46 protein-coding genes, 1 other RNA gene and 1 pseudogene (1 of these 48 cut by a window edge) are annotated in these 48558 nt (G+C 47.7%); 9 read left to right on the top strand and 39 right to left on the bottom strand.

Features of this window, described 5'->3' with window-relative positions:
- Window positions 1-150: 150 nt before the first annotated feature.
- Window positions 151-313: pseudogene (locus MGMO_RS21080) on the top strand (transposase); the annotation flags it as partial.
- A 271-nt stretch (window positions 314-584) separates the two neighbouring features.
- Here MGMO_RS21080 and ssb read toward each other — a convergent pair.
- Together ssb and MGMO_RS07495 are read right to left on the bottom strand one after the other, a co-directional pair.
- Window positions 585-1076, bottom strand: a complete 492-nt coding sequence (gene ssb, locus MGMO_RS07500) for a single-stranded DNA-binding protein (RefSeq protein ID WP_023494442.1) — start codon at window positions 1074-1076, stop codon at window positions 585-587.
- Window positions 1077-1141: 65 nt separating this feature from the next.
- Entirely contained in the window at window positions 1142-2503 is a 1362-nt protein-coding gene (locus MGMO_RS07495) for an MFS transporter (protein ID WP_036307250.1), read from the bottom strand.
- 153 nt (window positions 2504-2656) lie between these two features.
- On the opposite strand from MGMO_RS07495, the gene MGMO_RS07490 reads away from it, so the two are divergent.
- Window positions 2657-3346, top strand: a complete 690-nt coding sequence (locus MGMO_RS07490) for an O-methyltransferase (protein ID WP_023494440.1) — start codon at window positions 2657-2659, stop codon at window positions 3344-3346.
- 10 nt (window positions 3347-3356) lie between these two features.
- Here MGMO_RS07490 and MGMO_RS07485 read toward each other — a convergent pair whose 3' ends face one another.
- The gene (locus MGMO_RS07485; RefSeq protein WP_235557245.1) at window positions 3357-4409 is read right to left on the bottom strand and encodes a fatty acid desaturase; all 1053 of its coding nucleotides are present in this window, start codon (window positions 4407-4409) and stop codon (window positions 3357-3359) included.
- Between the two features lie 480 nt (window positions 4410-4889).
- Here MGMO_RS07485 and MGMO_RS07480 point away from each other — a divergent pair, with 480 nt between their 5' ends.
- Window positions 4890-5726 (top strand): HAD-IIA family hydrolase, encoded by an 837-nt coding sequence (locus tag MGMO_RS07480; protein WP_023494438.1) that lies wholly within the window; start codon window positions 4890-4892, stop codon window positions 5724-5726.
- A 160-nt stretch (window positions 5727-5886) separates the two neighbouring features.
- Here MGMO_RS07480 and MGMO_RS07475 read toward each other — a convergent pair whose 3' ends face one another.
- The 4 genes from MGMO_RS07475 to MGMO_RS07460 all read right to left on the bottom strand — a co-directional run bounded on the left by MGMO_RS07475 (window position 5887) and on the right by MGMO_RS07460 (window position 8665).
- A complete protein-coding gene (locus MGMO_RS07475; protein WP_023494437.1) occupies window positions 5887-6207 on the bottom strand; it encodes a group II intron maturase-specific domain-containing protein in 321 nt (106 codons plus the stop codon).
- A gap of 196 nt (window positions 6208-6403) precedes the next feature.
- Window positions 6404-6715, bottom strand: a complete 312-nt coding sequence (locus MGMO_RS07470) for a hypothetical protein (RefSeq protein ID WP_023494436.1) — start codon at window positions 6713-6715, stop codon at window positions 6404-6406.
- 229 nt (window positions 6716-6944) lie between these two features.
- A complete protein-coding gene (locus MGMO_RS07465; protein WP_023494435.1) occupies window positions 6945-7547 on the bottom strand; it encodes an NUDIX domain-containing protein in 603 nt (200 codons plus the stop codon).
- Window positions 7544-8665 carry a PQQ-dependent sugar dehydrogenase gene (locus tag MGMO_RS07460; protein ID WP_023494434.1) on the bottom strand — a complete coding sequence of 374 codons (1122 nt, stop codon included), beginning with the start codon at window positions 8663-8665 and terminating at the stop codon, window positions 7544-7546. The genes MGMO_RS07465 and MGMO_RS07460 overlap by 4 nt, the downstream gene beginning before the upstream one ends.
- A gap of 110 nt (window positions 8666-8775) precedes the next feature.
- On the opposite strand from MGMO_RS07460, the gene htpX reads away from it, so the two are divergent.
- Entirely contained in the window at window positions 8776-9657 is an 882-nt protein-coding gene (htpX, locus tag MGMO_RS07455; RefSeq protein WP_023494433.1) for a protease HtpX, read from the top strand.
- 78 nt (window positions 9658-9735) lie between these two features.
- On the opposite strand, the gene panD is transcribed toward htpX, so the two are convergent.
- The 5 genes from panD to pcnB all read right to left on the bottom strand — a co-directional run bounded on the left by panD (window position 9736) and on the right by pcnB (window position 13710).
- Complete coding sequence (panD, locus tag MGMO_RS07450) at window positions 9736-10116, bottom strand: aspartate 1-decarboxylase (RefSeq protein WP_023494432.1); 381 nt, start codon at window positions 10114-10116, stop codon at window positions 9736-9738.
- Window positions 10117-10210: 94 nt separating this feature from the next.
- Window positions 10211-11059 (bottom strand): pantoate--beta-alanine ligase, encoded by an 849-nt coding sequence (gene panC / locus MGMO_RS07445; RefSeq protein WP_023494431.1) that lies wholly within the window; start codon window positions 11057-11059, stop codon window positions 10211-10213.
- 6 nt (window positions 11060-11065) lie between these two features.
- Complete coding sequence (gene panB, locus MGMO_RS07440; protein ID WP_023494430.1) at window positions 11066-11869, bottom strand: 3-methyl-2-oxobutanoate hydroxymethyltransferase; 804 nt, start codon at window positions 11867-11869, stop codon at window positions 11066-11068.
- Entirely contained in the window at window positions 11853-12374 is a 522-nt protein-coding gene (folK, locus tag MGMO_RS07435; RefSeq protein WP_023494429.1) for a 2-amino-4-hydroxy-6-hydroxymethyldihydropteridine diphosphokinase, read from the bottom strand. The genes panB and folK overlap by 17 nt, the downstream gene beginning before the upstream one ends.
- A 16-nt stretch (window positions 12375-12390) precedes the next feature.
- Window positions 12391-13710: a polynucleotide adenylyltransferase PcnB gene (pcnB, locus tag MGMO_RS07430; RefSeq protein ID WP_023494428.1), complete on the bottom strand. Its 1320-nt coding sequence runs from the start codon at window positions 13708-13710 to the stop codon at window positions 12391-12393.
- Between the two features lie 250 nt (window positions 13711-13960).
- Here pcnB and MGMO_RS20960 point away from each other — a divergent pair, with 250 nt between their 5' ends.
- The 4 genes from MGMO_RS20960 (at window position 13961) to ubiD (ending at window position 18431) form a co-directional block, all read left to right on the top strand.
- The gene (locus tag MGMO_RS20960; RefSeq protein ID WP_023494427.1) at window positions 13961-14329 is read left to right on the top strand and encodes a hypothetical protein; all 369 of its coding nucleotides are present in this window, start codon (window positions 13961-13963) and stop codon (window positions 14327-14329) included.
- A complete protein-coding gene (locus MGMO_RS07420; protein ID WP_023494426.1) occupies window positions 14326-14766 on the top strand; it encodes an RDD family protein in 441 nt (146 codons plus the stop codon). The genes MGMO_RS20960 and MGMO_RS07420 overlap by 4 nt, the downstream gene beginning before the upstream one ends.
- A 159-nt stretch (window positions 14767-14925) precedes the next feature.
- The gene (gene prlC / locus MGMO_RS07415; RefSeq protein WP_023494425.1) at window positions 14926-16971 is read left to right on the top strand and encodes an oligopeptidase A; all 2046 of its coding nucleotides are present in this window, start codon (window positions 14926-14928) and stop codon (window positions 16969-16971) included.
- The gene (ubiD, locus tag MGMO_RS07410; protein WP_023494424.1) at window positions 16968-18431 is read left to right on the top strand and encodes a 4-hydroxy-3-polyprenylbenzoate decarboxylase; all 1464 of its coding nucleotides are present in this window, start codon (window positions 16968-16970) and stop codon (window positions 18429-18431) included. Before prlC ends, ubiD begins: the two co-directional genes overlap by 4 nt.
- A gap of 143 nt (window positions 18432-18574) precedes the next feature.
- Here the strand turns inward: ubiD and MGMO_RS07405 are convergent, their stop codons facing one another.
- The 21 genes from MGMO_RS07405 to MGMO_RS07310 form a co-directional block, all read right to left on the bottom strand.
- Entirely contained in the window at window positions 18575-18979 is a 405-nt protein-coding gene (locus tag MGMO_RS07405) for a hypothetical protein (protein WP_023494423.1), read from the bottom strand.
- Window positions 18980-19600: 621 nt separating this feature from the next.
- A complete protein-coding gene (locus MGMO_RS07400; protein WP_023494422.1) occupies window positions 19601-19978 on the bottom strand; it encodes a hypothetical protein in 378 nt (125 codons plus the stop codon).
- Between the two features lie 215 nt (window positions 19979-20193).
- Entirely contained in the window at window positions 20194-21432 is a 1239-nt protein-coding gene (locus MGMO_RS07395; RefSeq protein ID WP_023494421.1) for a heme biosynthesis protein HemY, read from the bottom strand.
- Window positions 21433-21439: 7 nt separating this feature from the next.
- Entirely contained in the window at window positions 21440-22699 is a 1260-nt protein-coding gene (locus MGMO_RS07390) for a uroporphyrinogen-III C-methyltransferase (RefSeq protein ID WP_023494420.1), read from the bottom strand.
- 12 nt (window positions 22700-22711) lie between these two features.
- A complete protein-coding gene (locus MGMO_RS07385; protein WP_023494419.1) occupies window positions 22712-23527 on the bottom strand; it encodes a uroporphyrinogen-III synthase in 816 nt (271 codons plus the stop codon).
- Window positions 23524-24450: a hydroxymethylbilane synthase gene (gene hemC / locus MGMO_RS07380; protein ID WP_023494418.1), complete on the bottom strand. Its 927-nt coding sequence runs from the start codon at window positions 24448-24450 to the stop codon at window positions 23524-23526. Before hemC ends, MGMO_RS07385 begins: the two co-directional genes overlap by 4 nt.
- Before the next feature lie 64 nt (window positions 24451-24514).
- Window positions 24515-25573, bottom strand: a complete 1059-nt coding sequence (locus MGMO_RS07375) for an L-threonylcarbamoyladenylate synthase (protein WP_023494417.1) — start codon at window positions 25571-25573, stop codon at window positions 24515-24517.
- Window positions 25574-25989: 416 nt separating this feature from the next.
- On the bottom strand, window positions 25990-27819 hold the full coding sequence (oadA, locus tag MGMO_RS07365; RefSeq protein WP_023494415.1) for a sodium-extruding oxaloacetate decarboxylase subunit alpha: 1830 nt from the start codon (window positions 27817-27819) through the stop codon (window positions 25990-25992).
- Window positions 27820-28053: 234 nt separating this feature from the next.
- Window positions 28054-29469, bottom strand: coding sequence for an acetyl-CoA carboxylase biotin carboxylase subunit (locus MGMO_RS07360; protein WP_023494414.1), 1416 nt, complete (start codon window positions 29467-29469; stop codon window positions 28054-28056).
- A 126-nt stretch (window positions 29470-29595) separates the two neighbouring features.
- Window positions 29596-29793, bottom strand: a complete 198-nt coding sequence (locus tag MGMO_RS07355) for a hypothetical protein (RefSeq protein WP_036307243.1) — start codon at window positions 29791-29793, stop codon at window positions 29596-29598.
- A gap of 192 nt (window positions 29794-29985) precedes the next feature.
- A complete protein-coding gene (locus MGMO_RS18960; RefSeq protein WP_023494412.1) occupies window positions 29986-30456 on the bottom strand; it encodes a response regulator in 471 nt (156 codons plus the stop codon).
- A 346-nt stretch (window positions 30457-30802) separates the two neighbouring features.
- On the bottom strand, window positions 30803-32425 hold the full coding sequence (locus tag MGMO_RS07345; protein WP_023494410.1) for a M20/M25/M40 family metallo-hydrolase: 1623 nt from the start codon (window positions 32423-32425) through the stop codon (window positions 30803-30805).
- Window positions 32426-32550: 125 nt separating this feature from the next.
- Window positions 32551-33594 (bottom strand): beta-ribofuranosylaminobenzene 5'-phosphate synthase family protein, encoded by a 1044-nt coding sequence (locus MGMO_RS07340; RefSeq protein ID WP_321163113.1) that lies wholly within the window; start codon window positions 33592-33594, stop codon window positions 32551-32553.
- Window positions 33595-33711: 117 nt separating this feature from the next.
- Entirely contained in the window at window positions 33712-34392 is a 681-nt protein-coding gene (locus tag MGMO_RS07335; protein WP_023494408.1) for an HAD family hydrolase, read from the bottom strand.
- Window positions 34380-35351 (bottom strand): hypothetical protein, encoded by a 972-nt coding sequence (locus MGMO_RS07330; RefSeq protein ID WP_023494407.1) that lies wholly within the window; start codon window positions 35349-35351, stop codon window positions 34380-34382. The genes MGMO_RS07335 and MGMO_RS07330 overlap by 13 nt, the downstream gene beginning before the upstream one ends.
- A 95-nt stretch (window positions 35352-35446) precedes the next feature.
- On the bottom strand, window positions 35447-37066 hold the full coding sequence (locus tag MGMO_RS07325) for a flavin monoamine oxidase family protein (RefSeq protein ID WP_023494406.1): 1620 nt from the start codon (window positions 37064-37066) through the stop codon (window positions 35447-35449).
- 9 nt (window positions 37067-37075) lie between these two features.
- Window positions 37076-37243, bottom strand: coding sequence for a hypothetical protein (locus MGMO_RS19925; protein ID WP_235557244.1), 168 nt, complete (start codon window positions 37241-37243; stop codon window positions 37076-37078).
- A gap of 263 nt (window positions 37244-37506) precedes the next feature.
- Window positions 37507-37989 carry a hypothetical protein gene (locus MGMO_RS07320; RefSeq protein ID WP_023494405.1) on the bottom strand — a complete coding sequence of 161 codons (483 nt, stop codon included), beginning with the start codon at window positions 37987-37989 and terminating at the stop codon, window positions 37507-37509.
- Between the two features lie 513 nt (window positions 37990-38502).
- Window positions 38503-38896, bottom strand: a transfer-messenger RNA (tmRNA) gene (gene ssrA / locus MGMO_RS18955).
- Window positions 38897-39057: 161 nt separating this feature from the next.
- Window positions 39058-40671, bottom strand: a complete 1614-nt coding sequence (locus tag MGMO_RS07315; RefSeq protein WP_023494404.1) for a GTPase — start codon at window positions 40669-40671, stop codon at window positions 39058-39060.
- Window positions 40652-42385, bottom strand: coding sequence for a GTPase (locus MGMO_RS07310; protein ID WP_023494403.1), 1734 nt, complete (start codon window positions 42383-42385; stop codon window positions 40652-40654). Before MGMO_RS07310 ends, MGMO_RS07315 begins: the two co-directional genes overlap by 20 nt.
- Before the next feature lie 213 nt (window positions 42386-42598).
- Here MGMO_RS07310 and MGMO_RS07305 point away from each other — a divergent pair, with 213 nt between their 5' ends.
- Window positions 42599-43042, top strand: a complete 444-nt coding sequence (locus MGMO_RS07305) for a hypothetical protein (protein WP_023494402.1) — start codon at window positions 42599-42601, stop codon at window positions 43040-43042.
- Here MGMO_RS07305 and MGMO_RS07300 read toward each other — a convergent pair.
- The 6 genes from MGMO_RS07300 to MGMO_RS07275 all read right to left on the bottom strand — a co-directional run.
- Window positions 43022-43738 (bottom strand): DUF2959 domain-containing protein, encoded by a 717-nt coding sequence (locus MGMO_RS07300; RefSeq protein ID WP_082458308.1) that lies wholly within the window; start codon window positions 43736-43738, stop codon window positions 43022-43024. The genes MGMO_RS07305 and MGMO_RS07300 overlap by 21 nt on opposite strands.
- The gene (locus MGMO_RS07295; protein ID WP_023494400.1) at window positions 43716-44276 is read right to left on the bottom strand and encodes an amino acid kinase family protein; all 561 of its coding nucleotides are present in this window, start codon (window positions 44274-44276) and stop codon (window positions 43716-43718) included. Before MGMO_RS07295 ends, MGMO_RS07300 begins: the two co-directional genes overlap by 23 nt.
- Window positions 44273-45652, bottom strand: coding sequence for an aminodeoxychorismate synthase component I (gene pabB / locus MGMO_RS07290; RefSeq protein WP_407656503.1), 1380 nt, complete (start codon window positions 45650-45652; stop codon window positions 44273-44275). The genes MGMO_RS07295 and pabB overlap by 4 nt, the downstream gene beginning before the upstream one ends.
- Window positions 45653-45762: 110 nt before the next feature.
- Window positions 45763-46113: a DMT family protein gene (locus tag MGMO_RS07285; RefSeq protein ID WP_023494398.1), complete on the bottom strand. Its 351-nt coding sequence runs from the start codon at window positions 46111-46113 to the stop codon at window positions 45763-45765.
- Window positions 46114-46116: 3 nt separating this feature from the next.
- Window positions 46117-48057, bottom strand: coding sequence for a heavy metal translocating P-type ATPase (locus MGMO_RS07280; protein WP_023494397.1), 1941 nt, complete (start codon window positions 48055-48057; stop codon window positions 46117-46119).
- A gap of 83 nt (window positions 48058-48140) precedes the next feature.
- Window positions 48141-48558, bottom strand: the 3' portion of a protein-coding gene (locus MGMO_RS07275; RefSeq protein ID WP_023494396.1) for a signal peptidase II. 74 nt of this gene lie beyond the right edge of the window; the window shows 418 of its 492 coding nt (coding positions 75-492); the start codon falls outside the window, past its right edge — the gene reads right to left on this strand; its stop codon occupies window positions 48141-48143.

The following is a 48558-nucleotide window of genomic DNA, read 5'->3' as shown; positions in this document are numbered from 1 at the left end:
TAGGTATTTATGCTAATAGCATTGAGTTTAAAAAGCCCAGATAATGTCACCAAGAAATTTAACCGGATACCTTTAAATTTTTATGGGGCAAGATCGAACATTTTAATTAATGGAATTATTTAAGGACACATCATGAATACTGAGAGAAGAATGTTTCCAACCGAGTTTAACGGCCATGAAGAACGGAGAGCCTATTCCGCCAATTTTAAAGCCCAAGTTGCATTAGCCGCCATAAAAGGCGAAAAATCACATGCTGAACTGGCTATGGAATTTGCCATACACCCCAATCAGGTGAGCCTATGGAAGCAGCAAATGCTAAATAATGTAAACAAGCTATTTGATAATGACAGTGAATATTATGATGAAACCATGGCTAATATTGCAGACAGCCGCCATGCCAAGATAGGCCAGCTAATGGCTGAGAATGATTTTTTGACTAAGGTGTTGGGCCGTTAGTTTAGACTTGTAATTTTGCAACACGCCTCATTTGCTACATAACCAATAAATTTCAAAATACAAAGAAAAAAGCCCCTAATAATAGAGGCTTAATCGCATTTTTTACTTAATTAGACACTAAATCCCTGTTAGAACGGTATGTCGTCGTCAAAATCATCGTAATCTGGCGGTGGGGGCGACGGCATGGTGCTTGCTGGACTATTCTGAGCCGCCGACGCTTGCTTGTTTCCAGGCATTGATGCCCCGTAACTGGCGCTGGGTTGTTCCGCGCCAAAATGCCCAGTGCCGCCGCTACGGCTGCCGAGCATGTGCATTTCTTCGCCAAGGATTTCTGTCGTGTAATGGTCTTGTCCATCCTGGCCTTGCCATTTGCGGGTTTGTAGACGGCCTTCCACATAGATCTGGCTACCTTTCTTCAAATATTCCCCAGCGATTTCCGCCAGACGGTTGAAAAAAATCACCCGATGCCATTCGGTCGCTTCCTTACGTTCCCCCGTTTGTTTGTCTTTCCAACGTCGTGTCGTCGCTAGCCGGATATTGGCGACTGAACCGCCGCTGGGCATAAAACGTATTTCAGGGTCGGCACCCAAATTTCCTATCAATGTCACTTTGTTTAACATGTCCTCTCCTCCTTCAACTATTTACGATTATGCAGATTTTATTAGGGGAAGCCCCAATATCCTGTTCAAACCTGGGTATATTTTGTAATCAACAACTGTAATTCTTGCCGATCCAACTGTTGATTATCAACTTTTAGATAGGCAACGCCTTCGTCGTAATGTAAGGTAATATCCTCAACACCCTTAAGTTTAAGCATTTCTAAGGTAAATTCATCCGCTCTCTGTTCAGTGACTGACTGCAAAGAAATCAACAAATTTGCCCAATAACGCGGCGGCTTCATGCTAAATGACAACAACAACCAGCTAAGTGCGACTAACGCGCAAAGTAAGAATACGGCCGGCGCGCCATATTGCCCATAACACCAGCCTCCCAGGCTGCCGCCTATCCCTGCGCCTAAAAACTGGCAGGTCGAATAAATACCCATCGCCGTCCCGCGCATATCGCCGGGCGCGGTTTTGGAAATCAATGACGGCAAGGTGGCTTCCAGTAAATTAAAGCCGCTAAAAAACAAGGTTAAGAATCCTACAATGCCAAACAACGTCGTGTTGAATTGCATTAAACCTAAATCGGCCAGCACCAAAATCAAAATCGCAAATAAAAACACCGGTTTCATTTTGCGTTTCTTTTCCGCCAGGATCACAAACGGAATAATGACCGCAAATGAAGCGACAAATACGGGTAAGTAGACTTTCCAATGATCGCTCGGCAACAAGCCTGCATCGCGCATCAGTAAAGGCAACACAACAAAGCTCGCCGTCAATATGGCATGCAAGACAAAAATGCCGTAATTTAATCTCAGCAGTTCCGGCTCTTTCAGCACTTGAAAAAACGAGCTCGACACGAGTTCGGCATCGCGGTGCTTCTTCAACTGTTGCGGTTGCGGCACTAAAAAAATAATAACCAAAATCGCCAGCAAAGACAGCACGGCTATCAACCAAAAAAGGCCATGAATACCAACAAACCCAGCAATAACAGGCCCTGCCGCAATCGCCACACCAAATGAAATGCCAATACTTGCGCCGATTAAGGCCATCGCTTTAGTCCGATGGACTTCCTGGGTTAGGTCGGCCAACAACGCCATTGTCGGGCCTGCAATCGCACCAGAACCTTGCACAGCACGTCCAACGATAACACCATAGATGCTGGTGGAAAATGCCGCGATGACGCTGCCCAAACAAAACAGCAGCAACCCAAAAACGATAATTTTTTTTCGGCCCACTCGGTCGGACACCAAACCAAAAGGGATTTGCAGCACCGCCTGGCTCATACCATAAATTCCGATAGCCAGCCCTATTAGCGAAGGAGTAGAGCCCTCCATCTGCTCGGCAAACAGCGACATGACAGGCATAATCAAAAACAGTCCCAGCATACGTAAAGCATAGATACTGGCTAAAGACCAAGTCGCCCGACGTTCCGCCGGTGTCATAGGGCTCGTTATATCCTGTATTTCAGTCAAGCACGCACTCCATGTTTAGCGTTAAAATTGGACAAAGGAAACGGGTAAAAACCAACGAACCTTTATTATAACAATCTTTGCTGGCTGAATAGCTAAGCATCTGCCCAACTATTGGAATATGACATGGCTGATGAAAAACACTCACCTAAGCTAATGGACTCTGGGTTATTGACTCCTGTCAATCCGGCGATTGAGATTTATATGCGTGGCCTGTTACATAAAACGGACCATCCCGTATTACTTGCAATGGAAAAATTGGCAAGGGAATCCAACTTTCCTATCGTTGACCGCCTGGTGGGCGTTTTTCTGGAAACGCAGGCAAAATCCATTGGTGCCAAGCGGGTATTTGAATTTGGCAGTGGTTATGGATACTCTGCCTACTGGTTTGCCAAAGCAGTTGGGCAAGAGGGGCAAGTGGTTTGTACGGACGGCGATCCGTTGAACAAACAGAAAGCCGAACAATTCTTAGGGGCAACCGAGTTATGGAATACCATCGATTTCCATACGGGTATAGCCCAAATACTCTTTGCACAAACCGAAGGATTGTTCGATATCTGCTATAACGATGCCGATAAGGGTGATTACCCTGAAATCTGGCAAATGGCCAAAACCCGCATCCGCCCTGGGGGATTGTACATAGCTGACAATGTGTTATGGCATGGTCGCGTAGCACTCACCGAATTCGTTGACATTGTACCCGGCTGGACCGAAGCCATAAAAGAACACAACGAACGAATCTTCGCCGATCCCGATTTTGATGCTTACATCAACCCAACTCGGGATGGTGTCATCGTCGCCCGTAAAAAAGCCTAGCAAGGAAAACCTAATCAGTCGAGTATCCCGGGTGTCGCTTCCTACGTGGCAATTTTTTAATCGAATTAAAACTCACCAACTTTTGCTTTTCTTCATCCCAGAGGTTCAACCACAGTGATTGGACACTTTTGCGTAAGGTCAATGGCGTCACTGCTTGCAAAGCGGGCACTTCGTTGTAACACCGCTGCAGGTTGTAGTTGGGTATATTGGCCCGGACATGGTGGATATGGTGCAACCCGATGTTGCCGACTATCCATTGCATAACCACCGGCAATTTATAATATGAACTGCCTTCCAAGCCGGAACGCGTCAAGTCCCAACTGTCATTGCGTGCCCAATACACATCCTCATACTGATGTTGCACATAAAACATCCACATGCCGACGCTGGCCGCAATCAGGATAATCGGAAATTGGATCAACAGGTAATTGTAAAAACCGAGAGTCAAGCTCATCACCAGAACAAGTGCCGCAATGGCGACATTGGTAAACATGACGCTGAAATGCTCGCGTTTTTTAGCGCCAGGGCTAGGAAAGCGGTGTACTATCAAAAATAAGATTAAAGGCGTAATACTAAACAAGATCAAAGGATTGCGGAAAACACGATAAGCGAATCGCTTTGGCCTGGAGGCGGCCAAGTATTCAGCTACCGTTAGTGTCCAAACATCGCCTTCGCCACGGTTGTCCAAATCGCCAGAGTTGGCATGGTGTATAACATGAGAACGTTGCCAATCTTCGAAAGCCGTGAATGTCAAAATTCCGGCGACATAACCGAACAATCGATTACCCGTTCGCCAAGGGAAAAATGCGCCATGACAACAGTCGTGGAACAGTATGAATAAGCGAACTAAAAAAGCGGCGGCTATAACCGACAACAATAAGGTTATCCAGACGGAAGCACCCTGCACAACCATATAAATCATTACCGCCCAAAGGCTTATATAAGGGATAAAGGTATTGGTCACTTGGATCAAGGCCTTCCGGCAATCCGGTTGTGCATAGTAGGACAGTGCTTGGATCAAGTCCTTCCGGCTTGAGGCGAAGCTTTCACTGCTTGTGGACATTGTATCGGCAGATTTCATTGACATAAGAAAGCAAAGTAAGTTGTGGAACATGCGCAGTGCTTTCCTATAGTCGATGATAGCCTGTATCGAACAGAGGATGGCAAAATCCGCAGATCGGTTATAAATGACAACAAAAACAATCCCTTTGGCAAGGATGAAAACACCGAAAAACGGCTACGGGTTATTAAAGTAGTAGGCAGGAAATAAGCGGGGAGAATTTCTGGCGGTATACTCGGGCGCTATTCTGCCTTAAATGACAAGAATAAGAAATAATGAATTTATTATTTGTTACAGATGTGTTGTCGTTGGATAGTATTTTTATAAAAAAATCACTATACCCCTATTATTGAGGTTAAAAAGGTCGACTCACTAACCGTATTTGCACTTGGCTTTAAACCTTGTTTGAACCAGTTGCTTATATTCCCTTGAACTAAAGCGCGTTTACTTCGACAATAAGCATATTTTTCAGAAAATATGACTATGAATCCGTTCACCGATATCCGCGCCCTCATCATCGATATGGATGGCGTGTTGTGGCATGGCAATCAAGCGGTCCCTGGATTGACCGATTTCTTTCAAATTCTCCGTGACAAGAACCTCCCTTTTATCCTGGCGACCAATAATGCCAGCCATACCCCGCAGCAATACGTAAGCAAACTCGCGGAAATGGGTGTTGTTATAGAACCCAAAGAAATTATGACTTCAGCGTTGGCGACGGCCATGTACTTGACTGAGAACATGGATCCCGCCCAAACCCGTGTTTTTGTGGTCGGCGAAGACGGCGCAATACAAGCCCTGCAAGAACAAGGCTTTACCTTGACGGGGCTTTACGAAATTAACGGCCCCACCAGCAAAGGCGCCGACGTTGTCGTTTGCGGAAAAGACCACACCTTAACCTGGGATAAGCTGGCGACGGCAACGCTAAATATTCGTGCGGGGGCACAATTTATCGGCACCAATGACGACAACACCCTGCCCACTGAGCTTGGCCTTATTCACGGCAATGGCGCAATACTGGCAGCATTACAAACGGCAACCGGAGTAAGCCCAACGATTATCGGCAAGCCCGAGCCCATCATGTACCAACAAGCTATCTCCCGGTTAGGTGCCGACCTTTCAGAAACGATCGCTATCGGCGATAAGCTGGAAACCGACATTCTAGGCGCAATACGTACAGGAATCCGTAGCCTGATGGTCTTGGGCGGGGTTTCGACGGAAGCCGACCTGAAGGCCTCGGAATACCAACCCACATGGGTCATGCAGGATCTTCGTGCTGTGACAGAAGCATTGGGGACACTAAAGTCAGGTAATTTTTAAGTTGTTGAACCCACCCATGGTGCGCTAGTCGAACCATGGGTGAAATAATCAATCAGTTTCCGTTACAAGTCGATCGGGTTGAGATAACAGGATTGCGCCCGTTATCCCTCCCACATCACCGGACACGCGGTTTTCCGCATCCGGCGGTGAACCCATCGACTCAAATCGTCGCAAAATCTGATAGTACAAATAAACCCCATTGCCGAAGCCGTGCGTTGTCCAGCACGGCTTGCAGCATAGGGCTAAGCGCTAAACGCCATGTCCCCACTGAGCCGCTCGCTTGCTTTAGGTGATAGGGCTTGGCTTTCAAAAGCTTCAGCGCATTCAATCTGCCCCGCCCTTGTTGGCAGATACTAAAGTAGTTCCACCAACCCCGGACATAGTCTTGCCAGCGCTTGATGCGCTCCACCAATGGCATGCTTCCTTGGGCATTCCATTGGCTTCGCACTTGATCCTTACGTTTCGCTACGGCTGTCGTCACTGCTTCCGGTTATCTCCTTCCAGATAACAAGTTTTAGCCCATGCCGGGCACACTAGGGCATTCCATGCACCAAATCTTATCCGGTGATGTCCTTTTATAACACCGATGATTTTGGTGCGTAAAACGCACCCTACTTGACTAATGGAACAACTGTTAAGGGGAATGTGCTTCGGTCATGGTAATATCCTGACATGCCTTATTTATCAAAAAATTCAAATTGCGAGAAAAAGTAAACGATCAAGATAGCCGTTATACCCGAAAAAATGGCAAAATTCCGTTCATCCTTTCCCGCAACCGTATGGCTTCTTTGTGCGGCAAGTTTTGAAGCCGAGGTAGTCCCGTCAACTAAGTATGCGGCATATTTCGGATCTGCGGATTCATCGCTATTCGATTTAATTTGACTTTGGTTAACCCGTTGGTTTATGTCGACATATTTGATGTTCTTGGCGTAAGAAGTAGTTGTAATAACGGCAAAAACTGGTATTAAAAATAAACTTAAAATTTTCATTGCCCATCTCGTTCATTATGACAATGCCAATATATCCACGACTAATTTTTATGTTTTGATCTTGGTCAAGCTTTAACTTAATTTGGTATTCAAAGCCAGCCTGGGCGGGCATATGCTGTTCGTGCCCACGGAATGAACGGCACTCTTTGCGATGACCGCACGGAACACCGCAACCGTCTGAAAAGGGTGGGCAAAACCGCCTGCCCACCCTACCTGTAGAAATTAATACTTAGGATTGCCCTTCCCGTAAAGACTCCCGATGCAACGCCAACCACTGGATAGCAACAATCGCGATGCCGGATTCAATCTCGCCTACTTCCAGCATCCGGTACACCTCGTCGAAAGGGACGGCGTAGACCAGGATGTCCTCATCTTCATGGTCCAACCCGTGGATACCGCCAACCTGTGTGCTATCTACCCTGCCGTAAAACAGGCTGATTAGCTCTGATGAGCCGCCGGGGGTCGTGTAGAAGCGGTTGATTAAGGTCAGCTCCAGAATGTCGCAACCCGCTTCTTCTTGCGATTCACGGCGGGCTACTTCTTCGGCGGTTTCCCCTTCATCAATCGCGCCGCCGACAATTTCCACTAACCAGGCGCGTTCCGTGTTGACGGTGATGGCGGCTCCGATGCGGAATTGCTCAATCAGCACGACCTTATCGGCAACGGGATCGTACAACAAGACGGCGACACAATTGGTGCGGCGAAATAACTCACGGGTAAATTCTCCGCTCCACCCCCCACCAAACAAGGTGTGTTTGATGTAATATTTTTCCATCTGGTAAAAGCCGTCATACATCACGTCCCTTTTAATGATTTCAAATTCTTTTTTCATTTTTTGCCCTTGTATTCAAGCTTGTAAATAAGCCCTAATTGGTCGTCGGAAATCAACAAGCTACCTTCCGGCAATTCCAGAATATCCACGGGTCGGCCTAATACATTGCCATCTTGGGTTAACCACCCGTCGATAAGCACTTCTTCGGAAACCGGCTTATTTTGCTCGAAGCGGACCAACGCAATGCGATAACCATCCGGTTTGCTGCGGTTCCAGGAACCGTGTTGGGCGACCAATAATTGGTTTTTATAGCCCGTTGGAAATTGCTTGCCGCGATAAAACCGTAATCCCAATGGGGCGACATGGGCTTTATATTTCCAGACCGGCGCAACAAATTCTTTACAGTTTTTACCTGCACCAAACTGAGGGTCAGGAAGTTCGCCAGCATGACAATAGGGATAACCGAAATGTTCGCCTACTTTCGACCATTGGTTCAATTCTTCAGGCGGCAAGTCATCGCCCAGATAATCCCGACCATTTTCATTGAAAAACAGGGCATTTGTTTCAGGTTGCCAGTCAAATCCCACGGTATTTCGGATACCCGTGGCAATGATTTCAAAACCCGTGCCGTCCGGTTTTAATCTAACGAGCGACGCATATGGCTTGTCCGGCTGACAAATATTGCACGGGGCACCAATGGCCGTGTAAAGTTTGCCGTCCGGCCCAAAGCGCAGGTATTTCCAGCCGTGGTGTTTATCGGATGGAAACTTATCATAAACAACAACAGGGTTGGGCGGGTGATCCAAGTTTTTGGAAATTTCGTCAAACCGGAGGATACGGTTGATTTCAGCCACATACAAAGTGCCATCCTTATAAGCCACACCATTCGGCATGTACAAATCGCTGGCAATGGTCGTATTTTTATCGGCAATGCCATCGTGATTGGCGTCTTCAACAGCATAGACGTTACCGGCAGCGCCTGTGCCAACAAACACAATGCCGTTATCACCTAGTGCCAGGCTACGCGCATTCGGCAGCTTATCGGCAAAGACAGAAATCTTGAATCCTTCTGGAACCTGTAGTTTATTCAACAAGTCTTGATGGCTTTCAGGTTGTGCAAAGCCTAAACCTATGTTACATAAAAGCAGCGTAAGGAACAGGGTTTTGGTTTGTGTCATGAAATTTCTCCTTAACTAAACTTATGCCTATATTATCATTCTAACAGGCGTTGAATTTATCCATTCAGCCCCCATAAAAGGCATTACATCACAACACAAGAGGCCACACCATGATGCGAATTTTATTGTTTTTAGCTACTAACGTCGCTGTAATGATCGTTATTAGCATCCTATTTAACCTACTGGGCTTGGGCAATTACCTTAACGCACAAGGAACGGGAATTGACTTAGGGGCGTTATTGATGATGTCAGCGGTCATCGGCATAACCGGCTCAGTCATTTCACTGGCAATGTCGAAAACGATGGCGAAAGCTTCAATGGGAGTACAAGTCATCGCCCAACCCCAAAACCAGACCGAAAAATGGCTGGTCGATGTCGTTAACAAACAAGCCCAAAAAGCAGGTATCGGTATGCCGGAAGTGGGAATATTCCAAGCACCAGTCGCCAATGCCTTTGCGACAGGCATGAACAGGAATAGCGCACTCGTCGCCGTCAGCACGGGCTTGTTGCAAAGTATGACCCCCGACGAGGTGGAAGCCGTGGTCGGGCACGAAATAACCCACGTCGCCAACGGCGATATGGTTACGATGGCCTTGATGCAGGGCGTACTCAATACCTTTGTATATTTCTTTGCCACGATTATTGGTCACGTCGTAGATCGCGCTTTATCAGGCAATAATGAACGCAGCGGCGTTGGCATGGGCTATTACATTGTACAAATGATTGCCCAAATCGCTTTGGGATTCCTGGCTTCTATGCTGGTCTGCTGGTTCTCACGCTACCGCGAATTCCATGCCGACGCAGGTGGGGCGAACTTGGCAGGACGGGAAAAGATGATTAGCGCCCTGCGCGCCTTGCAACGCGGTCATGAAGCGGAAGAACTGCCAGGACAATTTGCCGCATTCGGCATTAACGGTGGCGGAATCCAAAAGCTGTTTATGACTCATCCGCCACTGGAAGAGCGCATTGCGGCTTTGCAAAACGCCAAGTAATCTTGATCGTTGCGACATGCCGGACAAATCACTGTCCGGCATTATCCTTAGCTAAGGACCTTTATTGCGAAAGAAACCTTAGGCCGCTTGGACAGGGATGGAAGAGGCTGAACGAATGATCTCGTTTTTGTCATTGAAGTAAATCAGCACAGGTTTATACGTCGCCAATTCTTTTTGGTCGAGGATGACATAAGAGCAGATAATCACCAAATCGCCGGGACAAGCCAAACGGGCGGCGGCACCATTGACGGAAACCGTCCCTGAACCATTTTCGGCGCGAATAGCGTAGGTGGTAAAACGCTCACCATTGTTGATGTTGTAAATCTGGATCTGCTCGTATTCCTTGATCCCTGCCAAATCCAAAATGTAGCCGTCAATCGCGCACGAACCCTCATAACCCAGTTCAGAACGGGTTACCGTGACTCTGTGCAGCTTTGCTTTCAGCATGGTAGTTTGCATATCTATACGATCTAACCCTCAAAAGTGAACCGCAAATTATCTCTTATATCGATTTTCATATCAACATTATACAACCCGAACATTACGATTGTACCTATCTTGCAGTAGAAACACGGATATTGTCAATAAGACGTGTCCGCCCCAGCTTCGCCGCTGCCAACACAACCAAATCGGTGTCTTGCTTATCGGCTTTCAACAAATCACCCACCCGGCACACGCTGAAGTAATCCGGCACAAAACCAGCCTCTTGCAAATAAATCACGGCTTCGTCCTCTAATGCCGAATAACCCTTTTTGCCCATCAAAATCCCGTCACGGGCGGCGCACAAGGCCTGATACAACTTTGGCGCAACCCGTAATTCTTCTGGGCTTAGATAGCCGTTTCTTGAACTCAGCGCCAATCCGCTACTTTCCCGGACGGTCTCCACGGGCCTTATTTCAACAGGGATGTTCAAATCATTAACCATCTTGCGAATAACAGCTAACTGTTGAAAATCCTTTTGACCCAAAAAACCTATGTCAGGTTGCACTATATTTAAAAATTTGCAAACGACTGTTGCAACACCGTCAAAATGCCCAGGCCTTGATGCCCCACAGTGCAAATTAGAAAGGTTTTTTACGCTGACGACAGTTTTTGCATCGTTACCATACATCTCGCCAACACTGGGCAAGAAGAGCAAATCAACGCCGGCATCATCCAATTTTTGCTTGTCTTCAGCTTCTGTACGTGGATAAGCCTCAAAATCCTCGCCTACACCGAACTGGGTGGGATTGACAAAAATACTGACAGCGACCCGATCCGCAGATTTTTGGGCTTCTTCGACCAATTTCAAGTGCCCAATGTGTAAATTGCCCATTGTGGGAACAAAAGCGATACGTGCACCAGCCATTCGCCATGTCTTGACGGCATTCCGCACATTAATAATCGTATCGGTTACCTGCATGACCGGCTAAAAACTGTGTTCCAACCCTGGAAATTCAGCACTCTTGACGGCGAGATGATAGGCCGTAATGGCTTCTTCAACGCACTTAAATCCTGTCATGAAGTTTTTGGAAAACCGGGGTCGCTTATTAACGCCAATATTGAGCATGTCATACAAGACCAGCACTTGACCATCGCAACCAATGCCTGCGCCAATACCGATCACGGGAATGGTCAACTCAGCGCTGATTTGTTTGGCAAGCGCGGCAGGCACACATTCCAAAACCAACATACCCGCACCCAATTCCTGCAATTTCTGGGCATCATCACGAAGTTTTTGGGCAGCTTCCGGCTCTTTTCCCTGGACGCTGTACGCCCCAAGCTGATGGATGGATTGTGGCAACAAGCCCAAATGTCCGCAAACGGGAATACCTTGCTCGACCAGAAAACGGACGCAGTCAACCCTGGCGCCTTCCAGTTTTACCATGTGTGCGCCACCCGCTTGGAGCAATTGCGCGGCATTCCTGGCGGCATCATCAAGGTTGGAATAGGTCATAAATGGCATGTCGGCGATGATGTAAGCCCTTTTCCGCACCCGGCTGACGCATTGGGTATGGTATACCATCTGTTCAATCGTGACGGGTATTGTGGTGCCGTAGCCTTGGACGACCATGCCCAAAGAATCGCCTACCAATAAAATATCAATGCCGACCTTATCAATGACGGCGGCAAAACTGGCATCGTAAGCGGTCAGGCATGATATTTTTTCGCCTTTGCGTTTCATAGTCGTTATATCGTTGATCGACAAGGGTTTGTCAATTAGCTGATTCATCTTCGTTTAACCGCCGTAAGCCTGCAATCGGACAATGGGGAAGTAAATACGACAGGTCGCCATGACCCGGGATATTCAATTCCGGCGCACATTCGCTCAAGGGATAAAGGACAAAAGCCCGTTCGGCTATGCCCTTATGCGGCACGACCAATTCCTCTGTATCAATTTGCCGGTCGCCATACAGGAGCAAATCCAAATCCAATGTCCTCGCTCCCCAGCGTTGGACACCCCTTACCCGCCCATGTTCCAACTCAATCGCTTGCAGGGCATGCAATAAATCCAAGGGGGATAAACAGGTTGCCACGGCCATTACCGCATTTATATAATCGGGTTGCTCTTGCGGACCCATAGGAGAGCTGACGTACAGGCTCGAGAATGCGAGTTCCTTTACATGAGTCAGTGCAGAAATCGCCAAACGCGCCGATTTAATTTGGGCAACAGGCGATTCCAGGTTGCTGCCCATACCGATATACGCAACCGTTTGGGGATCTTTCGGATTATTCATCTCGGGAACGGAAACGCTAGGATTCTGTTGCCTTTGGCCTGTTTTGGCTAGACCGCCGCAAATTCCTTTTAAATCCTGATTTTTTCTGGTTATTCCGTCCCGGCTGGGTCATCTTTCGTTGCTCGTTTTCATTGGCATTCTGGTATTTTGTCCACCATTCAGCCAATTCAGGATCAGCGCCACCCGTTTCAGCGCGTAACAATAAGAAATCATAAGCTGCCCGAAAACGGGGATGGCTCAACAGCCGGTTCGGTTTTGAACCCACGCGGGCATTAAACTTAGGTTGCAAGCTCCAAACTTCACGCATGGCGGTCGTAATAAACCGCGGCATTGCCGTTAGCTTCAGTTGCCTGGAAACGACTTCGTTAGCAGCATCCTGATAGGCCATGAATTCAGGCACACCTTGGGAGAGTAAGTTCCTGACAAGGGTCTGCACCGGCTCCCACAAGAACGCCGACAACAAAAAATAAGCCGTCACCGTCTTGCCTTCTGTAATCCGGTTGTCTGAATTTTGTAACGCCTTAATTAAAAACAATTTAGGGAATCCATCCTGTTCAACCGCGAGGCTTCTTTCCGTCGCTGGGAACAACACCTGGAATAAGCCATAATGCCTCAGCATTTCAAAGGTTTGTACGGCGTAGCCGACCATAAAGAGCTTCAAGACCTCGTCGTACAAGCGTGCGGGCGGAATGCTGTCGAGCAAAGGGGCATTGGCGTGGATCGCGGCTTGACAATCGGGATGCATATTGAAGCCCAGCTTGACGGCAAAGCGCACCGCCCTAAGCATCCGTACAGGATCTTCTCGAAACCGGGTTTCAGGATCACCGATCAGCCGTATCGTGCCCGCCTTGTGGTCTTCCATCCCGCCCACGTAATCGACGACGGAATAATCCTTGATGTTGTAGTACAACGCATTGACAGTAAAATCCCTGCGCCAGACATCTTCCTCAATCGTGCCGTAGACATTGTCCCGAAGCAACCGCCCTTCCTTATTGAGCATTTGTTTTTCGTCCTGCACGTCACCGTTACCGCGAAAAGTGGCGACTTCGATGACTTCTTTGCCAAAATGGACGTGCGCCAGACGAAACCGTCGCCCGATCAAACGGCAATTTCGGAAGATTTTTCTGACCTCATCTGGGTCGGCGTTGGTGGCCACATCGAAATCCTTCGGCTCGCGCCCCAACAACAGGTCGCGTACGCACCCACCCACAAGATAAGCGTCATAGCCTTCTTTTTTCAGTTTATACAATACCTTCAATGCATTGTCGCTAATTTGGCTGCGCGAAATACAATGCTCAGATCGTTCGTACAACCTGATCTTTGCTTTTGTCGGCACACTGTTAGCCTTAGTGCCGCCAATAATTTTTTTGATAAAGTTTAAAATGACCTTTTATCCCTGGTGTTGTTTTTATTCGCGCCAATCATAGCATTTTGCAAGGCATAGTCCCAATTCGCTGGCGGGTTTTCTTTTACAGAACTCGCTTGGATAGTGTAAAATCAAGTTGGATTTTAACAAATTTCCACCGCAAGTGATTTACAATAACAACAAAACATCCTAATCAACCATCAAATTCAAGGCCGATAATATGAATAACTGGATTGACACTATAAAAAAATTCCAAGCCGCCTTGCTCGACCAACCTTTTCTGGGGAGCATTTTTATTGTCGATTTCGCCATTTTGCTGCTGCACAGGCCACCGGTCTTATTTTCCCTCCTAATGGTAGGCGGCTTAGTGGCCATGTCTATGTATTTCGGGCAAAAACTGGCTATTTTTAACTTGATGCCCAAAACGGGAGTCAAACCGGCACCAGTAGCCACTGCCGCAAAAGCGGTAGCCGAACCCGCCGCAGCACCCAAAGTTGCCGCAACAGCTGCTGTGTCCACACCTGCGCCATCCGCAACCGAAACGAAACCCAAAGCAAAGGCAAAACCAAAGGCCAAACCCAAAGCTTGAAGCCAAAACCCAGTTTTTTTCGCTATTTGGCCATAATTGTCTACGATGCCTTGCTGCTGTTAGGGGTATTGTTTTTCGCAACGCTGTTAATTCTCCCTTTTAACGCAGGAATCGCTTTCAGCCGAGAGCAATTCCTGTATCCAGCTTATTTAGTTTTTGTCAGTTTCCTATTTTATGGCTGGTTTTGGACGCACGGCGGTCAAACGCTGGGGTTAAGGGCATGGAAAATAAGGGTTCTAAACGATAATTACGAACCTATCACATGGCGGCAAGCCTTCGTACGGTTTATTGTCTCCCTGTTTTCTTGGGGTGTTTTAGGTTTGGGCTTTCTATGGGTGCTTGTTGATAAAAACCAACGTAGCTGGCACGATATGGCTTCCCAAACAGGGCTTTATCTGGAATCGACGAATAACAAAGAAACAATCATGAAGCCATGAACATTAAACCTTACCAAACAAATCCCTGTTGAATTGGATGAACCTTAGTAACTTGCCGGTTGCCAAGTTACTGATATCCTAATTAACCAACTACATTTAACAGATTTTTTAGCGCATTATTGAGCCTGCCAAACACCACTTCCTTACCTGAACCCGACTATGAATAACCCTTTATTAGCTGAGTCTACCCTCCCCTTATTTTCCCAAATAAAACCCGAATATGTTGAACCCGCTATCGACCGACTCCTGGCAGAAGCCCGTGCAGTAGTAGAGGAGCGGCTACAGGCCAGCAACAACTATACTTGGGAAAATCTGATTGAACCGCTGGAAAGCGCAGACGACAGGCTCAACAGGGCTTGGTCACCAGTCAGCCATTTGAATTCGGTGGTCAACACCAAGGAAATGCTGGCCGCCTACAATGCGTGCCTCCCAAAATTGAGCGTATATTCAACCGAAATGGGTCAAAATGAAGCCTTATTTAATGCGTACCGCTTTATTGCCGACGGCCCCGAATATCCTACGTTGACAGATGCCCAACAGAAAATCATCAACAATGCCTTAAGGGATTTCAAGCTGTCCGGTATTGCCCTGGATAAAGCGAAAAAACAGCGTTTTAAGGAAATCAGCCAGGAACTATCGCAACTCGCCAGCAATTATGAGGAAAATCTCCTTGATGCTACCAATGCCTGGAGCAAATTGATTACGGATAAAGCAGACTTGGCAGGATTGCCTGCTTCCGCTTTGGCTCAGGCCAGGCAAACGGCGGAACAAGCCGGACAGGAAGGCTGGATGATTACCCTGCAATTTCCATCTTACCATGCCGTAATGATGAATGCCGACAACCGGGAACTTAGGCGCGAACATTACGAAGCCTATAATACGCGTGCATCTGACCAAGGCCCCCATGCCGGGCAATGGGACAACACCGAACTCATGGAACGTATCTTGGCATTACGCCACGAAAAGGCAAAATTACTGGGCTACAGCAATTATGCCGAACTTTCCCTTGCCACCAAAATGGCGGAAAAACCCCAAGATGTCATACATTTTCTGGAAGACTTGGCCGAAAAATCCCTACCCCAAGCCCGTAAGGATTTGGACGATTTAAAGGCGTTTGCTGATGAACACTATAACATCAAAGACTTGCAGTCTTGGGATTTGGGTTATTATTCCGAGAAAATGCGCCAGCATTTTTACCAGTTGTCGCAAGAAGAAGTTAAAGCCTATTTTCCCGTTACCCGCGTTTTGCCAGGCTTGTTTACCGTTGTAGAAAAACTTTACGGGTTGATTATTACTGAATTGAGTGATTTTGACAGTTGGCATCCTGATGTACGTTTTTTCCAAATCCATGATAAGGATAAACAATTGCGCGGCCAATTTTATCTCGACTTATACGCTCGTCCGAAAAAGCGCGGCGGGGCATGGATGGATGATTGCGTGGGCAGAAAAAAATCTGCCGGTTCGGTGCAAACACCCGTCGCCTACCTCACCTGTAACTTTACCCCGCCGACCGGAAATGATCCCGCTCTCTTGACACACGATGAAGTCACCACCTTATTCCATGAATTCGGTCATGGCCTCCAGCACATGCTGACAAAAATCGACTATCTTGGCGTATCCGGCATCAACGGCGTGGAATGGGATGCGGTGGAACTGCCCAGCCAGTTCATGGAAAATTGGTGCTGGGAAAAAGAATCGCTGCAACTGGTTTCCGGTCATTACCAAACGGGCGAAACGCTCACTGACAGCTTATTCGGCAAAATGCTGGCTGCAAAAAACTTCCAGGCCGGCATGATAATGGTCAGGCAACTCGAATTCAGCCTGTTCGATTTCAAGATTCACCTGGATTACGATCCCGCACTGGGCGGCAGGATATATGAAACGTTAGAAAAGGTAAGGTCTCAAGTTGCCGTCGTCCAACCACCCAAATTCAACCGTTTTCCGCACAGTTTCTCACATATTTTTGCGGGTGGTTATGCTGCGGGCTACTACAGCTACAAATGGGCGGAAGTCCTATCCAGCGACGCGTTTTCCTTGTTTGAGGAAAAAGGCATTTTTGACCAGGAATCGGGGAATGCCTTCTTGTCGAATATCTTGGAACGTGGCGGCAGCCAGGATGCGATGGAATTGTACGTCAAATTCCGTGGCCGCAAACCCACCATCGACGCACTGCTCAGGCACAACGGTATCGGTGTCGCGGCGTGAAATACAAGGATTTGCGGGATTTTATCGAGCAACTGGAAAAACGAGGGGAATTAAAGCGCGTCACCGTTGAAGTTGATCCCTACCTTGAAATAACTGAAATCTGCGACCGCGTCCTTAAACAGGGCGGCCCGGCCCTGCTATTTGAAAATCCAAAAAATTCGAACATCCCGATCCTTTGTAACCTGTTTGGCACGACCAAACGAGTGGCAATGGGCATGGGCGCTAAGGACATCAGCGAATTGCGCGGAATAGGGGAATTGCTGGCTTACCTAAAAGAACCCGAACCACCCAAGGGCATGAAAGATGCGTTTGAGAAAATTCCAGTGTTCAAGCAAGTCCTCAACATGACACCTAAAGTCGTGACCAACCCCGCTTGCCAGGAAACCATGCTGGAAGGTGACGAAATCGACCTAAGCCGTTATCCCATACAAACCTGCTGGCCAGGGGATGCCGCACCCTTAATTACGTGGCCCCTAGTGATTACTAAAGGCCCAAATAAGCAACGGCAAAACTTAGGGATCTACCGCCAGCAAGTCATCGCAAAAAACAAGGTCATCATGCGTTGGCTGGCGCATCGGGGCGGGGCACTGGACTTTAAGGAATGGCAACAGGCTTATCCTGACCAGCCTTTTCCCGTTGCAGTGGCGTTGGGCGCCGATCCCGCCACCATCCTCGGTGCGGTAACGCCAGTGCCGGACACCTTGTCAGAATATGCTTTTGCCGGGCTGTTGCGCGGCAGCAAAACAGAAGTGGCAAAATGCTTGACTAACGACCTGCAAGTGCCTGCCAGTGCCGAAATTGTCCTGGAGGGCTTTATTTATCCGGGTGAAACTGCAAAGGAAGGGCCTTTCGGCGACCACACGGGATACTACAACGAGGTCGATGAATTTCCGGTATTTACAATAGAAAAGATTACTCAACGCCGCAATCCCATCTATCACAGCACGTATACCGGACGGCCTCCTGATGAACCGGCCATTTTAGGTGTCGCTTTAAACGAAGTCTTCATCCCTATCCTGCAAAAGCAATTCCCGGAAATAATCGATTTTTACCTGCCCCCCGAAGGCTGTTCGTATCGGATGGCGGTCATCAGCATGAAGAAGCAATATGCCGGACATGCCAAGCGGGTCATGTTAGGGACTTGGTCTTATCTCCGGCAATTCATGTACACTAAATTCGTCATCGTGGTCGATGAGGATATCAATGTCCGTAATTGGGAGGACGTGATTTGGGCTATCACAACCCGAATGGATCCAGCTCGAGACTTAACCATACTGGAAAACACGCCGATTGATTATCTCGATTTCGCCTCACCTGTATCGGGGTTGGGCTCAAAGGTAGGCTTTGATGCGACCAACAAATGGCCAGGGGAAACAAGCAGAGAATGGGGAACACCGATTGAAATGCCAAAAGCAATCAAGCTAAAAATAGATGAGCTATGGGATTCTTTATTTCACTGAACAACAAAAGCGAATTCAATCAATAAAATCACGGAAACAAAAAACCCAGCAAATAGCTGGGTTTCCGAATTTTGATCGCAGATCTTTGTAATACATAGCTATAGGTCAAAAAACTCCAGCCATGAGCGTTAATAAGCTACGGCTTAAAACTCGCCAAACACACCTTTACGTCCGCCGCCTTCAGTTGTACCACCAAAGGTTGGTTTTACGTCGGGTTTTTTCATTTCCAGTACAGCAGCATCAATTATAGTGGTTGCTTCTTCGAATTTACCTGTCTTAGCAGCTTTCTTGGCTTTCTTGAATGCAGTACTGACACGTTGCAAGCGTGGAGAATTTCCTTTATTGCCTTGGTCTTTTGCGACATCAGATGCTTCCGAAGCAGCGGTGGTGAAAGCGGTAACGTCTTTGGCTTTAGCTGCTTCCAACATTTTATCGGAAAGGCCTAAAAGTGTTGTAAAATCTTCATGGATCGGTTGACCAGCAGCGTGAACCGCACTCATTGAAAATAAAGACAGCATCAAAGCCGCCAATATATGTTTAAAATTCATTAAATTTCCTCATGTACCTATTTGCCGTGCGACAAATACAAAAAACGCCGGAATGTTCAAGTCAACCAAAACATTCCTGCCATCGTAGTTACCAAAACCTTAAAAGCTTTGTGTTCCTAAGACCAAACCACAAACTTAGGTCCAATTAGAATACCCTTTTTTTAAGCAATAGTCCATAATTTAGCGGTATCACAAAACAAAGCAAGGCAATTTGATTTAAATCAAAAAAAATAGAGTTTTTTGATTGCATGAGACTAAGCGGAATCACCAGCCCCGCTATAACGGTAATCTATTGTATAGATTAAAAGAAATAATGCCGACAATGCCTTAATTCTAAAAGGTCGGTGCTATGCTCGATATGACAATGTCGTTTTGCAAAACTTGCTCAACGAGATATGCAAATCAACAGGGGCAAAAAATGCCCGAGACGGAGGGGGGGTAAACAGTTTTTTTCGGAAACAATCGTAGGCTAATGATGCCGCCTGATTTGGATTCAAAACATAAGAGAGGCGGTCTTCATAAAAAAAAAACCCAGACTCAGTCTGGGTTTTTTACTAGGGGCCAATGGGTGTAGAGTTAAGCAGCATTCAACGGCCCGCCCCAACTACGGATACCCATTATTTATTCAGTAGGAACATTTCCGCCCCATTGGGGTGCCGGATTGGTTTTCTTCATTTCCACTAACGCCTCTTCAATCAGCGCGGTAGACTGAGGGAAGTCCCCCGTTTTTACTGATCTTTTGGCTTGTTTAATTTTGGAGCTTATCCGTTGTAAACGGGGGGAATTGCCCTTGTTACCTTGATCTTTTGCCACGTCGGACGCTTCTGTAGCGGCAGCCGAAAACGTGGTGGCATCGGATGCCTTGCTCGCCGCCAACATCTTTTCGCCCAGTGCTATTAAGGTGGTGTAGTCTTCTTGGATTGGTGAACCGGCTGCAATGGCTACGCCCGATGCGGACAAGGACAACAGCAAGACTGCCAAAATGTACTTAAAATTCATGTATTTCCTCAATTATATTTGCTGATCGGTAAACAAAAATGCGATTTTCAAGATAAAAAGCACATCGTCGATTACCTTAAAACGCCATCTGTCCCTTAAAGGTCAAAACAACGTCTAATGTGTTCAGAATCCTTTTCTTGCAATACTCCAACGTACAAATATAACCAAAAATATCAGGGCTAATTTGATCTAAATCAAGAAACCCTCAAAAAAATTTAAGAATGCAGCACGGCCGCATCAATCTGACTGACAACTCCGCTTGACGCAAGCTCCAAGCCTTGCTTGTACGCCATGTTTCCTTTGTGCTCTTCGCCTTGGGCAGTGTACAACTCTCCCAGCAAACGATAAGCCTGCACAGTGGGATCAATGGCTAAACTCTTGGATAGGTAATCTTCGGCTTTTTCGTAATCCCGACATTTAAGGCTCAGCTTGCCAAGGATTGTCAACAAAACGACATCATTTTTATGATACGGCAATAAAGATTCGGCAATGTCAATCTGTTTCAAAACGTCGCTCGACTGCAAGCTACCGAATAGCAGCAACAGCGTTTCATCCCAATTGATGGTGAGCGTCTCAACCAATTCATTTTCGATTTCGGGCCCCAAACCAGCCTTAATCATGGCTGCAAAATAAATTGCGGCAACACCGGGGGTCTTTTTTATATGTGGAGGGATTTCGGTCCACAGCAACCTCATTGCATCGGTATTGCCTTGATTGATGGACTGCTTCAACAAGCCGCCAAATGCGTCAATTTCCAGCTTCTTTATGTCGGTTTCCATCAACACTTTATTTTTGTTCAAGGTGGGCAATAGCTTGCGCAAACCTTGCCAATCACCCAGGCGTTGATAAGTTTGGTGCATGAGTTTTAAGACACTGGCATGCGTTGCGTCGATGGAGTGCAGTTTGGTCAGCGTCTCTAAGGCTTGTTCAAACTGGTTTGCTGAAAAATGCAATTCGGCTTGGGTCAAACCGATGGCCACGTCAGAACCCGGGGCATGGGATGCCGCTTTCTTCAGGTATTCGTCCCGTTTGTCATAGGCGCCGCGCGATTGCGCCGCTTTGGCGGCGGTCAAATAATGGATTAATGGCGCACCGCTATGCGAGGCATGTTTAACCAGGACTTTTTCAGCTTGCTCCCATTTTCCTTCCGCTGATCCCACCAAGCCGGCAATTAATGCGTCTTGTGAGCGATTAAACTTGATGTTTCGGCTACGGTTTTTTAATTGCCAGGGCAAGCGAAGCAACCAACCCAGCCACCTGAAAAACATATACAGGACAAAAAAACCGACAATCAGGCTCGTTAAGAACACGATAAGCGATGTTTCCATCGACCAACCGCCAATCCCGATTAAAACATACCCGGGGTTTTCAAACGTCCCCAACCAGTGTTTAACCAAAAACACGGTAGCCAATGTAATCAGCAATGACCCAAAGAAAAATAGCCCGTTTTTCATGATGCGCTCACTTTTGCTTTGGGGGTGCGGTTTCTGATGGACGAGAATCGACAGGTTTTATGGGTTCTGAAGGTTTTGTGGTTGGCTCTTTAGAATCTAATGGTTCTGCTGGTTTTTCTTGTGTCACCGGTTCCTCATCAGTAGCCAAAGCCTTGTCTGTTTCAATTCTTAGCTTAGTCACATCACGAAGCATCTTTAACGACAGGCTGATGTCAGGCAATTGGCTGCGGAGTTTGATTGTTTGTAGGCGCGATATCTCATCGGCAAACTTCTTGGCCGCATCGTTAACTGTAAAATGTTGGCCTACATCGATTTTGAGGTCGGCCAACGCGGCTTGATATAAGGCGTCATTTTGCTGGACCAAAGCCATTTTCACCATTTCCAATTTGACTTTAAGCTGTTCACGGATGAATTCGGCCTGTTCCTTGGTCAGTATTTCTTTGACAGGCTTATCGGAATGCTTGATGGTGACGATGCCCTCCAATTCCTGGATGGCGGCATTGAGCAAATCATTGGAATCTTCGCTGACTGCACTGGAGTTTGAGGCTTCCCCTGGAGGGGTCAGGGGTTTTCCTGAATAAGGCAGTACCAAGGCCAACTTGGCAACTTCGCTTTCCAAGGTTTGTATTGATGTGTACAAACCCACCAAATCGGGTACATTAATATCTTGAATTTGCGACAATTCTTTGGCAATTTGTTCACGTATTTTAATGGTGCCGGTATCGCCACTTTCACGTAGCCTTTGGTCAGCCGCCTCGAGCGCAACGCGGGTGGTGTTGATGTCGCCCACCAAATGCAACCGTTCGTTGGCAACACTGAGCAGATATTCGGCATCCGCAACCAACCAATCGCCACGGGTTTTGCCCAGTTGCCGCTGCACTTGCAGGACTTTGTCGCTGAGTTCTTTGCGCGTCGCTTCCATTTTTTGCGTGTGCAAGCCAGAAAAATCGGCAAGCGTCTTATTAAAATGGTCTTCTTTTCCGGCAATTTCGGATTGCAGCGCGGCTACTTGTGACTGAATAGCGGTCAATTGGGCTTGATAATCATTGACTTGCCGGGTGAGTTCACCTTTGACTTCGCCACCCAAACCTTCTTGTTTGTCGCGCAGTTGCGTAAAAAAATAAAACCCCGCACCCGCTATACTAAATATAAGCAGCATAGTGATGCCAAACCAAAGTCCACCATTAGATTTAGGGGACGATTGGGGTTTGTCGTCATTTGGTTTGATGACGGCTACTTGTTCTGGTTGTTCACTCAATTCTGCCACTCTATTCCCCGTTTATTCCTGCTCTCGTGTATTGCCGCGCCCGCTTAATGAAATGACCGTATCAAGAATTGCCTGATCTTTAGGGCTTTCAGTCACGGCGATTTGCGTAAATCCTAGTTCGGCTGCCAGTTTGCCGATCCTTTCGCTAATGACCACTAACGGTAGCATTGCCAGCTTTTTTTTATAGTTTGCGCCCAGCATAGCAAGCAAATTCCGTAATGCTTCAAAACTGGTGACAATAATTACGTCTAACAAAACCTTTTCCAGCAAGCCAATGACCTCGGTAATGTCGATATCCGGCATAACCCGCCGGTAGACTTCCCAGTAGCCGACATTTGCGCCCCGACTACGAAGGACATTTGCCAATTCGTCACGACCTCCCTGCCCCCGGACTATCAAAATATCCTGGCCATCGACCTGCTGCAATTGGGGCATCGCAAGTAAAGCTTCACTATCGCAACCCGTTGCCGGTATTAAATCAACCTTCAAACCGACCAATTCTAATGCCTTGGCTGTTGCCTGCCCAATTGCCGCTAATTGAGCGGCCTTAAGCTCCGCTATTTTGCCACCATTCGCTTTAAGCGCAAAATTTACTGCGTTTGCGCTCGTAAATATGAGCCATTGGCAATTGGACAACTCGGAAAGGTATTTGGTTGCTAGGGCCAGATTATCGGGCAGATTACCCGAATGGCTTTCCATTCCAACAATTTCCAGTGTTGGAAAACGGACGGCTACACCGCCCTGTTGCTCAATGAGTTGACATAGGTTTTCTGCCTGATGTGCTGGCCGCGTGACCAGGACATGCAACCCTTTCAAGGCATTGCTCACAGATGAAGTGCCTGCAAAACTTGATCTGCACCCTGCGACAACAAATCCTCCGCGATAGTTTTACCTATGCTTTCAGCGTCTACTAGTTTACCGCTGTGTTCGCTGCGATAGATTTGCCTGCCATCAGGACTGCCGACCAGGCCGCGCATGAATAACTGGTTATCTCGAATTTCAGCAAAACCCGCGATAGGCACTTGGCAACCGCCGCTTAATCGGGCGTTCATCGCACGTTCTGCAATGACACAAATTCCGGTATCGTTATCGTGTAACTGGGCCAAGATGTCATTAAGTTCCTTGTCGTCAACTCGGCATTCAATGCCAATAGCCCCCTGCCCTATGGCGGGCAAGCTAACCTGGGTATCCAGGCATTGCGCTATCCGTTCGGAAAAACCCAACCGTTTCAACCCAGCCGAAGCTAAAATAATGGCATCGTAATCGCCAGCATCCAGTTTAGCCAAGCGCGTATTGACGTTGCCCCGCAAGGTCAGGATTTCCGCATGGGGATATAACGCCTTAATCTGGCATTGCCTTCGCAGGCTGGACGTACCTATTCGGGCGTTTGGCGGCAAATCCGTTAATGCCGCATAACGGTTGGAAACAAAGGCATCCGTGGGATCTTCCCTGCTTAATATCGCCCCTAAGTGCAACCCTTCCGGGAATTCGACAGGCACATCCTTCATGGAATGCACGGCAATATCCGCCGCCCCTTCCAGCATACCGATCTCCAATTCCTTGACGAACAATCCCTTACCGCCGATTTTGGCCAGCGGCGCATCCAGGATTTTATCGCCTTGGGTGGTCATTTTGACGAGTTCGGTTTTTAGGCCGGGAAAGGTACTTTCAAGTAATGCCGCGACATGTTCTGCTTGCCATAAGGCGAGCGGGCTTTTGCGGGTGGCGATGCGGATGACTTTATTTATCAAGAGGTAGCCTTTAGTTAAATTATGTTTTATTCCAGTAATTTAAGTTCTAGCTTATAAACACAAACTAAGACCAAATTAGTAATTGAAGCAACCCATCAAGGATATTCTTGTCGATATTGCCTGATTCCGCTACGTCAGAGAAAAGTTTTGCCGCTTTTCCTATACGATCATTCACTGCTCGCCATTCTTCTGTTTGGGGTGGTTGTTCGACCAAGATTATATCAACACTTGGATTATCCAGTTCACGAAAAATGCTATACAAAACATGAGCATAGTCATTAGCATGTTTTGGCATTTTGACAACATAGGAATTTGTGTCAGCTTTAATCTCGCTATCATAAGCCATTACACCTAAGTTGTATTTATGCCGATAAACAACGCCTTGTTGAATTTTCTCAATTTGTTCAACGGTGCAAAGTATGGTTGTTGTATCTGGCGCATAATGCACTTCCATCATCCCCGGTGCATGAATTTGCTCATTATTCTCAGGCAATAGCAGTTTCACTTGCAGCAACTCTTCAATCTCGGATTTGCTAATTTGCCCTGGCCTAAGCAATCTGGGTTGCGTTCCACTCAAATCCACAATCGTGGATTCCAAACCCACTTGGCACGCGCCACCATCCAAAATCATATCGACCTTATCACCCAGTTCTTCTTCGACATGGCTGGCTAGTGTGGGGCTAATCCGGCAATAACGGTTGGCGGACGGTGCGGCGATGCCACCGCCAAAAGCCCGTAATACGCTTAAAGTAACGGGATGGTTAGGGACGCGTAAGGCAACGGTGTTTTGTCCGCCCGTGACTTCCATCGGCACATCAGGGTGTTTCTTTAGCACGATAGTCAAAGGCCCAGGCCAGAAACGATCCGCCAGTTTCCAGGCAATCTCTGGGATTTCAATTGCCCACTCTTCAAGCGCCGCCTTATCCAGGATATGGACAATCAACGGATGATCGGCAGGACGGCCTTTAGCGGCAAAAATACGCTTGACGGCTTCCGGATTTTTAGCATCCGCACCTAAGCCGTAGACGGTTTCGGTGGGGATGGCGACCAGTTTGCCTTGATGCAATAATTCCGCGGCTAGTTGGATTGTCTCTTGATTGGCAGTCTGTATGTTGGTTTTCATTTATTTAACAAGCGGTAAGTCACATTCCGTGGCGGATTAGCCGCGCAATATGATTAGGCTTATATCGCTCTTTTTGTTTGAGGCACGGCGTAAGTCTGCCCTATGATTCAATTTTTTATTCTTTGTTTTTTTTAGCAAACTCGTACAGCAAAGAAGCGCATATCACCACAAAAACATACATAGTTAACTTCACTATTGCGATTTCACCCCATCTACCGTCGCCTTGCCTCTCTTTTTCGTTCGAATCGAAAAAAATCCAGAGGTACAACATAACCAATAATCCGCCCGTAATAGTAGCTAGTACTGTTCCTCCAATGCTCATAGCAAAAATATAAAGCATAAAAGAGAGAACAAGACTTAGTCCAAAAACACCGCAGAAAATTAAAAAATTTATCAAGATTATTCTCGTTATTAGCTTAAACGCCGATCTCCACCAACACTTCATCCGGATTAGCAGGCTCACCCTTGACGACATGAACGGCTTTCACTACACCGGCAATAGGGGCGGTGATCTCGGTTTCCATTTTCATGGCTTCGGTAATCATGACTGCCTGCCCTGCCGACACGGATTGCCCAACCTTGACCAGCACTTCCAGCACGTTGCACGGCATACTGACGACCACGTCCCCGGGAGAGGTAGGTTTGCGCCGTTTGCTGGAAATCGTGCCTTTTACTGCGCCTTGGGTGCCGCCTTCCAACACGATTTCATCCAAGGTTTCGACAACGATTTCTTCCGGTACGCCATCGACCATGAAATAAAAATGTCTAAGCATCTGGTTTTTGGGGCCTGCTCCGGTGACTTTGACATGATAGCTTTCGCCATGCAGGGCGACATTGAATTCGGTGGGTGCTTTTTTTATGGCATCGTCCGCCCTTGATTCAATAACCAATGGCTCCGGCACTAAGTTTCCGGCTGCACGTTGCTCCAGGAATAGCTTCCCGACTTCGGGGAACATCGCATAACTCAACACGTCTTCGTCATTGTGCGCCAGTTCGCCAATTTCCTGACGTAGCTTATCCAATTCAGGCTTCAATAAATCGGCAGGGCGGCAGTCCATCACGTCTTCATCGCCGATGGCTTTTTTCTGCAAGGCCGCACTCACGGGCGCGGGCGCTTTGCCATAACCGCCTTGCAGGTAACGCTTCACCTCATTGGTGATGGTTTCATAGCGTTTGCCTGTCAACACGTTGAGCACAGCTTGCGTACCGACAATTTGCGACGTGGGCGTGACCAGGGGTGGATAGCCCAAATCCTTGCGGACTTCGGGGATTTCCTTATAGACTTCGCCTATGCGATCCAAAGCATTGCGTTCCTTTAGCTGGTTTGCCAGGTTGGAAATCATGCCGCCCGGCACCTGAAACACATGCACTTGGGTATCGATGCCCGTAAATTCGCTTTCAAAACGGCGATATTTTTTCCTTATCTCGGCAAAATAGTGGTTCGCCGATTGCAACTTATCCAAATCCAGGCCAGTATCGTAAGGGCTACCTTTTAACGCGATCACCAAACTTTCGGTCGGCGGATGGCTAGTGCCGCCCGACCAGGACGACAAGGCCGTGTCAATGTGCTGGCAGCCCGCTTCTATCGCCTTCATCTGGCACATTTCCGCCAAACCGGAGGTCGCGTGGGAATGCAAGTGCAAAGGCAAATCAACGGCATCTTTTAAGGCTTTGACCAATTCACTGGCGGCATAAGGCATCAGCAAGCCCGCCATGTCTTTGATGGCGATGGAATCACAACCCAAGTTTGCCAGCGCCTTACCCAACGTAACAAAACTATGGACATCATGGACGGGGCTGGTGGTATAGCAGATCGTACCTTGCGCGTGCTTGCCGCTTTCTTTGGTTGCCTCGATCGCCGTCCGCAAATTGCGGACATCGTTCAAGGCATCGAAGATGCGGAACACATCCATGCCGTTTTCCGCCGCCTTATGGATAAACGCGCGCACTACGTCATCCGAGTAATGACGGTAACCTAACAGGTTTTGCCCACGCACCAGCATTTGCAAGCGGGTCTTGGGCAAGGCGGCCTTGAGTTTGCCCAAGCGTTCCCACGGATCTTCCTTCAAAAACCGCAAACACGCATCAAATGTCGCCCCGCCCCAGCATTCTAATGACCAATAGCCGATGTCGTCGAGCATCGCACAGCCCGGCAGCATATCTTCCGTCCGCAGGCGGGTTGCGATCAGGGATTGGTGGGCATCGCGGAGAATAACGTCGGTGATTTTAACTTGTTGGTTAGTCATAGCGTAATTGGGTTTCTTTAAGGTGGGCTTATTTTAACCGAAGTGAGTAGGGATCGGATTGAGATGATATCTTGTACATTAATTCCGTTAACCTTGTCGAAAGACTCATGCCAAGCGCCTTAACTTATCCCTCATTCCGGCAGGCGATACAGGAATGACGGTGCATAAAAAGTGGTTAAGTTGATTTCATTCTCGATTCGACAGGTTCACCACGAACGGGAATCAACTAGAACCTTACAACCCCGTATGCGCCGCCATCACGGCGGCAATCACGCTCGCCAATACTTCAGGACGAGGCTTATTGGAATAATTGACCAATGCTGGATTCTGCTCAATAAATCCGGTATTAAAACGTCCTAGACGGAATTCAGGATGCCGTAAGATTTCCAGATAATAAGGAATGGTCGTTTTAATGCCAAACAAGCCCATATCCCTTAAGGCACGTTCGCCGCGCTTAATGGTATCTTCCCAAGTGATGGCGCTGACAATCAATTTCGCCAACATGGAATCGTAATACGGCGGAATATCATACCCCGTATAAATCGCGGTATCGGTGCGAACCCCCGGACCACCCGGCGCGTAATACCGGGAAATATGCCCGAAGCTTGGCAGAAAGCCATTCTGCGGGTCTTCAGCATTGATGCGGAATTGGATGGCGTAGCCGCGCCGGCTGATGTCTTCCTGTTTGCAGCGCAAGGCCAAGCCAGCGGCGACACGGATTTGCTCCTCGACAATATCCACGCCCGTGATCGTCTCGGTGATGGTGTGTTCAACCTGCACCCGCGTGTTCATTTCCATGAAATAAAAGCGGTCGTTGCTGTCCAGCAAAAACTCGACCGTCCCGGCATTGGTGTAACCCACCGCCTTGGCAGCCAGCACTGCCAAACCGCCAATATATTGCCGTTGTGCTTCATCCAATTGCGGTGATGGCGCAATTTCGATGAGTTTCTGGTTTCGCCTTTGGATGGAGCAATCCCGCTCGTACAGGTGGATGGTGTTGCCGTGATGGTCGGCCAACACCTGGACTTCAATATGGCGCGGATTGACGACGCACTTTTCCAGGAAGACATCCGCACTGCCGAAGGCTTTGGTGGCTTCAGATATGACGCGGTCATAATTGCGCCGCAAGTCATCGGCATTGTCGCAACGCCTTATGCCTCGGCCACCGCCTCCTGATGTGGCTTTCAACATTATCGGATAACCAATCTTTTCGGCAGCCGTTAGTGCTTCTTCAACGTTGGCAAGATTTGCCGTACCCGGCGTTACCGGAATACCTGCGCTAATCATGGCATTCCTGGCTTCGGTCTTGTCTCCCATACGCTGGATAACGTCGGCATCCGGACCAATAAAGATTAACCCACGTTCCTTGCATGCCCGTGCAAACTGCGCGTTTTCGGACAAGAAACCATAGCCCGGATGCACTGCGTCGCAACCTGTCGCCGCCGCCAAATCTACGAGGGCGTAAACGTTGAGATAACCTGCCAAGGGTTCTGTGCCGATACAATAAGATTCATCCGCCTTTTTGACGTGCAAGGCAAAACGATCCACTTCCGAATAAATTGCGACTGACCGTATGCCCATTTCTGCACAGGCACGGATAATGCGGACGGCGATTTCGCCGCGATTGGCGATTAGTATTTTACGTAGCATAGGCTTTAGCGCAATTAACCAGTTTCGTATTCTACCAGATAATTCTCGGCCGTTTTAAGCCTATCAATCCGGCTACCCAAATTAATAGGGTTACACGTTTTGCCTTGCAACGAGGCCATAATACCCTCATTCATCCATCATATTAACAAGGTGAATGGCACTCATTAATAGCAGGGCGCTGGCGATTGAAATCAACATTTGTGGCAGTGGCAATGATGGGAAAGGGGCATTTGTCGGATTATGTATTTGCCCATAAATGGATGTTGAATAGCTGTAGATAATGGCTTTTTGCAAAATGCCCTTAACAAGAATAACAAGAAACATTTTTAAGCCACACTAACTATCTTAATACGGCTTTCGGAAGCCATACCATGCCATCAATCCCCGATTGATCTTTTAATAAGTGATAATTTCTTTACTTAGCCTGCTATCAACAGGCAGATACAAAATACATTTGATTTTTTAACCAAACAGCGTCTTATTCTTGCATAACTTTTGGAAATAGGATTTAACTATTCATGTACGGATAGTGGGATTTGTGTTGCCAGCTGAATGGGAGCGATTGACGCAATGCACAAAACAATTAAGCACTATCGGCAGGATTGTCGTCGAGAGGTAGAACCGGCCTTTGGTGACGGTCTTAACGGCATTACAAAGTTGAGTTGGTGTTGAGTCCTTGTGGAGATAACCATGAACGCCAGCCCGGAAAGCGCACCGGATGCATTCTTCGTGGTAATTGGTCGAAAAGATAAGTATCTTTACGTTTGCAAACTGCATTTTTATTTTTTCGATCGCCCTAATTTCATTCACGCCAACTGTATTCAGTCCAATAAACACAACATCTGGCTGCAAGGAATCCGCTTCCCGCAAAAGCCCAATAAAGTCAACGTGGCTACTTATAATATCAAATCCAACTTGTTTACTTAGCAGTGCGGATAACCCTTCCCTGATTATCGACTGGCTTTCGACAATAGATATTTTGAACACTTGAGAACCTCAGAATAGTAAATACAGATATATTTTTGTTATAGGTAATCAAAATCTAACTTCAATTAATGGAAAAGTCTATACGTGTAAATACCTAGAGGCCGTTGATAGGGAACTATCCTTTTTTATTATTTTCATTAAATATCATAATATTATCAATTTAATAGGCGAACACTGGCCACTTCGTTTTGGCATAGATTGTTGGTATGACGGGATTTAGGGGTATCGCCCTGTGAAATTAAAAATACTGAGTTTATACGATACAGGGAATGGCAAGTGCCGATCACGTAGCTTTTAAAATTTCTGATGAACGTCACGATCACAATGATCAAGATAACTAAAACTATCAGGATAATGTGCATGTTGGGATAAAGCCTTTTTTGTTTGTGGTTATTGCAGCCAGTACCGGAACCAATAAACCTAACAACAAATTTAAAAAAATCAATACGATGGCCATGTAATGGGGAGTCAGACCCACAAATAAATTCTTGATTAGCGGCGTAAATATCAATAACCCTGGCGCACTGCCGATCAGCAAGACCAGGGCGGTAAAATCCGGATGCGCTTTGAAAAATGACAATCTTATCAGGCCGAATGAAGCTAGAAAGGCAAACAAAGGCCAAGTGAACAAGAAATTTGCACCGTTATTCAGCGTACAGCATGCCAACAGCAACCAGATAGCCGCCGCTCCCAGAATGAGTTCCGCAGGCTTCAGCCATCTCGTTGCAGAAAGATAAAAACCGCACACTATCGCACTGTTTAAAAAAAGAAATCCGCCTAAATAACAATAACTCGCAAAGTTATCGTCATAAGCAAAGGCCTGGTAATCGGGATGAAAGCTACGAATGGCAGCCCAAAGGCCGCCATTAACCCAATACAAACCAAAAACCAGCAAAAGATAAGAAAATGCCGAAATTAACGGCTGCATTATCCTGATGGTTTTCGCCTTATGGTGGATTACGTACAGTGCGGCAAATAGGCTTGCTAGCAAGCTGCACAAGGGAATTGTCCAGCTCATGGGGTAATGGATAATGCCTAGGCCGGGAAAATCGAAATACATCCGATTTTCGGCTTTTAGGTCTCCTAATGGTTGATTGCCAAAATACTTGACTAAGGCCATCATGATAGCCCCTTCATGCTGCAACGTACTTTGACTCAAGAATTCCGGGCGATCCAAGGGAGTGTGGTAAGCCTTGTGCCCTTCAATTGCGGCAAAATTCATCCCTGGAATGCCCGCGTGTTTAAAGACGCTGAAATCGGTATCATTTGGCAAGCGCTTGTAAACCTCGTACATTAAGGAATTGCTCATAACGAACGCGACCGACTCGGCAAGCCCTTCTATCAATTTACCGTTGCCGTCACTGGTTTCAAACATCATAAACGCACCGCTGTTGCCACGGTATTCAAAATTCAGCGCCATTCCGATTTGCTTTGCCCAGGGATGTAACTCGACAAACGCGTGCGCCCCTAGCAACCCGCTTTCTTCACTATCGGTAAAAAGGCAAATCAGGTCATTTTGTAGTGCGGGTTGCAATTTTAAGGCTCTCAGCGTTTCCAAGATTGCCGCAACCGATGCACCATCGTCTGCGGCACCCGGCCCTGTAGCCACGGAATCGTAATGGGCTGACAGCAACAATGCCTTGCCAGGATTGCTTCCAGGAAGCTTGACCATTATATTATGGATTTGTACCGCTTTTTTATTCTTAGGATTGACGACAACCGCCGATTGTATTTCCGGCGTAATGCCCAATAATTTTATCTGGCTTATTAGATATTGTCGGACTTCAGCATTTTCATGCGAACCCGTCGGATGCGGCTTTGATCCAATCTGCCGTACATGAGGCATGGCGCGGACCGATGAAAAAGCCGATTCAGGTGTATCCAGCGAAGCAGGCTTGGGCGGGATCGTCTGATAAACCCCAACACCCACCAAAACAACTAGACCGAAAAGCAAGATAATGGCTTGCATTGGATGCGCCTGGCTTCGTGATTGATTATCAAGCAACGTCATACCCTAAACATAAGTTTTTGCTCACCCCGTCGCGCTATTGCATCATCACGATAAACAATCTCCGGTGGCAAAAGTTATGGTTACTAATCGCTTGCTAGCACCAATCTTGACGTGCCTTTCTGGTTATTCGCGCTCACCGCCATAAAATCCAAATTCACCCAATCTGAAAATTGGGCTTTAGCTTGATTGACAAGGGAGCTAGCAATCTCTGAATTTTCAACCGCGCAAAAGCCCGTCGGCCCCCAAGAGGTTTGCCCAATACCCACCGCGCCTTGCTTCGTCAACCATGCCATCGCCTTGCCCACTTCCTTGCTGGCGTAAATGCCGCCTTGGGTGGGCGCGAAGTGGTTGCCGACGGCTATTTGCAAATGCGAAATGACCTGACCGAAGAGTTGCAAATCGCCTTCTGCAACGGCGGGCAAGGCTTGCATCATGATTTGGTAACACAAGTGTTCTGCTTCTTGTTGCGGAAAAGTCGGCAAGGCTTCGAAGGCGGCGATTTCCTGGTCGCCGTGCAAACCTTGCCCTCGATCAAAAACCAGAATGAATCGCCAATCGGCTGGAACTTCCAGATGGACAAGCACAGGCGGCGTGATCGTTTTTTCTCCACGACCGCCATCAACAACTAACCCGCCGTGTTCAAATACGCCGATGCCGATACCGGAACGTAAGCCCCTGTCCATGACAGATGCAATGTCGCGCACCTTCAACCCCAGCCCATAATAAGCATCCAATGCCGAACCGATAGCCAGCGCCATTTGTGTCCCCGAACCTAACCCGACATGTTCCGGTATGGCCGATTCAATATGGATGCTGACTTGGTCGGACACGGACATTGCCTGACATAACTGGGTCAGACAGCGGTCAGCACGTTGGGCGGAAGGCCCGGTGATTTGGCGTTGATCGGCTTTGCTTAAGGTTAAGCACGTGTTAATTTCGTTCAAGGCAATGCCAATGCTGCCAAACTGCCGACCTAGCGAGCCGCTTAGGTCGAGAAAACCCATGTGCAGCCTTGCTGGAGCGGTAACGGAAATTTTGGAAACGGGAAGCATTAAATGACTAGATTTAAAATCGCTGGCTTGTGGGCAATTATAGCCTGATAGGTGTTCGAGCGGGTAAGGTTTCACAATCCGGATCAGCTTATAGGTTGGTGTTGATGAATCCAGCGAGTATCCAGTAATGCTGGGGTTCGTGCCTTAATCCAGCCTGTAGCGCTGGATTTAGTTTTACATGCTAAGCCGCAATTATATCCCCTTAAGCGCCCGAGGAGGTAAGGTTTCAAAAACCTGTGTCAGGTCATCCAACACGCAGTTGCTCATTTCTACGGCTTGTCCGTCAACTGGAAATATCGAGGGTACGTATACGGTATAGGCATCCGTTGCTACGGCGGCGGCGACGCCCGTAGGCGAGTCTTCAAATATCACGCAGTGACGAATATCAACCTGCATCTTTTCGGCCGCCTTCAGGAAAATATCCGGTGCTGGCTTAGCCCTTTCTACATCGCTGCCCGTCACCATCGTTGGAAATCGGTGCGTCAACCCTGCGACGGCAAGGCATTCTTGGGCATAAGGCTTAAGGCTATTGGTTGCCAAACAAATAGGAATCCCTTGCTGTCGGGCATAATCCAGCAACGCGATAACGCCAGGTTTGACCTGGATTCCCTGTTCGTGAACATGATGCCGCCAGATTTCCTTGCCCAATTGGTCGAAGGCCTGCAAATCAAATTCTTGTCCCAACCACGCCTGTAACTGGGTTTTGACCCCTTGATAGTGGAACCCCGATAAAGTCCTGAATAACGCCGGCTCAAGCTGAAAACCCATCGTCTCAACAGTTTTTTGCCATGCCGCAAAATAAGTCGGCTCAGTGTCTAACACCAAACCGTCCAGGTCAAAGATAAAAGCGGCAAAATCGGTCAATTTGGGCATGTAATCACCTTGATATATTCCCCAGGGGCTTCCCGGCTGGATCCAACGACGATTCGCTTAATGCCATTTTCCGCTTGCTCCAATAAGCCGGAAACTTCAACTGTTTCACCCACGACGGCCTGTCCTGTATAAGTCGCAATAAAGCAAACAACCATAGGGATGGTTTCATGGTCGATTGTGTAAATAGCGGGGTAATCGAACCCGTAAAAATCTTCGATTATTTTGCCCTGAATGGTAATCTCGCCGCATTTCTGAAATGTGGCTTGCTCAGGCCGGCTCTGTTCATCAACAAAATTCAGGTCGAATTTTCGCCCATTAATTAGCCCCTTATTGAATTTTCGACGTTCGTGCCAAATGTATTCTTCCAAGGTTAACGTACAGGAACGACGGCGATAGGCTTCTTGCCAATCCTTCTCGCCCAGGTTATCCAATTGCTGTTTGCCGATGAGATCGGCGGTGATTGCCTGAGCCTTGTGAAATTGTCCACGATCATAAAACACGAGGTCAATGTCTGAGCTTTGCTGCTGAACGCCTATCAATAACGACCCGGTTACGCCCACTTGCGCTAAGTCCAGGCCATTTTGTTGGAATAGTCGGCACACATCGGCCAAATCCTGCTCGACCGCATCTCGGGACTGTTCAGACAGAACCTGCTGTAAGCGTTGCCTTGGTTTATGGTGTTGGACGATTTTTTCCGCCGTCACCGCGTGGAGTTGGGCATCCAATGCCATTGAATAATACAAATAGCCTGGGTAATCGGCTTTTAAATAAGCGTTTGCTTGCTCAGTGGCAACTTTTTGCCAATGGCCATAGCTAACCTGCCAAACGTAACGCAGGAAGCATAATACTTTATCCTCTCCGTTGCTGTGTTCCTTCCCCTGCTTAACAACGGCAAAGCACAGCCCTTCTACCGTCTCGATAAAATCTTTTGGGAAATAGGATTTATCGGGTTCTTGCATGGTCAATTTCCGTTATTCTTTCTAATACTACAAACTAACCGGATGAAAGGGACTGTTCCATCGTCATGATATTTACAATTCCCTAGAAATTGACACTAAGAACGATGACCAACGGTTGTTACTGCTACTTTTTCTAATACCAAATTCGCAGCCAAACGCCCGGTTTGGGCTCCTCCGTTCATAAAGCCATAAAAAGCGTCGCTTAAGTGCTCGCCAGCAAATAACAAATTACCAACGTGGACTTGTTGACGTTCATTAGGCATATCGGATTCAACCCACAGTAAACTTCCGAACTGGGTTAACTGCCCCGGTTTAAAATTGGCATAACCACCTGTCGTCAAAGGGCTCTTCGTCCATCCCGTGTGAACGAATCGACCTGTCGCGGCATCTGAAGCGCCTGGGATAAAATGATTTAGCCTGGACACAAATTGCTTACCGAGCGCGGTGATATTAGGCGTGTCTGCCAACTGCCTAGCCTGGTCGCCGCCCAAGAAAAAATTAAGCGCACCGTCAAGGCGCGACGACTGCCGCTGCGTGGCGTCCCATACTTCAGAAAAGCCCAAATCACTCCATGCGGCACTGGTAAATCCTTGTAGTTGTCGCCAAAAACGGTTATTGAAGCCACCAATAACTTTTTCATTTGAACCCAGCTTGGCTTCGTTGATAAATCGGCGCAGTAGCGTTGGCAACTTTACGTCCAACAAAATTCTATTCAAGACGGGGAAAGGGATAGCGACGATCACGATGTCCGCCTCAATAGGCGGCTGATTAGCGAAAACGAGCCTAAACCTTGACTTGTTTTTTGTGATTTCCGTAAGCTCCATGCCCAACTGGATCTGTCCCGTCAACTTCTTGCCCAACGCATCCGTGATTTGGGCACTGCCGCCGACAACGGAGTAAACTTCGTCACTATAACTCAACAGTTCAACGGATTGCCCCTTAATGACAGGCAGGACTAGAATTAATTGTATCGATGATGATTTATGAGGTTCAACCCCAAATTCTGTATGCACCACATCCCTAAACAACTTGAAAATATAGGGCTTGTTGATCTTATCCGCATGTAACATCAAGTAATCTGTCACAGAAAGACGATCAAACTGAGGGGCGTAGGTATCCCAGTCTTGATCGAGCAGGGTTGCGTCTGCAGACATTTGGGCAGCGATTTGACGTAAATCATCGGCCAATTCTGATTCACTGACGCTCTCGCCATCAAAGTAATAAGCTTCCTTAGGGAAAGGCAAACCTTTCACGTCTTCAGCCCGGTTAAACAGTTCAATATCGAGCTCTTTCACCAATTCAAGCATATCGGCGTGGTCGGTATTGATGAGTTCCGCCCCTAAATCGACAATAAGGCCATTGCCCATATCTGCGGACAGCATACGCCCCCCTATCCGTGACCGGGCTTCATAAACGGTAGCGAAATATCCTGCCTTTTTGAGTTGGTACGCCGCATTCAGCCCCGCAATACCCGCACCTATAATGGCAATGCTGGGAGCGGGCGGTACCGCACCTGCATCGGAAGGGAAAGTGATGCCGCATCCCCCCGCTAAGCCCGCCGCCCCAACCGCCGCCGTTGTCTTGATGAATTTTCGCCGTGTCCAATCAGTTGCGCTTTCCGGTAATGGCGGAGGTAAATTTTGTGCCGCCAAGTTTTCCCTTCTGGCTGCTTGAAGGGCAAAAACAAGTTTTCGAAATAGCAGACTACGCGCCATAATAATTCCTCAGGTAGAATTTAAGAATACGATATCGAACGCTGTCATGAACAATGATGCCCGACATTCAAAATACTTACTTGCTGACCTTGCCAAGATTTCACGGACACCTTGCCAAGCGAGTTTTTTAGCTTCAAAAGCGTTCGGGCTGAGATAGCCCAGTTTTGAATGCAGCATTGTCATGGCAATCGATTTTCTTGCTCATGCTACAGATGAGCTGATGTCTATTGAACGGTTTCCTCCATAAGATCGTTATGGGCAAAAGCCAAGCCAATTACTCGGGTGTTGAGGCCTTCATCCCGCACTGGCAATGTTCGACGGCATCGAACTGCCTATCTCAGTAGGCAACGCTCCGGCTTATAAAAATTATCGCTGCCAGGATAATTTTGCCCGCAAAAAGCCGCTCACAAGCTTTTATAAAATATACGACACAATCCAAGCTATGGCATGTACCTATGCTCACCAGGTTTGCCAGCAGCATAAGGTACCCATACCGCTCCAGTTATGATGTCCAATTGAGCCTGTGATAAAGTATAATTCACGCTTCCGATTACATTTGCAGGATACGACCCATCCACACATCCAGGCCCCCTGCGGTTAGTCGGGGTCGCTGGAAGACGCACCAATGGAAAACCAGGGATCGTGTCATATATAAAATTTTGATATTCCAACCACATGTGCGTTGGTGTCACATCTGTCACATATTCAAATTCTCCGTATATAATGCACGGCAGATCAAGGGTTTCAGAACGCCGACTTGGCAAGAATTGGGCAACTTTCTCATTCAGCGTGCCGTTAAATCCTTCCTGCAATAGCATGGTTCCAATCTCCACAATATCACCGTTAACTTGATCAGCCTGCGCATCTCCAACCCACCCGTCAATAGCCCAAACCCTACAACTGCAACCTTCGTCGAACGCCATACCCCCTCCTATACACTAATACCAGTAAGACTAAAATTATAGACTAAACTATCAAAACTATGTCTATTGAGGTTCTGTTGCGTTAATTAATTCAAGCCAGAAAAATACAAACAGGTCACCTCATTAAGCCGCCAACAAATAAAGCTATCATGCTGCTGACAAAGCTTCGCCGCCGCAGGAAGCCATCTGACCCTTTTTGATCATGTGCCTAAGTGAATGCTACGCGTAATACCTATAGACCTATCCGATTGGTCTAATTGACCTGAATTTGCTAGGGAAGTATCTTGAACCGTTGGAATGCCTTTTCCGCCTGACATCTTGAAAGGCTTACCCGTGGCTTTGGCATTCGTTATGACGGTATAAGATTTTCAAATTATCGATATACCGCATTTATACCGTCTATTATGACGCTATGCCAATACGCCCAATGCATTTTATTGGACAATAAAAAAACCCGCCATGCTTGTAACATGCGGGTTTTTGGTTTCTATTGTATCTTGTTAAAGCTTAATTTGGTGGAGGCGGGGGGAATTGAACCCCCGTCCGCAAGCACTCCGCCACAAGGTCTACATGCTTATCCCGCGCTTTGATTTAGCTGATGGCTACCCGTCGGGCCAAGAAAACCACCAGCGATTTCGATTGGGTTTAGCGCTTTAGACTCCGAACAAAGTCCTGGCGCGATCTTATGTAAGATGATCCCTGAGCGTCCTTTGCACCCCGAAGGTTGCATCAAACTCTGGCCGCATAAGCACAGCCAGTCAGAGAAGTGGTGCAGGTTTTAAGCTGCTAAAGCCACTGAGTAGTTTTCGTCGTTTGCGAATACTTTTTTTCTGTAGGATTTACGAGGTGTACAGTCCTCGGCATGCACTCAAGGTTTCGCTACCCACGTCGAAGCCATGTCGCCCCCTTGGTTGGTATTCTAATGCGTTTGACCAAGCATTACCAAGATAATTCAATTTGTTCTGGAATATGCGCCGCAGAGGTGGGGCTAAAGGCTAAAAAGTGTACGCTGTTTTTCGCCCTGTACCTTGTACCTTGTACCTTGTACCTTGTACCTAGTGCCTAGTTTCAATTTATCAACATCCGTGTCAGCGGATTATCACTGCTTGCCTTCTCCGGTTTGTAGCTATCCCCCGTGCAACATTCCTCGCTGATCTGCACAATCTCCTTTAATTGCGCGGCATGTTGATTGGCGATATTTTCTACAACGGACATGACTTCACCATCAATCGTGTGGATGGCATTGTCCAAGCCTTTGGTTAAGCCGCGTAAGGCGCTTTTCTCCAGCGATGGCTTGAGTTTTTTCAAGATATACCAGGGAATGAGCCAGCTTATCAAGATTAACAAACTGCTGTGGATCGCAAAATCTACGCCAAGATAGTGGTCATGGGTTTCGTTGCTTTGGTAATAACCGACGAATATCTCATCGCCCACCCAAGCAATGGCCGCTAAAGGCAGGATGATTTCGCAAACCCTGACGAATTTCAAAAATGCACGTTGCAATGCGTTGCCGGGATGCGCCAAAGCTTCACGGACGTGCAATTCGCTTTGGGCATGCACGATCTTGGGCGCTTTGACGCGCACGGCAGCCAATTGGTTTTTCAATGGGGCAATGGGCAAACCCAGCGCATCGACGTTGACGACGAACTCGTCCAGGGCATCGCCAAAGCGGGCTTGCGCCCAGTTGTCCCATAAGGCAGTCGCCGATGGGTTGGTATCGTTCGCGAGATTGCCGATTAAATCCGCCGCATGATCGGCATAATAAGCGGCCAATTTCTGCATCGGCCAAACAAAGCCTTGATGTAATTGGCCTGATGTTATTCTCCATTGAGCTTCCCAAAATTCCCCCGCTTTTTTGAACGCAGCCGATGATCCCAGCTTTTGCAGGGTATTTTGGAGCTTTTCCCTTAACTCGTCCTTGCGGACTTGGATGCCGCGCTGCTCCAATTCTGCAACCACATGCTTGTTTGACAACGATAAAATAGTTGATTGCAAATCGGCAAACTCATCAGGATAAGAAGATTCACCGCATACGGTCTTGAAGATGATCGGTTCGACAAATCCTGCTTTCCCTAACTGCTGCTTGAAATCTTCGTATTGCGCTTGCTGCCCCCTATCCCATTGGTTTAGCACGAATAACCAGGCATGGCGATTGCCTTCCGACATCAATAGCCGCCAAGCTTTTTCATCCCGGTAGCGTTCTGGGCTGACCACATAAATCAGCACGTCGATGTGCGGCAGCCACTCAAACACCAAGACTTTGTTGCTTTGCTCGGTGCTGTCAAAATCGGGCATATCGATCCAGACGATATTTTTTTTGGTCTCGTCGTCGTGCTGGGCAATCCTGATTTTCTCGATAGGTAAATTTTCCGGCAAATGCTGGATCGCAATGCCTTGATGATGGAATAAGGTGACTTCCCGTGAAGTCGGCCTTTCGATCCCCGCTTTGGCAATCGCCTTGCCGGCCAGACGGTTCAGTAAGGAGCTTTTGCCCACACCCGTACCACCCATGAACGCGACGATGAGCGGCCTTGAGCCGTTAGGGTTGAACAAGGCTTCGGGTGTCCTGGCATCAAAATCACATAAGGTTTGCGCCGTCTCCGCGTTTATCCACCCGGCCAATACCGCTTGTTCAGCCCAACGCCTTGTAAGTTCTATGAGATCAGAGTAATCGTAAGCCATGACGTAAGTCTGTGAGTTGTGATTCAGCTTGCTGTAGCTGCTCAGGAGAAATGTTGAAATAAGTGACCGAGGATAATTGGCTGGACAATTCCAGCAGCTTAAGTTTCATGCTATCGGTAAATAACGCCTGTTTAACGGCGGCCAGTTGGCGTTGCTTAAGCTCCTTTTCCACTCGACTCATGTAAGTGCCCAGCGCACTTTCTGCCAACAAGGAGGTGACCGTCAACATGGCGGGAGCAATAATCAAATCGTGCACCCCAATGCCGCCCGTATGTAAGGCCAGGGCGATAACGGCGGCATCGGCAGTCACGCGCGTTGCGCGCAAGCTATTCAGCAAGGTAGGTTGTTCCTGTAATTTATTGAACAGTTGACTGGCAGTATTTTCGACTTCTTCCTGGAATGCCAAGTGATATTGCTGGGCAGCATCACCAAAGTCTTGCAGGATATTGGCCCGTTGGGTGCGAAGTAAGCGGCTGAACTCCTTCCACCATTGGCTTTGGCGATTTTGCTCAGCTTGGTTCAGCAGCTTGTCCGCCATCTGGATCAAGACGTGTTCGGCGATCTGGTTGAGCAAGGTAATTTCCTGGCTGCTATCGGCAATATGAAGGCGCTTTTTGCCGATGCTCATCATTTTTCGTATGGGCCAGGTCAACATTCGCCGGGTATTGGCCAAAATCCCAGCCACACCCGGAATCTCCAGCAAATTCAACAGCTCTGCCAAGGCATGCTGAAAGGTTTCGTAATGATGGGGATGATCCAGGTAATCGCGCCGGTAACTGTCCAAGCCTTGCTGGATAACTTGATCGACCAAGCCGTGCCAATCCCTGAGTGAGGAATGTTCAGCCAGTACGGGTTCTAGCCAGGATTGCCAATATTTTTGCAGCAATTCCTGCTCCAATCGGGGCTGCGTCTTGCGGTTGATTTGCCTTGCCAACCGTTGCAGTTGTTGGTTATCCGGCCATTGTGGCTTGCCGCTCTGTTTTTGATAATACAAGGGGACGGCTTCAGGAAATCCGTCTTTCCTAGTCTGTTGCCATTTATCTTTTAAGGAATTGATTAATAAAGTCTCAGAGCCTTCGCTCAGCTTGTTGAGGCAAATGAGGGTCGGCTGCTGCAAAGCTTCAATATCCGCCATGATGTCCCAGACGGATTGGTCGGCGTATTTTTCTTTGCTGACCACCAGGATCACCATATCGGCCAAGGCTACCGTTCGAATAACCCCTTCCCGGTAATTCGCCGAGTCGATGGAATCGAAATCGGGCGTATCCCATAACACGCTATCAGGCAAAAAAGGGGAATCGGTGGTATTTTCGGTCAATGAATAGCAATCCAGTCGGTCTTTGGGTAACTGGCTTTGCTGCATTTGCTGAAAACGGCCAAAATACCACTGCAAGCCGCCACACGCCGACATCGCCACACCGTTGCAAAAGCCTTGCGGGTGCATGGTATAGCCGGCCAATGGGCTAACACTGGCGACGCTGCTGTTCAGCAAGGCATTTACCAACGAGCTTTTACCCGCCTGGGTTGGCCCGATGACGGCTATCTGCAAGGGATAATCGGCTGAATTTTTAAGCATTTGCCCTTTACGGAGAAAGGCTTCCGTCAGGATCAGGTCATCTATGCGTTGCTGATAGCTTGATTTATTTGACTCATCGCGCTGTTGGCTTAATACTGACTGGTAACGCTGTTTTAGTAATTGTATAAATTCCAGCATGACAGGTTTGCTTAAGTTTATAATTGACTTACCTTTTAATGGATTTAACCGTTTGTATTGTGCAAATACGCATCAGCCATAAGTTAAATAACCCAAACTTCAAATGCTTGGGCAACAAACCATAGCAGCACCTTAAAATTAGCGTCATATAATAACAGCAATAATAGCCGTGACCACCCCATCATGGCACGGATACAGCACAAGAGGCCTTTAATGAAACAATTACCCCTGATTTTTTTTATTATCTTATGTTTAGCGTTTACTGCCTGCGGCAAAAGCGGGATCAACGGCCATACGGCACGGACGGCCTATCGCTCAGTCAAAATGATGAAAGAAAAACTTCCGCCCGACAACAGGATTGAATTTGAGGTCGCATTTTGGACGATACGGGATGCCAATAGCTCCGAAGACGCATTCCTGGATGCCGTCGACGGAAAATCACCCTTTGAAATTATCGATATGGGCAAGGAAATTTACCAACAGCGCAAAACATCCGGCTTCAAGGGCTATGAAAAGTACAATACCTGGGAAGAAATGATCGCGAAATACGACAAGGAACGTATGGACCAAGACAAAAAGCATGTCGTCGATACCAAACGGAATTACGACTCACCCAATACAACGATACTCTATGATTTAAGAGCCCCGCAACGGTAAGGTTTTCTGATTGTTGGACAGCAGCGACACGAACTGGCTGGCTTCCAAAATAGTCAGTTCCATCGCATGGATCAACTGCGAAATATCAATGCCAATCTCGATAAATTCGTGTTGTAACGCGGAAATGGCACGGGCATTCAGATTGTGTTTCAGGTATAACACTTGATCCTTAAATGCCAACAACACCGGCTGAATCCGCGACTCAGCTAAGCGCATGGTCTTGATTAGCCGCGTGTAATTCTGTTTTGCCACCTTCAACTGCCGTTTGCTGTTGTTACGGAGATTTCGGTCGGAATATTCATTTAGCTCGCTTTCCCATTCCGCAAACAAGGCGTGGCTGACTTCTTCTATCGCCCGTATCCGGTCGCTTACCGAATCGGATTTGGCGCGGCAAAACAAGTATTGCCTGTTGAGCATATTGTACTTATGCTCCAAAGTCGATTCATTAACCTGCACCAACGACCTGAACTTACCCAACGCATCTTCAAATTCATGTCGGGTTTCTTGCAAGCTGGTGCAGGCCTGTTCCACTTGGTATACCACGATGTCGCGCTTGTGTTCGCCGATAGTTTCTTTGGCGGTGTAATAAAAATTCCTGAACAGTTTGGACAAAATCCGCCTAAAAAAACCGAAAGTAGTTTTTCTTAGGCTTTTTGATCGGATACTTCCTGAATTAGGATATGAATTTTTCTGCATTGACTATGTTTAGGCTGAAATTTGCTTGCTGGATATACTCAGGAAAAGAAACATCGACAATCTGATTTTGCACAAGTTTCAGCACATCCCAATCAGCATCAATAGTAACAGATTTAACCAGGATAAGTTCATCAGCCGTTAGCGTTTTAGCCAGCCAAGCCGCCAAACTGTCCGATGTCATATCCCAGGTTGACGAAATATTGGCTTTATCCAACTCAAGCACATTAGGCGACCAAATGGAGACACCCGGTTGGGCAGTCCGTACCCGTAATTCCGGGATTGATTCCGCCATTGTAAAGCACGGCTTGAGTGCCTTGAACAATAAGGCCATTTGCTGCATGGCAAGAATTGCCATGCGATGTGCGAACCTGTCCCCAAATTGCCATTGCCGCTGCATTTTCCTGACTTGATCGGCCAATTCGCCTCCCCCTGGGACAATAACCACCGCCCTGCCCTGATAATCTTCGTCAATCTTGTCGAGACAAGGTTGCAGCTTACCCGATGTTGTCAAGCTGCCGCCCAGTTTGATAACAATCATGTACCGCTTAGCTTATTTAATAAACTTAATAATGCCGCCGCCTTATCAAAACACTCTTGGTACTCTTCATCAAGATTGGAGTCATTGACAATGCCGCCGCCCGCCCAAAACCGTATCGCGCCGTTGGAATGCACCAAGGTGCGGATGGCGATATTGCTGTCCATGTTACCGTCGAAACCGATATAACCGATAGAACCGCAATAGACACCGCGCCGATTCAGCTCCAATTCTTCGATGACTTCCATTGCCCGTATTTTGGGTGCGCCGGTAATCGAACCGCCCGGAAAACAACTTTTGAGCAAATCCAACGCGTGCTTTCCGTCCGCTAAGATGCCCGTGACCGTACTCACCAGATGATGCACGGTGGCATAACTTTCCACCGCAAATAAATTCGGCACTTTTACCGAACCCGTCTTGCACGTCTTGCTTAGGTCGTTACGCAATAAATCGACAATCATCAGGTTCTCCGCCCGGTCTTTAGGGCTGTACCGGAGTTGGTCAATTTGATGCCAGTCCGACGCAGGGTAAGCTTTCCTCGGCCTCGTTCCTTTGATGGGTTTTGTTTCAACGCAACCATTTTCCAACTTTAAAAAACGTTCCGGCGATGAGCTTAATATTTTCGCTTCCGGAAAGTTCAAGTATGCACTAAAGGGCGCGGCATTCATTTCCCGCAACAGTTGATAGGCAATCCAAGGCTCGCCTTCACAATCAGCCACAAAACGCTGTGAAAGATTGACCTGATAACAATCGCCTTCTTTCAGGTAATGTTTAATCTTATCAAAAGCGCGAGTGTAAAAAAGTTTATCCATATTGGATTTGACCGCGCTGGTTACCGAAAAGCGGTTCGTTTGACCTTTAATTTGCAATACGCTGAATTGCTGGATTAGTGCCTGCCAATGCCCCTCATCACATCCCTGCCCCACCAAAAAACTCTGCCGGAGCTGATGATCGATCACCACCGCCCAGTTGTAAATGCCCACCGCCATTTCAGGGATATGTTCCGCATCGTCCGCAATCACAGGTAATTTTTCCAGGCGACGCGCTAAATCATAAGAAAAATAGCCGATAGCACCGCCGCTAAACGGCAATCCTGCAAAGCCTTCATGCGAATAAGCAAGCAATTCATGTTTCACTAAATCAAACGGATCATCGCAAGAGTCTATCGAAGAACCGTTTCGGATGATCTGGGTGCTTTCGCCATGCGTGACCAAAGTAGTCATGGGCTCTGCGGCGATAATGTCATATCGACCTTGATCGCTATGCGGATATCCGCTGTCGATAAAAACAGCCCAGGTTTGATCCGCGATGGCAGAAAACAGCGCTGCGCTATCAGGAAAATAAGGCAGCGGTGAAAGGATTGGCTTGCTTGGCACTATTAATTTGTGGCTGGAATTTAATAAGTTGGAGGTGTCTATGATGCCACAAGGGGAAGGCAGAGATGCAATAAGATTTGAAGCCAATGGGCAATTGTACACGCAACATCACACTACATTTTCTCCCTAAACATAAAATACACCGCCATCAAAAGACATAAACCCGCCCACAAATAATCCAGCTTTAACGGTTCGCGCAGGTAAAACACAGAAAATGGCACAAAAACGGATAAGGTAATGACTTCTTGCATCACTTTCAATTGCCCGACACTCAACACCGTATAGCCTATGCGATTACCTGGCACTTGAAACAGGTACTCGAATAAGGCTATGCCCCAACTGACCAGCGCAGCGATAAACCAGGGTTTGCTATGCAGTTCTTTTAGGTGTGCGTACCAGGCGAAAGTCATAAATACGTTGCTGCAAATTAGCAGGGAAATGCTGGTTAATATGGGGTTATTCATCTATTATTGCTGATAATCCGATAATGTTTTTGGCGGGATTGCCGCCCTGAATGCATTTAAAATGGCAATCACATCAATTAGTTCCTGTGTGATCGCGCCAGCGACGGGCGAAAGATAGCCCAAACCGGCAAAACCCATCCCGACCAGACTCAATGCCATGCCACCTATCGCGCTTTGCAAGGCGATTTTGCGCATACGTTCGCCGATGTGGAAAAGCTCATCGACTTTAAGCAGCGAGCTGTCCATGATGACCGCATCGGCGGATTCGCCCGTGATGTCGCTGTTCTGCCCGAAGGCAATGCCGATGGTTGCAGCGGTCAGTGCGGGAGCATCGTTGATGCCATCGCCTAGGTAGACCGTTTTTGCGCGCTCCGTTTCCGTGCGGACTATTGCCAGTTTTTGCTCAGGGCTTTGACTAAAAAACACATGTTTGATGCCGACTTCCTCTGCCAGATAGCGCACTTCAGATTCCCTGTCGCCCGACACAATCATGACCTTGCCGAAGGCATGGTTAGGTTTCAAATGATTGATAAAAGAAGAACTATCTGTGCGGACTTCATCCCTGAATTGCAACAGGGCGGCGTAGTTGCCGTCAATCAGCACAACGCATTCCAAACCACCGCTGACAGGCGGCAATAAGCGGGCAATATCCGGTTGGCGCTCCAGTATTTTTTTTCGGCTAGTCACCTGGACTTTTTTTCCGTCCACTTCACCGATCACGCCTTCACCAGCCAACTCCTTGATATTTCTTACGGTAAGTACAGGCAAACCCGCTTTTTCTGCCGCTTTTACGATCGAGTTGGATAGTGGATGCCTCGAATAGCGTTCCAGGCTACCGATTAAGGTCAGCACAGTTCCTTCATTATGGGTACCGCTAGGAATTAGCTTTGTCAGCGATGGGCGACCATAGGTGAGCGTGCCCGTTTTATCGAAAATCGCCGTCGTACATTGACCGATGGTTTCCAGGACAGCCGGATTCTTAATGATAATTTCACGTTTAGCCGCCAACGAGATAGAACTGATAATCACGACTGGAATGCCGATTAATAAGGGACAGGGGGTAGCAATGACCAGCACCGCTAAAAATCGCACCACATCACCGTAGTACCACCAACTGACAATGGCAATAAGCAAAGCCAATGGCGTGTATAACGCACCGAGCTGGTCACCCAAACGCCTGAGTTTAGGCCGATGCTGTTCGGATGCGCGCATGACTTCGGTAATTTTGGCATAGCGCGAATCGACGACCAACTTGTCTGCACGGATGGTCAAGGCCGAATCGCCGTTGATTGCGCCCGACATCACCTGTGATCCGCTGGTTTTTTCCATCAGATAAGGCTCTCCGGTCAAGTAGGATTCATCCATGGAGCCGACACCGTCCAGCACCGTGCCATCCACAGGGCAAATTTCATGCGGGAGGACCAATAAGGTATCGCCAATGTTTATTTTCTCGGTTGGAATGTCCCTTACGCCTTCCTCCATTTGCTTGTGGGCGATGGACGGCATACGTTTTGCCAATGCTTCCAGTACTGACGACGCTTTCCGTACTGCGTAGGTTTCCAGCACCTCGCCGCTGGCAAGCATTAATATCACCAAGCTTCCGGCCAGATGTTCGCCCAATAATACGGCAGTGACTATCGACGTTCCCGCCAGCAAGTCGGCACCAAAGTCACCTCGCATAAATTTAGCGACGATCTGGAGTACTAGTGGAACCCCGCCCACAAGCAACACTAGGTACAAGGGCGATTGCACCAAGTAAAGAGGGAAACTTAATTGACCTTGATAGAGATCGGCAACTGCCGAGGCCAGGTTGGCATTCAGCGTTACCGTAAAGGTTTCATCCGGTAACTTTAAACCATATTGTAAAACCAAATACGTGCCAATACCCAACAAGCTGAATACCAGGATAAACTTTTCAGACGTTGTTTGTTGGGGTTGCGACATAACTTTTATACAAAAATTTTACAGGCTTTATTGAGCAACAAAACCCAGCATTTACGTATGATAACGGTGTTTGTCAATCCGGCCTACACGCTTTGGTTTCGTCCACGTAACGAATCTTCAATAAGAATAAGCACCCCAGCGGAAACGGCTATATCGGCAACATTGAAAATCCCCGTACGCAACGGGCCAATCCCGATATTCATGAAATCGACGGCATAACCGTAAACGACACGGTCAATCAGGTTGCCCACACCGCCTGCCAACAATAGGCTATAAGCCAATACTTCCAAAGCTGAGACCGACTTGGCAAATAAGGTATAACCCAGCAAAACAAGCAACAGGCCACTTACCCCAACCGAGAAAAACGCCGTTCTGGCGGCTACAGGCAATGACGCGCCCAAACCCAAAAACGCACCGGAGTTATGGGCAAGTTGAAGCCGTAAAGTATCGCCCAAAAACGACCGCATGGGGGTTTCAGACAGGAATGATTCGGCAACTGAC

It is taken from the genome of Methyloglobulus morosus KoM1, assembly GCF_000496735.2.
GTDB lineage: Bacteria > Pseudomonadota > Gammaproteobacteria > Methylococcales > Methylomonadaceae > Methyloglobulus > Methyloglobulus morosus.
Note: the sequence above shows the minus strand (reverse complement) of the source record. Positions and strands in the feature narration are given on the sequence as shown.

Bases quoted from the DNA above. Each gene is read 5' to 3' on its own strand.
- ssb (WP_023494442.1), bottom strand. From the start codon at position 1,076: ATGTTAAACAAAGTGACATTGATAGGAAATTTGGGTGCCGACCCTGAA.
- MGMO_RS07495 (WP_036307250.1), bottom strand. From the start codon at position 2,503: ATGACACCGGCGGAACGTCGGGCGACTTGGTCTTTAGCCAGTATCTAT.
- MGMO_RS07490 (WP_023494440.1), top strand. From the start codon at position 2,657: ATGGCTGATGAAAAACACTCACCTAAGCTAATGGACTCTGGGTTATTG.
- MGMO_RS07485 (WP_235557245.1), bottom strand. From the start codon at position 4,409: ATGTCCACAAGCAGTGAAAGCTTCGCCTCAAGCCGGAAGGACTTGATC.
- MGMO_RS07480 (WP_023494438.1), top strand. From the start codon at position 4,890: ATGAATCCGTTCACCGATATCCGCGCCCTCATCATCGATATGGATGGC.
- MGMO_RS07470 (WP_023494436.1), bottom strand. From the start codon at position 6,715: ATGAAAATTTTAAGTTTATTTTTAATACCAGTTTTTGCCGTTATTACA.
- MGMO_RS07465 (WP_023494435.1), bottom strand. From the start codon at position 7,547: ATGAAAAAAGAATTTGAAATCATTAAAAGGGACGTGATGTATGACGGC.
- MGMO_RS07460 (WP_023494434.1), bottom strand. From the start codon at position 8,665: ATGACACAAACCAAAACCCTGTTCCTTACGCTGCTTTTATGTAACATA.
- htpX (WP_023494433.1), top strand. From the start codon at position 8,776: ATGATGCGAATTTTATTGTTTTTAGCTACTAACGTCGCTGTAATGATC.
- panD (WP_023494432.1), bottom strand. From the start codon at position 10,116: ATGCAAACTACCATGCTGAAAGCAAAGCTGCACAGAGTCACGGTAACC.
- panC (WP_023494431.1), bottom strand. From the start codon at position 11,059: ATGCAGGTAACCGATACGATTATTAATGTGCGGAATGCCGTCAAGACA.
- panB (WP_023494430.1), bottom strand. From the start codon at position 11,869: ATGAATCAGCTAATTGACAAACCCTTGTCGATCAACGATATAACGACT.
- folK (WP_023494429.1), bottom strand. From the start codon at position 12,374: ATGAATAATCCGAAAGATCCCCAAACGGTTGCGTATATCGGTATGGGC.
- MGMO_RS20960 (WP_023494427.1), top strand. From the start codon at position 13,961: ATGAATAACTGGATTGACACTATAAAAAAATTCCAAGCCGCCTTGCTC.
- prlC (WP_023494425.1), top strand. From the start codon at position 14,926: ATGAATAACCCTTTATTAGCTGAGTCTACCCTCCCCTTATTTTCCCAA.
- MGMO_RS07405 (WP_023494423.1), bottom strand. From the start codon at position 18,979: ATGAATTTTAAACATATATTGGCGGCTTTGATGCTGTCTTTATTTTCA.
- MGMO_RS07400 (WP_023494422.1), bottom strand. From the start codon at position 19,978: ATGAATTTTAAGTACATTTTGGCAGTCTTGCTGTTGTCCTTGTCCGCA.
- MGMO_RS07395 (WP_023494421.1), bottom strand. From the start codon at position 21,432: ATGAAAAACGGGCTATTTTTCTTTGGGTCATTGCTGATTACATTGGCT.
- MGMO_RS07375 (WP_023494417.1), bottom strand. From the start codon at position 25,573: ATGAAAACCAACATACAGACTGCCAATCAAGAGACAATCCAACTAGCC.
- oadA (WP_023494415.1), bottom strand. From the start codon at position 27,819: ATGACTAACCAACAAGTTAAAATCACCGACGTTATTCTCCGCGATGCC.
- MGMO_RS07360 (WP_023494414.1), bottom strand. From the start codon at position 29,469: ATGCTACGTAAAATACTAATCGCCAATCGCGGCGAAATCGCCGTCCGC.
- MGMO_RS07355 (WP_036307243.1), bottom strand. From the start codon at position 29,793: ATGTTTCTTGTTATTCTTGTTAAGGGCATTTTGCAAAAAGCCATTATC.
- MGMO_RS07345 (WP_023494410.1), bottom strand. From the start codon at position 32,425: ATGCAAGCCATTATCTTGCTTTTCGGTCTAGTTGTTTTGGTGGGTGTT.
- MGMO_RS07335 (WP_023494408.1), bottom strand. From the start codon at position 34,392: ATGCCCAAATTGACCGATTTTGCCGCTTTTATCTTTGACCTGGACGGT.
- MGMO_RS07330 (WP_023494407.1), bottom strand. From the start codon at position 35,351: ATGCAAGAACCCGATAAATCCTATTTCCCAAAAGATTTTATCGAGACG.
- MGMO_RS07325 (WP_023494406.1), bottom strand. From the start codon at position 37,066: ATGGCGCGTAGTCTGCTATTTCGAAAACTTGTTTTTGCCCTTCAAGCA.
- MGMO_RS19925 (WP_235557244.1), bottom strand. From the start codon at position 37,243: ATGCTGCATTCAAAACTGGGCTATCTCAGCCCGAACGCTTTTGAAGCT.
- MGMO_RS07320 (WP_023494405.1), bottom strand. From the start codon at position 37,989: ATGGCGTTCGACGAAGGTTGCAGTTGTAGGGTTTGGGCTATTGACGGG.
- MGMO_RS07315 (WP_023494404.1), bottom strand. From the start codon at position 40,671: ATGGCTTACGATTACTCTGATCTCATAGAACTTACAAGGCGTTGGGCT.
- MGMO_RS07310 (WP_023494403.1), bottom strand. From the start codon at position 42,385: ATGCTGGAATTTATACAATTACTAAAACAGCGTTACCAGTCAGTATTA.
- MGMO_RS07305 (WP_023494402.1), top strand. From the start codon at position 42,599: ATGAAACAATTACCCCTGATTTTTTTTATTATCTTATGTTTAGCGTTT.
- MGMO_RS07300 (WP_082458308.1), bottom strand. From the start codon at position 43,738: ATGCAGAAAAATTCATATCCTAATTCAGGAAGTATCCGATCAAAAAGC.
- MGMO_RS07295 (WP_023494400.1), bottom strand. From the start codon at position 44,276: ATGATTGTTATCAAACTGGGCGGCAGCTTGACAACATCGGGTAAGCTG.
- MGMO_RS07285 (WP_023494398.1), bottom strand. From the start codon at position 46,113: ATGAATAACCCCATATTAACCAGCATTTCCCTGCTAATTTGCAGCAAC.
- MGMO_RS07280 (WP_023494397.1), bottom strand. From the start codon at position 48,057: ATGTCGCAACCCCAACAAACAACGTCTGAAAAGTTTATCCTGGTATTC.